44 protein-coding genes and 2 pseudogenes (2 of these 46 cut by a window edge) are annotated in these 57,671 nt (G+C 71.5%); 20 read left to right on the forward strand and 26 right to left on the reverse strand.

Annotated elements, in window-relative coordinates; all coding sequences use genetic code 11:
• Both C3489_RS06025 and C3489_RS38565 read right to left on the reverse strand, forming a co-directional pair.
• Positions 1 to 1,006: the 5' portion of an ROK family transcriptional regulator gene (locus C3489_RS06025; protein WP_103780622.1), read on the reverse strand. 182 nt of this gene lie to the left of the window's left edge; the window shows 1,006 of its 1,188 coding nt (coding positions 1-1,006); the start codon lies at positions 1,004 to 1,006; the stop codon falls past the left edge of the window.
• 35 nt (positions 1,007 to 1,041) lie between these two features.
• Positions 1,042 to 2,913, reverse strand: coding sequence for a hypothetical protein (locus C3489_RS38565; protein ID WP_103780624.1), 1,872 nt, complete (start codon positions 2,911 to 2,913; stop codon positions 1,042 to 1,044).
• A gap of 308 nt (positions 2,914 to 3,221) precedes the next feature.
• On the opposite strand from C3489_RS38565, the gene C3489_RS06035 reads away from it, so the two are divergent.
• The 6 genes from C3489_RS06035 to C3489_RS06060 all read left to right on the forward strand — a co-directional run bounded on the left by C3489_RS06035 (position 3,222) and on the right by C3489_RS06060 (position 10,995).
• Positions 3,222 to 5,741, forward strand: a complete 2,520-nt coding sequence (locus C3489_RS06035) for a SpoIIE family protein phosphatase (RefSeq protein ID WP_103780625.1) — start codon at positions 3,222 to 3,224, stop codon at positions 5,739 to 5,741.
• A gap of 11 nt (positions 5,742 to 5,752) precedes the next feature.
• Positions 5,753 to 6,865: a substrate-binding domain-containing protein gene (locus C3489_RS06040; protein WP_258054582.1), complete on the forward strand. Its 1,113-nt coding sequence runs from the start codon at positions 5,753 to 5,755 to the stop codon at positions 6,863 to 6,865.
• 66 nt (positions 6,866 to 6,931) lie between these two features.
• Entirely contained in the window at positions 6,932 to 7,720 is a 789-nt protein-coding gene (locus C3489_RS06045) for an ATP-binding cassette domain-containing protein (RefSeq protein WP_103780629.1), read from the forward strand.
• A 155-nt stretch (positions 7,721 to 7,875) separates the two neighbouring features.
• Positions 7,876 to 8,973 carry a sugar ABC transporter permease gene (locus tag C3489_RS06050; protein WP_258054583.1) on the forward strand — a complete coding sequence of 366 codons (1,098 nt, stop codon included), beginning with the start codon at positions 7,876 to 7,878 and terminating at the stop codon, positions 8,971 to 8,973.
• Between the two features lie 273 nt (positions 8,974 to 9,246).
• Complete coding sequence (locus tag C3489_RS06055) at positions 9,247 to 10,200, forward strand: immunity 49 family protein (protein WP_103780633.1); 954 nt, start codon at positions 9,247 to 9,249, stop codon at positions 10,198 to 10,200.
• A gap of 117 nt (positions 10,201 to 10,317) precedes the next feature.
• The gene (locus C3489_RS06060; RefSeq protein ID WP_103780635.1) at positions 10,318 to 10,995 is read left to right on the forward strand and encodes a TIGR00266 family protein; all 678 of its coding nucleotides are present in this window, start codon (positions 10,318 to 10,320) and stop codon (positions 10,993 to 10,995) included.
• Between the two features lie 133 nt (positions 10,996 to 11,128).
• Here the strand turns inward: C3489_RS06060 and C3489_RS06065 are convergent, their stop codons facing one another.
• From C3489_RS06065 to C3489_RS06115, 11 genes are all read right to left on the reverse strand, one after another.
• Entirely contained in the window at positions 11,129 to 12,736 is a 1,608-nt protein-coding gene (locus tag C3489_RS06065) for a glycoside hydrolase family 13 protein (protein ID WP_103780637.1), read from the reverse strand.
• Between the two features lie 156 nt (positions 12,737 to 12,892).
• Complete coding sequence (locus tag C3489_RS06070; protein ID WP_103780639.1) at positions 12,893 to 13,768, reverse strand: carbohydrate ABC transporter permease; 876 nt, start codon at positions 13,766 to 13,768, stop codon at positions 12,893 to 12,895.
• A 16-nt stretch (positions 13,769 to 13,784) separates the two neighbouring features.
• Positions 13,785 to 14,747 carry a carbohydrate ABC transporter permease gene (locus C3489_RS06075; protein WP_103780641.1) on the reverse strand — a complete coding sequence of 321 codons (963 nt, stop codon included), beginning with the start codon at positions 14,745 to 14,747 and terminating at the stop codon, positions 13,785 to 13,787.
• A gap of 130 nt (positions 14,748 to 14,877) precedes the next feature.
• Positions 14,878 to 16,290 (reverse strand): extracellular solute-binding protein, encoded by a 1,413-nt coding sequence (locus tag C3489_RS06080; RefSeq protein WP_103780643.1) that lies wholly within the window; start codon positions 16,288 to 16,290, stop codon positions 14,878 to 14,880.
• A gap of 271 nt (positions 16,291 to 16,561) precedes the next feature.
• Complete coding sequence (locus C3489_RS06085) at positions 16,562 to 20,848, reverse strand: discoidin domain-containing protein (protein WP_103780645.1); 4,287 nt, start codon at positions 20,846 to 20,848, stop codon at positions 16,562 to 16,564.
• Between the two features lie 210 nt (positions 20,849 to 21,058).
• Positions 21,059 to 24,457: a CARDB domain-containing protein gene (locus tag C3489_RS06090; RefSeq protein ID WP_103780743.1), complete on the reverse strand. Its 3,399-nt coding sequence runs from the start codon at positions 24,455 to 24,457 to the stop codon at positions 21,059 to 21,061.
• A 253-nt stretch (positions 24,458 to 24,710) separates the two neighbouring features.
• The gene (locus tag C3489_RS06095) at positions 24,711 to 25,721 is read right to left on the reverse strand and encodes a LacI family DNA-binding transcriptional regulator (protein ID WP_103780647.1); all 1,011 of its coding nucleotides are present in this window, start codon (positions 25,719 to 25,721) and stop codon (positions 24,711 to 24,713) included.
• Positions 25,722 to 25,861: 140 nt separating this feature from the next.
• Positions 25,862 to 27,112 (reverse strand): PP2C family protein-serine/threonine phosphatase, encoded by a 1,251-nt coding sequence (locus C3489_RS06100; protein WP_103780649.1) that lies wholly within the window; start codon positions 27,110 to 27,112, stop codon positions 25,862 to 25,864.
• A gap of 162 nt (positions 27,113 to 27,274) precedes the next feature.
• The gene (locus C3489_RS06105; protein ID WP_103780651.1) at positions 27,275 to 28,840 is read right to left on the reverse strand and encodes an NAD(P)/FAD-dependent oxidoreductase; all 1,566 of its coding nucleotides are present in this window, start codon (positions 28,838 to 28,840) and stop codon (positions 27,275 to 27,277) included.
• A gap of 69 nt (positions 28,841 to 28,909) precedes the next feature.
• Complete coding sequence (locus C3489_RS06110) at positions 28,910 to 29,899, reverse strand: ornithine cyclodeaminase family protein (RefSeq protein WP_103780653.1); 990 nt, start codon at positions 29,897 to 29,899, stop codon at positions 28,910 to 28,912.
• A 138-nt stretch (positions 29,900 to 30,037) separates the two neighbouring features.
• Positions 30,038 to 30,856, reverse strand: a complete 819-nt coding sequence (locus C3489_RS06115; RefSeq protein WP_181139515.1) for an isocitrate lyase/phosphoenolpyruvate mutase family protein — start codon at positions 30,854 to 30,856, stop codon at positions 30,038 to 30,040.
• A 163-nt stretch (positions 30,857 to 31,019) separates the two neighbouring features.
• Here C3489_RS06115 and C3489_RS06120 point away from each other — a divergent pair, with 163 nt between their 5' ends.
• Positions 31,020 to 31,775, forward strand: a complete 756-nt coding sequence (locus C3489_RS06120; RefSeq protein ID WP_103780657.1) for a DUF6585 family protein — start codon at positions 31,020 to 31,022, stop codon at positions 31,773 to 31,775.
• Positions 31,776 to 31,816: 41 nt separating this feature from the next.
• On the opposite strand, the gene C3489_RS06125 is transcribed toward C3489_RS06120, so the two are convergent.
• From C3489_RS06125 to C3489_RS06135, 3 genes are read right to left on the reverse strand one after another with little or no spacing between them, the layout of a single operon-like run.
• Positions 31,817 to 33,190: an MFS transporter gene (locus tag C3489_RS06125; RefSeq protein WP_103780658.1), complete on the reverse strand. Its 1,374-nt coding sequence runs from the start codon at positions 33,188 to 33,190 to the stop codon at positions 31,817 to 31,819.
• Positions 33,191 to 33,198: 8 nt separating this feature from the next.
• Complete coding sequence (locus C3489_RS06130) at positions 33,199 to 35,211, reverse strand: PEP/pyruvate-binding domain-containing protein (protein ID WP_103780660.1); 2,013 nt, start codon at positions 35,209 to 35,211, stop codon at positions 33,199 to 33,201.
• The gene (locus tag C3489_RS06135) at positions 35,208 to 36,581 is read right to left on the reverse strand and encodes an acetyl-CoA carboxylase biotin carboxylase subunit family protein (protein ID WP_103780662.1); all 1,374 of its coding nucleotides are present in this window, start codon (positions 36,579 to 36,581) and stop codon (positions 35,208 to 35,210) included. The genes C3489_RS06130 and C3489_RS06135 overlap by 4 nt, the downstream gene beginning before the upstream one ends.
• Positions 36,582 to 36,789: 208 nt before the next feature.
• On the opposite strand from C3489_RS06135, the gene C3489_RS06140 reads away from it, so the two are divergent.
• From C3489_RS06140 to C3489_RS06150, 3 genes are all read left to right on the forward strand, one after another.
• Positions 36,790 to 38,079 (forward strand): PAS domain-containing protein, encoded by a 1,290-nt coding sequence (locus C3489_RS06140; RefSeq protein WP_103780664.1) that lies wholly within the window; start codon positions 36,790 to 36,792, stop codon positions 38,077 to 38,079.
• Between the two features lie 473 nt (positions 38,080 to 38,552).
• A complete protein-coding gene (locus tag C3489_RS06145) occupies positions 38,553 to 40,190 on the forward strand; it encodes a M4 family metallopeptidase (protein ID WP_258054584.1) in 1,638 nt (545 codons plus the stop codon).
• A 206-nt stretch (positions 40,191 to 40,396) separates the two neighbouring features.
• A complete protein-coding gene (locus tag C3489_RS06150) occupies positions 40,397 to 41,344 on the forward strand; it encodes a hypothetical protein (RefSeq protein ID WP_146075282.1) in 948 nt (315 codons plus the stop codon).
• A 16-nt stretch (positions 41,345 to 41,360) separates the two neighbouring features.
• Here C3489_RS06150 and C3489_RS06155 read toward each other — a convergent pair whose 3' ends face one another.
• Complete coding sequence (locus tag C3489_RS06155) at positions 41,361 to 41,756, reverse strand: carboxymuconolactone decarboxylase family protein (protein WP_103780669.1); 396 nt, start codon at positions 41,754 to 41,756, stop codon at positions 41,361 to 41,363.
• A complete protein-coding gene (locus tag C3489_RS06160; protein WP_103780670.1) occupies positions 41,753 to 42,418 on the reverse strand; it encodes a class II aldolase/adducin family protein in 666 nt (221 codons plus the stop codon). Before C3489_RS06160 ends, C3489_RS06155 begins: the two co-directional genes overlap by 4 nt.
• Positions 42,419 to 42,545: 127 nt before the next feature.
• On the opposite strand from C3489_RS06160, the gene C3489_RS06165 reads away from it, so the two are divergent.
• From C3489_RS06165 to C3489_RS38570, 3 genes are all read left to right on the forward strand, one after another.
• Positions 42,546 to 42,938, forward strand: a complete 393-nt coding sequence (locus tag C3489_RS06165; RefSeq protein WP_103780672.1) for a MerR family transcriptional regulator — start codon at positions 42,546 to 42,548, stop codon at positions 42,936 to 42,938.
• An 88-nt stretch (positions 42,939 to 43,026) separates the two neighbouring features.
• Complete coding sequence (locus C3489_RS06170) at positions 43,027 to 43,713, forward strand: hyaluronoglucosaminidase (protein WP_103780674.1); 687 nt, start codon at positions 43,027 to 43,029, stop codon at positions 43,711 to 43,713.
• Positions 43,714 to 43,723: 10 nt separating this feature from the next.
• On the forward strand, positions 43,724 to 43,870 hold the full coding sequence (locus tag C3489_RS38570) for a hypothetical protein (protein WP_181139517.1): 147 nt from the start codon (positions 43,724 to 43,726) through the stop codon (positions 43,868 to 43,870).
• A gap of 12 nt (positions 43,871 to 43,882) precedes the next feature.
• On the opposite strand, the gene C3489_RS06175 is transcribed toward C3489_RS38570, so the two are convergent.
• Positions 43,883 to 44,608 carry a dienelactone hydrolase family protein gene (locus C3489_RS06175; protein ID WP_103780676.1) on the reverse strand — a complete coding sequence of 242 codons (726 nt, stop codon included), beginning with the start codon at positions 44,606 to 44,608 and terminating at the stop codon, positions 43,883 to 43,885.
• 126 nt (positions 44,609 to 44,734) lie between these two features.
• On the opposite strand from C3489_RS06175, the gene C3489_RS06180 reads away from it, so the two are divergent.
• Positions 44,735 to 45,457 carry a hypothetical protein gene (locus C3489_RS06180; RefSeq protein ID WP_103780678.1) on the forward strand — a complete coding sequence of 241 codons (723 nt, stop codon included), beginning with the start codon at positions 44,735 to 44,737 and terminating at the stop codon, positions 45,455 to 45,457.
• A gap of 32 nt (positions 45,458 to 45,489) precedes the next feature.
• Here C3489_RS06180 and C3489_RS06185 read toward each other — a convergent pair whose 3' ends face one another.
• Entirely contained in the window at positions 45,490 to 46,974 is a 1,485-nt protein-coding gene (locus tag C3489_RS06185; protein WP_103780680.1) for an MFS transporter, read from the reverse strand.
• A gap of 125 nt (positions 46,975 to 47,099) precedes the next feature.
• Here C3489_RS06185 and C3489_RS06190 point away from each other — a divergent pair, with 125 nt between their 5' ends.
• The 3 genes from C3489_RS06190 to C3489_RS06200 all read left to right on the forward strand — a co-directional run bounded on the left by C3489_RS06190 (position 47,100) and on the right by C3489_RS06200 (position 50,903).
• A complete protein-coding gene (locus C3489_RS06190) occupies positions 47,100 to 48,095 on the forward strand; it encodes an Lrp/AsnC family transcriptional regulator (RefSeq protein WP_103780682.1) in 996 nt (331 codons plus the stop codon).
• A gap of 145 nt (positions 48,096 to 48,240) precedes the next feature.
• Positions 48,241 to 49,089, forward strand: a complete 849-nt coding sequence (locus C3489_RS06195; protein WP_103780684.1) for a nuclease — start codon at positions 48,241 to 48,243, stop codon at positions 49,087 to 49,089.
• A 176-nt stretch (positions 49,090 to 49,265) separates the two neighbouring features.
• Positions 49,266 to 50,903, forward strand: a complete 1,638-nt coding sequence (locus C3489_RS06200; RefSeq protein WP_103780685.1) for a phosphodiester glycosidase family protein — start codon at positions 49,266 to 49,268, stop codon at positions 50,901 to 50,903.
• Positions 50,904 to 50,913: 10 nt separating this feature from the next.
• Here the strand turns inward: C3489_RS06200 and C3489_RS39140 are convergent.
• Positions 50,914 to 51,163, reverse strand: a pseudogene (locus C3489_RS39140) (hypothetical protein); the annotation flags it as partial.
• Between C3489_RS39140 and C3489_RS06210 the strand changes: the two are divergent.
• Positions 51,163 to 51,318 (forward strand): annotated as a pseudogene (locus C3489_RS06210) (SDR family oxidoreductase); the annotation flags it as partial. The pseudogenes C3489_RS39140 and C3489_RS06210 sit on opposite strands and share 1 nt — an antisense overlap.
• Before the next feature lie 77 nt (positions 51,319 to 51,395).
• Here C3489_RS06210 and C3489_RS06215 read toward each other — a convergent pair.
• The 5 genes from C3489_RS06215 to C3489_RS06235 form a co-directional block, all read right to left on the reverse strand.
• The gene (locus C3489_RS06215) at positions 51,396 to 52,442 is read right to left on the reverse strand and encodes a hypothetical protein (RefSeq protein ID WP_103780686.1); all 1,047 of its coding nucleotides are present in this window, start codon (positions 52,440 to 52,442) and stop codon (positions 51,396 to 51,398) included.
• 34 nt (positions 52,443 to 52,476) lie between these two features.
• Complete coding sequence (locus tag C3489_RS06220; RefSeq protein WP_103780688.1) at positions 52,477 to 53,205, reverse strand: hypothetical protein; 729 nt, start codon at positions 53,203 to 53,205, stop codon at positions 52,477 to 52,479.
• Between the two features lie 27 nt (positions 53,206 to 53,232).
• Positions 53,233 to 53,637, reverse strand: coding sequence for a hypothetical protein (locus tag C3489_RS06225; RefSeq protein ID WP_103780690.1), 405 nt, complete (start codon positions 53,635 to 53,637; stop codon positions 53,233 to 53,235).
• A gap of 65 nt (positions 53,638 to 53,702) precedes the next feature.
• The gene (locus C3489_RS06230) at positions 53,703 to 54,434 is read right to left on the reverse strand and encodes a ferritin-like domain-containing protein (protein WP_103780692.1); all 732 of its coding nucleotides are present in this window, start codon (positions 54,432 to 54,434) and stop codon (positions 53,703 to 53,705) included.
• Positions 54,435 to 54,586: 152 nt separating this feature from the next.
• Positions 54,587 to 55,834 (reverse strand): cytochrome P450, encoded by a 1,248-nt coding sequence (locus C3489_RS06235; protein WP_258054585.1) that lies wholly within the window; start codon positions 55,832 to 55,834, stop codon positions 54,587 to 54,589.
• A 228-nt stretch (positions 55,835 to 56,062) separates the two neighbouring features.
• On the opposite strand from C3489_RS06235, the gene C3489_RS06240 reads away from it, so the two are divergent.
• Together C3489_RS06240 and C3489_RS06245 are read left to right on the forward strand one after the other, a co-directional pair.
• Positions 56,063 to 56,542 (forward strand): hypothetical protein, encoded by a 480-nt coding sequence (locus tag C3489_RS06240; RefSeq protein ID WP_103780695.1) that lies wholly within the window; start codon positions 56,063 to 56,065, stop codon positions 56,540 to 56,542.
• Positions 56,539 to 57,671, forward strand: the 5' portion of a protein-coding gene (locus tag C3489_RS06245; RefSeq protein WP_103780697.1) for a M48 family metallopeptidase. 973 nt of this gene lie beyond the right edge of the window; 1,133 of the gene's 2,106 nt are visible here — the first part of the coding sequence; its start codon is at positions 56,539 to 56,541; the stop codon falls past the right edge of the window. The genes C3489_RS06240 and C3489_RS06245 overlap by 4 nt, the downstream gene beginning before the upstream one ends.

Consider the following 57,671-nt stretch of genomic DNA (forward strand, 5'->3'; position numbering starts at 1 on the left):
CGGCGATGATGATCTTCTGCAGGTTGAGCAGATTGCACAGGCCCGCCAGGCCCCGCCCGAGCGCCGTGCCGGCCTCCGCGAAGGCGGCGCGGGCGACCGTGCGGGCAGCGGAGTGTTCGCCGCGGGCGAGTGCGATGGCGTCGGCGATGGTGGTGCAGTCGGTGATGCCACCGTCCTGGATGTGCCGCAGTACGGCGCGGTCGCCGGCCAGCGCTTCCAGGCATCCCCGGCGTCCGCAGCTGCACATCGGCCCGGCCGGGTCCAGCGGCAGGTGGCCGAGTTCGCCGGCCATGCCGCTGGAGCCCGCGTACAGGCTGCCGCCGAGCAGCAGACCGCAGCCGATGCCGGGGCCGACGGTGACGACGGCGAAGGAGTCCACGTCCCGGCCCGCACCGAACCAGCGCTCCGCGACGACCAGGGTGTTGACGTCGTTGTTGACGGTGACCATCAACCCGGTCGCCTCCGACAGCGGCCCGGCGACGTCGACCTTGGTCCAGCCCAGCAGGGCGGAGTAGCGGCAGATCCCGGCGGCGGAGTCGACGTGGCCGCTGACTCCCACCCCGACCCCGAGGACCCTGTCCGCCGCCTGCGGGGCCTTCTCCAGCAAGCTGGTCGTCAGCGACGCCGCGGCGGACAGAGCGGTCTCGGGCCGGCGGTTGTCGATCGGCACCTCGGCGCGGGCCAGCACGTTGGCCGCCATGTCGGTGACCACGCCGGACACCTGAGCGGGGCCGATCTTCATGCCGACGACGATGTGTTTGTCGGGGTTGACGTGCAGCAGCTTCTGCGGGCGGCCCCGGCCGTGCGGGGTGGCGTCCGTCTCGCGGAGATAGCCGTGTTCGAGGAGCGGGGGCAGCATGCGGGTGACGCTGGAGGGCACCAGGCCCAGCCGCTGGGCGAGCTGGGTGCGGGAGAGCGGTCCGGCGGTGAGCACGGTGGCGAAGATCTCCGCGCGGGTCTGCTCGCCGACGAGATCCGAGAAGGGGATCGGGGACGGGGTGTTCATCCCGGGTGCCTCCAAGCGTGAGTGGCCTACGGCCGTCAGCCGATGTCGATGTAGTTCAATGCAATCGAACCGGAGTCGCCGTCGGTACGCGCCACCGTCACGAGGTTCTCGCCGGCGGCGAGGCTGATACGGCCGCTCAGCGTGGCCCACTCGCCGGAGGTGGCCCGGAAGCCGATCTGGCGCGGCTGGGCGACGACGGTGTGGTCGGGCTGCTCCGCGTCGAGGGTGAGCCGAGCCGTTTGCGCTGCCTGGTACCGCAGGTCCAGGCGGTAGGTGCCGGCGCGCGGGGCCTTGACGGTGAAGGTGACCGACTGGTTGTCGCCGCTGATCAGGGCGTAGCCCATGGCGTCGTGTCCGGGGAGGGTGTTGGCGAAGCCGGCGCCCCCGCCCCAGGCCGCGAACGCCGCCTGGTAGCGGCAGCGGTCGCCGGCCGGGGGCGTGACGGTGGCGAACAGGCAGCCGTGGGCGGGAAGTTCGGCGCGGATGGTGCTGAGCCGGCCCAGGTCTTCGTGCTTCCATACGTCCCGTACCGCCGCGGTGCCCTCGATGCCCAGGGCGGACAGGTCCAGGGAGCGGACGGCGGGCCCGTCGGAGCGGTTGAACAGGGCGACCGCCCAGCTGCCGTCGGCGAGTTGCCCGGCCCAGCGTTCACTGTCGCGGCTGGAGGGGTCGTCGGCGTAGGAGTTGCCGTTGTTGAAGTACGGCTTGCCGACCAGGCCCTGCCCGTGCAGGGCGAGGACTTCCGGGTTGGTGTAGGCCCAGCCGTGGCCCGCGATGTCGGCGTGGGTGTCGGCGATGGCCAGTGGGGACCCGGCGATGGTCATCAGCGAGATGGCGGTGCGGCGTTCGTGGTCGTCGGCGAAGGTGTTGAGGCGCAGGAAGTCGCCGTCGAGGATGAGCTGGCCGCGCCCGGAGCGGTCGGCGTAGCCGGTGAAGCCGCAGAACGGGTTGAACCAGTTCGGCCACAGGTTCTGCCAGTCCTGCCGGCCGCCGCTGAGCCGGTCCCAGCCGCCGCGGTCGGCGTCGGCGTCGATGCGGATCATGTCGCCGTAACGGATCTCCGCCTGGGCGTGCTGGTAGAGGTGCGGCATGACCAGGGACAGCTCCATGTCCTCGCCGGCGGCCTCGCTCATCCAGCTGAGCGCGGTCTCGTAGTTGGCGCGGCCATGGGGCCGGTTCACGGTGCCGATGTTGGCGTCGCGGCCGTCCTCGTACCAGGACAGGAAGTCGACGCGCAGGTAGGGAACGCCGAGGTCCTTGAAGTACCGCACATAGCCCTGGACGTACTCCTTGGCGCCGTCCCTGGTGACGTCGATCCAGTACAGGGCGTTGCCGCCGATGTCGGAGCCGAAGAAGTCGCCTTCGTCGACCAGGTCGGCGATCTTCACATCGGGGCGGCCGACGACGGTCTTGGTGGTGTCGGCGACGGCGGCTCTGTGGACCCACAGGGGGTTGTAGTAGACGCCCAGCTGCATGCCGCGGTCCTGGAGGTAGCGCGACCAGTACGACCAGTCGTGGGTCCAGGAGTCGTTGTAGCTGATGACGTAGCCGTGCTCGGTGGTCCTGGACGAGCCTTCGATCCAGCCGTCGGTGCAGGCCATCCGGTAGCCGTGCGGGGCGAAGTCGCGGGCCAGCCAGTCGACGTTGGCCTTCCACTCGTCCTCGGGGATGGGGGCGTTGTTCGGGAACGACCAGCCGTAGATGTTCCAGTACAGCGGGCCGGCGCCGGAGCGGGTGAAGACGCTGTTGCGGCCGGCTGCCGGCAGGGACCTGACACGGCCGGCGCGCTGGGCGGGGACGGCGGACGCGGCAGGTTCTGCGGCGAGGCCCGGGGAGGCGGGGGCGAGGGCCGCGAGGCCGGCACCGGCCGCGGCTCCGGAGATCAGGGCCCTTCTGGAAAGCGCCATGGGGTGGCTCCATCCCTGGTGGGCGCAGGGCCGGTTCGGCTCGACCGGTTGCCTGCGGATGACGGGAGTGTGGCCCGGCGTTTTTTGTGCGTCAAGAAAGAAAAAGCCGCGTTACTTAACCGTGATACGCATGGAACGAGGGCAAGGAGGGCCTGTCGACGCAGGCGTGGGGGGTCTGCACCACGGGTCGGACCCGGCATTTAATTGCAGAGGGGAAGTAAAGCTCCAGGTCACCCCGGCGGCAGCCGCCTCGGTGCGATCCTGGGAGGGAAGGGTGCTGCCGCTCTTTCCGGCGATGGGATGAGTCGATGTCCAGCGAAGGCGACGCCGGTGGCCGGGGAGAGCCCCGGAGCGGGGTGGAGCAGGTTCGCACGGTGGCTGGAGCGACACTGGCCGCCGCCTACCTGATCGGGTCGGACAGGAGCGAACTCAGGCTCGCCGACGCCGCCGGGGAGCCTGTCGGACGGTACGGGCTTCCGACGTCCTGCCTTCTTTCGGATCGGACTCCTGTCGCTGACGCGGTCCGGTCGAACCGGCCCATGTGGCTGGACACCACACAGGCCGGCACCTCCGGTGCGGAGGCCGCTCGTGGCCCCGGCGCCCGCGCCTCGCTGGGTGTGGTGCCGCTGGGCGCGGTACCGCCTGGAGCCGGCGGGGCGGCGCTGGGATGCCTGGTTGTCGTCAGGGACGGCCCGGAGGCGTTCGATAAGGGGCAGCGCGTCCTGGTGGAGCTGTATGCCGAGCAGGTGTCGGCAGCCATGGAGACAGGACGCATCGGAGCCGCTCAGGAGCGGGAGTTGCCCTGGGTGCGGGGCGTCCGCATCGGAGCGTTCGTCCTCGACCGGAACTCCGGTCGCATCGATGTGGATCCGATGCTGCTCACGCTCTTCGGCATAGCCGGGGAGACGTTCGACGGGTATGTGGAGGGCCTGATCGCGCGCACGCTCCTGGACGACCTTCCCGTGGTGATGTCTGTCATGGGGGGAGCGAGCTCCGAGGTCCGGAATCTGATGTTCCGCGTCCGTGGGTCCTTCGATGAGCCGCGGTGGCTGGAGCTGCGCTGCAGGGTGCTGGTCGACGGCGCGGGCGGGCCGGAGCGCGTTGTGGGGGTCGTCGCCGAAGACCTGTCCCTGCAGCTCGGCGGTGCGGAGGTCTTCGGGCTGCGGGAGTTGTCCGCTGCTCTGGCGGAGGCAGCGACCGTGCGGGGTGTAGGACGGGCCCTCGTCGACGGCCTCACCAGTCGGTTGGGTGCCGACCGGGTGGCGTTCGCCGAACTTCGCGACGACCACCTGTCGGTCACCGTCCTGGACCCGCCGACACCTGCGGCGTGGCCGGAGTTCTGGCGGCCGGACCGACGAACCGAATGGCTTGAGGCGTCGGTGGACGGCCTGCCCACCCTGCGGGCGGCGCTCCGGACGGGGCGGATGAGCGTGTGGCCGGCGGACAGCGGACTGGAGCCCGGCCTGGCGGGCGTCGGCGCGGGAGGTCTTGCCGTCCTGCCGCTGTCCGCCGGAGCACGGGTGGTCGGAGCCTGCCTCGCCGGCTGGGACTCCCCGCACCGGATCACCGACGACGAACGCCTCTGGCTCTCGGTGACCGCGGGACGCGCCGCAGCGGCCCTGGCCCGGTCACAGGCGATCGAGGCCACGCTCGAACGTGTTCGCATCCTTCAGACCAGCCTGCTGCCCCGTGAGCTGCCGTCGATCTCCGGTGCCGCGGCCACCGCCCGCTATCTGCCGGCCACAGGCGGCCTGGACGTGGGGGGCGACTGGTACGACGTGATCCTTTCCGACGGGCACCTGGCACTCGTCATCGGGGACGTGCAGGGGCACAGCGCCGAGGCTGCCACGATCATGGGCCAGGTGAGTACGGCCGTGCGGGCCTACTCCGCGGAGGGCCATCCCCCCGATGTCGTCCTGGCCCGCGCGAACCGCCTTCTCCTCGGTATGAAGACGGACCTGTTCGCCACGTGCTGCTACGTCTCCGTGGACGTCGAGGAGGGCAACGCCTGGTTCGTCCGAGCGGGGCACCCGCCTCCCCTGCTGCGCCGGCCCGACGGCTCCACCGAGGAGGTGAACGTCGACGGTGGTCCGCCGCTCGGCGTGCTGGAGGACGCGGAATTTCCCCTCACCATGGTCGACGTCGCCCCTGGCGCGGTCCTCGCCCTGGTGACGGACGGCCTGGTGGAGTCGGCGGACATGGCCATGGACGAGGGGATGCACCGCATGATCGCCCTGCTCGGCGCCGCCGACCCGTCGGACATCGGCCTGGTGGCCGACAAACTGATCAGCGATGCGAAGCGGCGCGACGACGCAGCGCTGCTCCTGCTGCGCTACGACGGGCTGAAGGTGCGGCCCGTTCGCGCGAGCTGGCGAGTGTGGCGGCTCCCGGAGGCCGTCATGCACGCACGCCGCTTCACCGCGCGCACGCTGCGCTCCTGGGGGGTGTCGGAGGAGGCGGACGTCGTACAGCTCGTCGTCTCCGAACTGGTCACCAACGCCGTGGTCCACACACAGGGCGACCTGCGCCTGGACCTGACTCGGATCGGCGACCGGATCCGTGTCGCCGTCACCGACTCACTGCCACGGGCACCGGTCAAACCGCGCATCGTGGACTGGGAGTCGACCGGCGGCCGCGGGATCATGCTGGTGGAGGCCATGTCGGCGGCCTGGGGCTCGGTGCCCGTGGGCGGCGGCAAACAGGTGTGGAGTGAGATCGCCCTGACCCCGCACGAGGTCTCCAGCCCAAACGCCGGAGCCGACGACGCTCAGCAAGCCGACGGCCACCTCCCGGGCGTCGGCGGTCCGGTACGGGGCGGAACCCGATGAGAGGCCGCGACGTGAAGATCCGTCGGCACGGCTCCGCCGCCGCGGTGGTGTCCGCGGCTCTTGTGCTCGCCGCATGCGGGCAGACCGGCCGGCCGGCCGCCCGGCCACCCGGATCCTCGTCGAACGGCGGCTTCACCATCGGCGTGTTGATGCCCGACAACAACGCCACCCGCTACCAGACCTTCGACCGGCCGTTCATCGAGAAGAAGGTCGAGGAACTGTGCCCCGCCTGCACGGTGAAGTACGCGAACGCCCAAGGTGACGCCTCCACCCAGCGCCACCAGCTCAACGCCATGCTCATCAACGGGGCCAGAGTCCTCATCCTCGACCCGGTCGACGCAGGAGCGCTGCGCCGCTCGGTGGGGCAGGCCCGGGACGCCGGTGTCCCCGTGGTCGCCTATGACCGCCTCGCCGACGGCCCCATCTCCGGCTTCAGCGCCTACGACAACGCGGTCACCGGGCGGCTCCAGGCCGAGGCACTGCTCCAGGGAATGGGGAAGAGAGCGCACAATGGCGAGGTGGTCTGGCTGGTCCCTCCCACCCCCTCTCTGCCCACATCGTTCCCGGTGGAATCGAAAGTCGCGCTGCCCCTCCTCAAGAGCCAAGGGGTACGGATCGACGAGGAGCACGGGATCACCACCCCTGTTCCCAACGCGCAGAACGCGGCCGCCGCCATGGCCGCGGCGATCGCCGGCCTCGGCCCCCACCGGATCGCCGGTGTCTACGCCATCGACGACGTGGTCGCCGCCGGAGCGGTCTCTGCCCTCAAGGCCGCCCAGGTGACATCGCTCCCGCCGATCGTCGCGCAGGATGCCGAACTGTCCGCCGTTCAGCGCATCGTGAAGGGAGAGCAGTACATGACGGTGTACAAGCCCTATGAGCCCGAAGCAGGCGCGGCGGCAGCGATGGCCGTGGCCCTGGGCCGGGGGGAGAAGCTCGACGGCATCGCCAGGAGCACCGTCGACAACCTCACGACGAAGGACATCCCGGCGGTCCTGCTCACGCCCGTCCCGGTGACCGCCAAAAGCGTCAAAGCCACCGTGGTCGAGGGCGGTACGTATACGGTCGAGCAGATTTGCACACCTAAACTCACATCGGCGTGCAGGAAGGCCGGACTCATCTGAGGACGTTCACCGTGTCCTGGCGTTGCCGGTCGGACTTCCGGCGGATCAGGCGGTGAGGAGAACCTGATGGGTCACGTCTCGGACACGCCCCTCCTGTCACTGCGGGCGGTCTCCAAACGGTACGGCGCGGTGCAAGCCCTCTCCGATGTGGCACTGGAGATCGACTCGGGCCAGGTCATCGCCCTGATGGGTGACAACGGCGCGGGCAAGTCCACGCTCGTCAAGCTGATCGCGGGCGTCGACCGCGCCGACGAGGGCGCCATCGAGTGGGAGGGCCGCAGGGTGGAATTCACCCGCCCGCACGACGCGCAGGCGCTGGGCATCGCGACCGTGTATCAGGACCTCGCGCTGTGCCACGCACTCGACGCCGTCGGAAACCTCTTTCTCGGCCGTGAGCTTCGCCGGGGCCTGGGCCTCGACGAGCTGGAGATGGAACGCCGGGCCCATGAACTGCTGGACGCCCTGTCGCTGCAGGTCCCCCGGCTGCGTGTCCCGGTGTCCACCCTGTCGGTGGGGCAGCGGCAGGCCATCGCGATCTCCCGAGCGCTGCTCGCCGAGCCCAAGCTCGTTCTCCTCGACGAACCCACCGCGGCCCTGGGGATCAGACAGACCGCCCAGTTCTTCGATCTCGTCGAACAGCTTCGCGACCGTGGTCTCGGGGTCCTGCTCGTCAGCCACAACCTCGGTGACGTGAAGGCCGTCGCGGACTGGGTGGCGGTTCTGCGCCACGGTCGCAACAACGGCTTCTACGACGTCAGCACCACGTCCCAGGAGCAAATCCTCTCCTCCATCATCGGCACCACCGAGAACGCCGTCAGCATGCGTGCGGCAGAGGCGGAAGAGGCGGGCTGGTGAGCCGGTCGGACCCACCCGAAAGCAGGTCCGGCAGGGACGCGGTGCTTCACGCAGCCGGACGGTACACGGGGGCGCTCCGGCGCTGGGGGATCAGGCTGAAGGCCGACGTACAGCGCGGTGAACTCGGTCGAGCCGGAGTCGCTGTCGGCCTTGTCGTGGTCTGGCTCGTCTTCCAGGCCTTCAACAGCCACTTCCTCTCCCCGCGCAACCTGTCCAGTATCAGCGTGGACATGGTCGGAACCGGAATGCTCGCGCTGGGCCTCGTCTTCGTGCTGGCCCTCGGGGAGATCGACCTGTCGGTCGGTTCGGTCGCGGGGCTGGCCACTGTCGTGTTCGCCCGCCTGAACGTGGACACGGGCGTACCGGAGGGGCTCGCGGCCCTTCTCGCGGTTCTCACCGGGGCGGCCATCGGCGCCCTGCAAGGGTTCCTCCACGCCAGATCGGGGGTTCCGGCATACGTGATCACCCTCGCGGGTCTGCTGGGCTGGTACGGCCTGACGCTCTACCTGCTGGGCGCGAGCGGCACCCTCGACTTCGACGACACCGGACTGGTCGCATCGCTGGCGACCAGCTATCTCGGCAACCCCGCCGCAGCGTACGGTCTCGCGGCCGTCGCCACGGGCGCGTTCCTGCTCACGTGCCTGCGCAGCCGTCGGCGCCGCAGGGCAGCCGGTATGCCTTCCCTGGCCGTGAGCACGATTGTGCTGCGCGCCGGGACGCTCGCGGCGGTCGCGTTCGCCGCCGCCGGCGTGCTGAACGCGTTCCTGGGACTTCCGGTGGCCCTGCTCGTCTTCCTCGCCGCCGCCGTGGTCCTGAACTACCTCCTGCGTCGCATGCCCTACGGGCGGAAGGTGTTCGCGCTCGGCAGCGCGGGCGAGGCCGCCCGCCGTGCCGGCATCGACGTGACAAGGGTGCGCGTCTCGGTCTTCGTGATCTCGGGGGCGATGGCCGCTGTCGGAGGGCTGTTCCTGGCTTCGCCGACGGCCTCGACGATCCAGCCGTCCAGTTCACCCACCCTGCTGCTGAGCGCGCTCGCCGCGGCCGTCCTCGGCGGCGCCAGCCTGTTCGGCGCACGCGGCACAACCTGGTCGGCGTTCCTTGGCATTCTCGTGATCCAGTCGATCGCCTCCGGTGTGGCACTCCTCGGCATCCAGGCAGCCCTCCACTTCGTGATCACCGCCGGGGTGCTCCTCGCAGCCGTGCTGATCGATTCCACATCGCGGCGCGCGCAGCGTGCCCACGGCTTGGCGTGAGCTGCGCGGCGGGACAACGCGGGAAGGCGCCCGTGGGAGCAGTGGTCCCCGGGGTGCCTACCGAGGCGGGATGTGGTCGCCTCCCGACCAGGTGGCGATCGTGGCCAGCCCTGCCATACCGATCAGGGCGCTGAAACCGCCCTCCCCCCTGGGCGGGTGCCGGCTCACGACGACCACGGCCTGCTCCGCCGCTCCGGTGCCGACCCGGAGTGATGTCAGTGACCACTGATAGCGTGCCACCCCTTGTCGACAAGATCACGAAAGGACGGCACCGTGCGGGAAGTGACGCGCCATGCTGTCAGCGACCGGCGTATGACCGAGGCGCTCAAGGACATCCACGCACGGGCCCGGGAGCGCCGGCAGCGGCTGCGGTACGACAACGCGTCCCCGCAGAAGCTGCGGGAGATGGGCGACGAACTCGTCGAGCATGTGGCCGCCCGGACGGTACCGGAGCCCGTGCTCGACGAGGAGTCGCGGGCCGCTCTGCGGACTGCCGCGGAGTGCGCGCTGGGCGCGTTGAGCATCGGGTGTTTCCCCAACGGCGACCAGGAGATCCCCTTCCCGCTCATCGGCGAGGAGATCACCAGCGAGGACATCGCCTTCGGGGACGTGGTCGACCACGCGCCCACGGCCAGGACGTGGCTCGACGCGTTCGAGTTGTGCCTGGTCAGCGGGCTGGTCTGGGACTGGCAGCGGGTGATCGGCCTGCTGCTGCGCGGCGACTACGGGCCGGCCGTCCGTGCCGGGGTGCCGTACTCGCGGTTCACCCCGGTGTCGGACCCGGCGGACCTCGCGGCCATGGACGCCCTGTGCGGCTACCTCACCGAGGCCGAGGGGCATCTGCCGCGGGACTGGCCGACCGTACCGCTGTGCAAGCCGGACGAGGAGGTGCGCACCGCGGCCGCGCGGGGCCTCGACGCAGCGGGCCCGCTGACTCCCGACCAGCGCCTGCTGCGGATACTCCTCGACGACGACCAGCCCCGCTTCGAGGAGGCACTCGCGGACCGGCTCATCGAGCACCGGCAGAACACGGGAGCCGATCCCGCCCCCGCGACGCTCCTTCCGCTCGGCGCGCTCGCCCTGGCCGTCCTCGCGGTACAGGTGCACGGCTGGGACCTCGGGGTCCGCTCCGGTTACCTGCCGCCTGACCTCCTGGGCTCGCCCCAGGCGCTGGAGCAGGCGGACGCGCTGGGCGTCAACGACCTGGGCTACTGGGCAGCCAAGTAGTCACCGGGCGGCAGGAGGAAAGTCGCGCGGCCGGGACCTCGGGATATCCGATGGTCGGGCCCACCGGCTACCTTCGGCCGACGCGGCGGGGGCGCGGCCGTTCGTAGCGTGGCCGGCATGGATATCGACGTACGACACAGCCCCTCGTTCACCGTGGCCCGGGTGCGCCTGGCCGGCGGTGAGTCGGTGCGGGCCGAGTCCGGGGCGATGATGGCGACCTCCGGCGGGATCGCCGTCTCGGCGAAGGCGGAGGGCGGGCTGCTGAAGGGGCTCAAGCGCAGTGTCCTGGGCGGTGAGTCGCTGTTCGTCACCCGGTTCACCGCGGACGCCGACGGCAGCTGGGTGGATCTCGCCGCGCGGTTGCCGGGCGATGTGACCGCCATCGACGTCGACGGCGGCGTCAGTCTCGCCCGTGGCGCATGGCTGTGCTCCTCCGACGGGATCGACCTCGACACGAAGTGGGGCGGGCTCAAGAACCTCGCCGGGGGCGAGGGCGGCTTCCTGGTGCGGGCCGAGGGGACCGGACAGGTGGCCGCCGCCTGCTACGGCGCCCTGGACCGTGTCGAACTGGGCACCGGCGAGACGCTCGTCCTCGACTCCGGTCACCTGGTCGCCTTCGAGGACGGTCTGTCGTACCGCACACGCAAGGTCACCCAAGGGCTGATGCAGACCCTGAAGTCCGGCGAGGGGCTGGTCTTCGAGTTCTCCGGCCCCGGCCGGTTGTGGACCCAGAGCCGCAATCCGTCGGCCCTGGTCACCTGGCTGACCACCAAACTCCCCTTCAGCCGCGGCTAGCCGGTGCGAGGTCTCGGGCAACGGGGCTTCGTCGTGCCCGGTGCCCCGGCGCGGGAACGCGTCGAGAACCTGCGCCGGGGCGCCTGCGACCTGGTGTGGACGGCACGGCGTCTCGCCCGGTCCGCCGCGCGGGTCATTCCCTGCGGAGCCACACCGCCGTGTCCTGCGGAAGCCTGCCGTCCGGCGTGAGGGGGCCGCTGGCCAGGAGCAGTCGTTCGTGGGGCGGCAGGTGTGCGGGGGCCGCGGACAGATTGACCAGGCACAGCAGGCCGCCGGGGCGGCTGAAGGCGAGGACGCCGTCCGGGGCGGGGAGCCAGGTCATGGGGCCGTCGCCGAAGCCGGGCAAGGAACGGCGCAGCGCCAGGGCCTCCCGGTAGAGGGTGAGCATCGACTCCGGGTCGTCGCTCTGCCGGTCGACGGCGTACGCGGCCCAGCCCTCGGGCTGCGGCAACCAGGGTTCGCCGTGCGAGCCGAAGCCGGCGTGGGGGGCGTCGGCCTCCCAGGGCAGGGGTATCCGGCAGCCGTCGCGGCCGGGATCGGTTCCTCCGGAGCGGAAGTGCATGGGGTCCTGGATGCGGTCGAGCGGGACGTCGGCCTCGGGCAGCCCCAGTTCCTCGCCCTGGTAGAGGTAGACGGACCCGGGCAGCGCGAGGGTCAGCAGTGCGGCGGCGCGGGCACGCCGCGTGCCGAGGTCCAGGTCGGTGGGCGTGCCGAAGGCCTTCGTGGCGAAGTCGAACGCGGTGTCCGCGCGGCCGTAGCGGGTGACCGTGCGGGTCACGTCGTGGTTGCACAGCACCCAGGTGGCGGGGGCGCCGACGGGCGCGTGCTCGGCGAGGGTGTCGTCGATCGAGCGGCGCAGCCGGTCCGCGTCCCAGGGGCAGGTGAGGAAGTTGAAGTTGAAGGCGGTGTGCAGTTCGTCGGGGCGCAGGTAGCGGGCGAAGCGTTCGGCGTCGGGGAGCCAGACCTCGCCGACGAACACGGCGCCGTACTCGTCGGCGATGGCCCGCCAGGAGCGGTAGATGTCGTGCAGTTCGTCCTGGTCGATGTAGGGGTGCGGGTCGACGCCCTCGGTGAAGTCGGCGAGGGCCGGGTCCTTGACGAGCAGGGCGGCGGAGTCGATGCGTACGCCCGCCACTCCGCGTTCGAACCAGAAGCGCAGGATGTCCTCGTGCTCCTGGCGGACGGCCGGGTGTGCCCAGTTGAGGTCGGGCTGCTCGGGGGTGAACAGGTGCAGGTACCACTCGCCGTCGGGGACGCGGGTCCAGGTGGGTCCGGCGAACTGCGAGGGCCAGTCGTTGGGCGGGAGTTCGCCGCTCGCTCCGCGGCCGGGCCGGAAGTGGAAGAGTTCCCGCTCCGGGCTGCCGGGTCCGGCCTCCAGGGCGGCCCGGAACCAGGGGTGCTGGTCCGAGACGTGGTTGGGGACGATGTCGACGATCACCCGGATGCCCGTCTCGGCGGCCTGGGCGATGAGTTTCTCGGCCTCCTGGAGGGTGCCGAAGGCCGGGTCGATGGCGCGGTAGTCGGCGACGTCGTATCCGCCGTCGACCATCGGGGAGGCGTACCACGGGGTGAACCAGACGGCGTCCACGCCGAGGTCGGCGAGGTGGGACAGTCTCGCGCGGGCGCCCGCGAGGTCCCCGGTGCCGTCGCCGTCGCCGTCGGCGAAGCTGCGCGGGTACACCTGGTAGATGACGGCGTCCCGCCACCAGGCGTCGGTGCGGGGCGAGTGAGGGGCTGCCACGTGAGAGGTCCTTTCGGGCAGGGGTGGGTACTTCGCCGCCGGCCCGGAGGCTGCGGGGCGTCGGACGGGCCGGCGGCGAAGGCTGGGGTGAGTGTGCGCGGTGAGGGGCTGCGGCGGGGGCGTCAGCCCGCGAGACCTGACGGGCCGCGGCGCGCGTCAGCCCTTGAGGCCGCCGGCGGTGAGGCCACTCATGATGTTGCGCTGGAACACCAGGAACAGCAGCAGCGTCGGGATCGAGGCGATGGTGAGCGCCGCGATGAGGACGTTCACGGGGACGCCGTTGGACAGCGAGTAGATGCCGACGTTGAGGGTCTGCTTGGAGGGGTCGGGCAGGGTGAGCATGGGCCAGAGGAAGTCCTTCCAGATGCCGACGACCGCGAAGATCGACACGACTCCGAGGACGGGCCGGGAGATCGGCAGCACGATGGACCACAGGACGCGCATCGGGGAGGCGCCGTCCATGGCGGCGGCGTCGAGGAGTTCCTTGGGGATGGAGTCGAAGAACCGCTTCAGCAGGAAGATGTTGAAGGCGTTGGTGACGGACGGCAGCCAGATCGCCCACGGGGTGTTCAGCAGGTTGCGCTCCACGATCGGCACGTCGAGCACGGTCAGGTACTGGGGTACGACGAGCACGGTCGCCGGGATCATCAGCGTGGCGAGCATCATGCCGAGGATCGCCTTGCCGAAGACCGGCCGCAGCTTGGACAGCGAGTAGGCGGCCGCGACGTCCAGGACGAGCTGGAAGGCGAGCGCGCCGAAGGCGTAGTACAGCGTGTTGAGCAGCAGCGTGGAGAGGTCCATGACCTCCCAGGCGTGCGAGTAGTTGTCCGGGGTGAAGGACTTCGGCACCCAGGTCGGGGGTGTCCGGATGACCTCCTGGCTGTCCTTGAAGCCGCTGGAGACCATCCAGTACAGCGGGCCCAGGAAGACCAGGGTGAACCCGGTGACGACGATCGCGAACACCGTCCAGTAGGCGACTTTCCCGCGGCGCCTGGCGAGTTGGGCCGGTGAGATGAGTGTGCGTGTGGTCATGCCGGTCTCCCCCGGGTCACTCGTCGTCGGCGCGGCTGAGCTTGGCGTACGCCCCCGAGAAGCCGGCGAGCAGTACGAGCAGGAGCAGGCCGAGCGCGGCCGCGGCGCCGTAGTTGTTGAAGTTGAAGGCGTACTGGTAGATGAGGTAGACGACCGTGGTGGTCGAGCCCTCGGGGCCGGCGCCGCCGGTGAGCAGGAACGGCTCGACGAAGACCTGCATGGTGGCGATGATCTGCATCAGCAGCATCAGCGACAGGATCAGCCGGGTCTGCGGGATGGTGACGTGCCAGATCTTGCGCAGCAGGCCGGCGCCGTCGAGTTCGGCCGCCTCGTACAGCTCACCGGGGATGCCCTGGAGCGCGGCCAGGTAGATGAGGGCGGCGCCGCCCATGTTCATCCAGGTCGCGGCGATGACGACGGACAGCATGGACAGGTCGGAGTCCTGCAGCCACTGCTGCTCGGGCAGGTGCAGGAACCGGAACACCTCGTTGAGCAGGCCGTACCCGGGGTCGTAGAGGTACTTGAAGAGCAGCACCGAGGCGACCGGCGGCAGCATCACCGGGAGGTAGACCAGCAGTCTGAGGTAGGCCTGGCCGTGGTGGAACTCGTTGATGACGATGGCGACGACGAACGGGACCGCGAAGCCGAGCAGCAGCGCCAGCACGGTGAACAGGGCGGTGTTGCGCCACGCCTGCCAGAAGGCCGGGTCGTTGAAGACGGTGGTGAGGTTGTCCAGGCCGACCCAGCTGGTGTGGCCGGACTCGGTCTTCTGGAAGGCGAGGACGAACTCCCGGATCATCGGGTACCAGGAGAACACCGCGAAGCACAGGACGGCGCCGATGAGGAAGCCGTGCGCGGTGAGGTTGCGGCGCAGGCTCTTGACGAACTGGTCGCGGCGGGCCGGGGGGCCCGCCTGGCGGGGCAGGGTGGGGCGGCGGGTGGAGTCCGTCTTGCTCGGGGTCAGGCTGGGGGCCGACATCGTCGCTCCTTGGTGCGGGCTGGTCTGGCGTCGCGGTCCAGGACGGGGACCTCATCAGGTCGCCGGCGGCGTCCGTGGGGGCGCCGCTCGTGGCGGGGGCGGGCCCTGGGCTCTCCCCCGCCGGGGACGGTCACTGGTTGGCCAGGACCTGGTTGACCTGTGCCTCGGCCGTGGACAGCAGCTTGTCGATGTCGGCGTCCTTGTCGGTGAGGATGCCGGACATGACGTTGTCGAGGACCTTGTAGATCTCCTGGGCCTTGGGCGGCTCGGCCTTGCCGGGCACCGGGTTGTCCATGAAGGTCTTGAAGTTGGCGACCGGCATGGTGGCGTTGGCCTGGCGGGCGGCGTCGTCCTTCTTCTTCGACTCGCCCAGCCAGAAGTTGGGCTGCGGGACGCCGACGGGCAGCTGGTCGGCCTTGGTGCGGGCCCAGTCGAACTGGCCCTTGCCGACGGTGAGGTTCTTTTGGTTCAGCCAGGCGACGGCGGCCTTGATCTTGTCGGCGGAGATCCCCTTCTTGATCATGTAGTTGTTGCCGCCGGCCAGCGTGTTCTTTCCGCCGGGGATCGGGCCCATGCCGAAGTTCTCGTACTTGGCGCCGAGTTGCTGGACCATGTAGGCGATGTCGTCGGGCGCGGCGAGGAACATGCCGAGCTTGTCGGTGGCGATCTGCTTCTGCAGGTCGCCCCACTTCAGCAGTTGGGTCTTGCCCATGCTGTCGTCCTCCCAGCGCATGGCGTGGAGGTTGTTGGCGACCTGCCTGCCGATCTCGTTGTTGAAGGCGGCCTTCTTGCCGCTGGTGTCGACGATGTCGCCGCCGAGGCTGTACATCTGCGCGGTGAAGTGCCAGCCGCCGGTGTTGGCGGCGCTGTAGTCGCCGTAGCCGGCGATGCCGTTGCCGAGTGCGGCGATCTTCTTGGCGGCGGTGCGGACCTCCTCCCAGGTGCGCGGCGGGTTGTCGGGGTCGAGGCCGGCCTGCTGGAACAGCTTGCGGTTGATGAGCAGACCCATCGTGTAGTTGCTGGTGGGCAGGCCGTAGAGCTTGCCGTCGTGCTTGAGCGAGCCGAGGACGCCCGGGTCGATGTCCTTCAGCGCGGGGACGGTCTTGTCGTTGACGTAGGCGGTGATGTCCTCGGCGCCGTCGTTGTCGAGCACCTGCGGCAGGTCGGTGAAGTAGGTGTAGAACACGTCCGGTTGTGACTTGGCCTTGAGCATCGCGGTGAAGCGCGGCGGCTCCAGGCACTGGCCGGGGGTGGAGCGGCCCTCGATGGTGACGTTCGGGTAGATCTTGTTGAACGCGGCGACGTCCTCTTTCCACTCCTTCAGCTCGGCCGCCTTCGCCGCCGGGGGCATGCAGTCGATGGTGATCGTCACCTTGGTCTTCGGGTCCAGCGGCGCGGCCGGGTCGGAGGACCCGCCGGCGGAGTCGCCGCCGCCGTTGTCGCTGCTGCTCGTGCCGCAGGCGGCGAGAGCGGTGAGCGTGAGAGCGGAGACGATGACGACCGCGCCGGTGCGGCGGGTACGGCGGAGCCGGGCTGTTCTCATGGGTGGTCCCTTCGGACAGGAACGGTGAGGTGGCCCCGTCGCCGATGCGTGGTGGGGCGTGATGGTGCGTGATGGGGCGTCGCACACTCAACCACCGTCGACAAGTGAACGCAATATCTCGCGCAGATTTCGTAATTCCTCGACAGAAGAGGGAAGACAGCCTTCCGCCGACGTCGCCACGCCGGCAACACGCAGGCAGGCCGGCGCAAGCCCGCACCGAGCTCGCACCGGCCCTCCGGCCCCTGTCGGGCACCCTCACGGGCGCCAGCCGCTAGGGATTGATGTTGATCTTGAAGGTGGAGGTGGTGTTGCGTATGTCGACGGCGTTGTTGCTCATCTCCAGCCCGTTGAACGTCACTTCGCCCACCGCCGGGCCCTGGTTCGGCTCGGGCATCTCGTTGGCCCACAGACCGAAGCCGGACTTGGCGTCGAAGGCGTCACCGCTCTTGCGGGCACCCGTGATCGAGATGTCGGTGAAGACGGTGTCCTTGATCGGATTCACCGGTTGGCCGTTCAGGTACTGCGTCTGGAACATGATCCCGCTGTAAGTGGGATCGACGATGTCGACGTGGTTCACCCTGATCCCCTGGAAGACCTTCGACGCGGAGAACAGCCAGATGCCCGGGAAGGTCTGCCGGCCCCAGAAGTGGCCGCCGGCCCGGACGACGGAGATGTTCTCGAAGGTCGTCGGATCGGTCCCGAAGCCGTTCATCGGATAGCCGAAGTCCAGCGACGAGATGGTGATCCCGGAGTAGGTCAGCGTGTCCGCGATATGGATGTTGCGGAAGGTGTTGTTGTAGCCGCCGTAGACGGCCACACCCGCGGCACGCCAGGTCAGGGTGGTGGTGAGGTTCTCGTAGACGTTGTTCTTCTCGTCCGCGCCGCCCGCGTCGATCGCCGAGAACAGCGCGAAGCTGTCGTCGCCGGTGGCGCGCGCGTCGTTGTTGGTGACGAGGTTGTCGGTGGAGCCGTTGGTCATGTTGACGCCGTCGGCGAACAGGTCGCGGATGCGCGAGTTCCTGATGGTCATCCGGTCGGTGTTGGCGCCCCAGTACAGGCACACCATGTGCTCGTTCCAGATGTCGTCGATGACGATGTCGGACACGTTGGAGAAGTCGAACACCTTGCCCGGTCCGTCGATGCGCGAGGTGTAGTTGCCGAAGTAGGCGAACCCCTTGAACACCGAGCCCTTGGCCGACGCCTCCGCGCGGAAGCCGATGTCCGTGTTCTCCTGCGAGGCGGGCGCGTGGAAGGTCGTGAACCACGGCCCGGCACCGACCACCTGCACCGCCTTGCCGTACACCTGGAACTTGCTCGACGTCTCGTAGTCGCCGGGCGGCAGATAGACGCCGACGAGCTTGCCGGTGGTGTCCATACGGACCTTGTCCAGCGCGTCCTGCACCGCCTGGTGCGTGAACCCGGTGGGCACGACGTACATGGCCGGGTCGGGGTTGGCGACCGGCGTGGCCTGCTCCAGGTTGACGAAGTCGATCGCGTACGTCGAGGTGTTCGCGGCGTCCTTCTGCAGCCGGATCCTGCTGCCCTTGGGCACGGTCTCGCCGAGGAGGAGGTGCGCCTCGTCGTAGATGTGCCGCGGGGCCCCGGCGCTCGGGGAGTTGCCGGGCGATGCCTCGGCGCCGTACAGCCAGGCGTACTTGGAGGTCAGCGGCAGGGCCTTCTTGAAGACGCCGTCGACGTAGACGTCGATGGTCGAGTCGATGCCGCCGCCGCCCGGCGCGTCCGGGATGGAGAACCGGGTCACCAGCGTGTTGGTCGCGGCGCGGGTGGTGAACTCGACGTACTCACCGGTCGCGTCGAGGCTGACGGCCTTGCGGCCGGAGGCCTCACCGGCGATGTCCCCGATGGTGCGGTTGGGTCCCACGACGGTGGCTCCGCCGCCGACCGTGCCGTCCTCCGCCTCGTACATGTCGTACGGCATGTGGGCGCCGCGCCCGACGAACAGCGGCTGGCTTGAGGTGTTGTTCGGGCGCTTGACCGGCAGTTCGTTGGCGTCGTCGGCGATCACCGTCTTCACCGTGTACGAGCCGTTGGCCGCGGTCCACGGGCCGAGCTCCACGTCCACCGAGGCTCCGGCGGCCAGAGTGCCGCTGTAGGCGCCGCTCAGGGTCTTCACCGTGGCGCCCTGGGAGTCGGTCAGGGTGAGCGTGACGGCGTGGCTGCCGGCGGCGCTGGCCTTGTTGCCCTGGTTCTTCAGCGACACCTTGAAGGTGACGGTGTCCCCGGCCGCCGGACTCGACGGCGAGGTGCTCACCGAGGCCGCGACGAGGTCGGAGCTCTCGACGGGCTTGACCACCAGCGAGGTGGGGCTGGTGTAGGTGTTATTGGACTCGTTCTGCTCGATCACCGCGCCCGACTCGTCGGCGACGGCGCTGAGCTGGTAGGTGCCGGCCTCGCGCTGCCCCAGGGAGGCGGTGACAGTGGTCTGCGCGCCGGCCGCCAGCGGACCGACCTGCGCGGTGGCGACCTTGGTGCCGCCCAGCCGCACGGCCACGCTGCTCGCCGGGGCGTCGGCCGGGCCACTGTTGCGCACGGTGGCGGAGACAGTGATCGGGTCCGACTCCACCGGCGCGGCCGGCGAGACGGTCAGCCCGGTGACCTCCAGGTCCGGGTTGGGCGCCGGGACCCCGATCACCTGGAACTCGGCCAGCTGTCCGGCGGCGGAGCCGGAGTTGGCGGTGAACTTCAGCTGTACGTCGGCCACGCGCGCGGAGACGGGCACCGTGACGGTGTTGCCGTCGGCCGGGTCGAACGTGTAGCTCTTGGCCGCGACCAGCGAGGTGAAGCCGCCGGCGCTCTGCTCCCGGCCGAGGACCTCGATGGTCTGCGTGCGCTTGGACCAGGCGGAGTCCGGGTTGAGCTTGAGCACCAGGTGGTCGACGTCGGCGTTGGCGCCGAGCTTGACGGTCAGGGTGTTCGGGTAACTGCCGCCCGCGCCCTCCCAGTACGTGGCGACGTTGTTGTCGTTGGCGTTCTCGGCGACGTAGGTGTACACCACGGACGAGGCGCTGATCGGCTTGCCGACGGCCAGGTCGGAGCCGCCACCGCCGCTGCCGTTGCGGGTGACGCTGTTGCTCGGCGCCGACTGGTTGCCGGCCGCGTCCCTCGCCCGCACCGTGTAGGCCACCGTGCTCGTGGCGGGCTGGGTGTCGGTGTAGGTGGTGACGTCGCCCGCGACGGTGGCCCGAAGGATGTTGTTGGCGTAGATCTCGTACTTCGCCACGCCGACGTTGTCCGAGGAGGCGGTCCAGGTCAGCTTGATCCTGCCGTCGCCGGGCTCGGTGAAGGCCAGGTTCCCGGGCGCCGTGGGGGCCTGGGTGTCGCCGGTGTCGCCCTTGCGGGTGACGGTGTTGCTGTTGGCGGACTGGTTGCCGGCAGCGTCCCTGGCCCGGACGTAGTAGGACACGGTCTCGCTGGTCGGCCGGGTGTCGGTGAAGGTGGTGACGTCACCGCCGACGCTGCTCAGCAGCGTTCCGTTGGCGTAGATGTCGTACCCAATCACGCCGGTGTCGTCGGTGGCGGCGTTCCAGGTCAGCCGGATCTGGCCGGTGGCCGGCTCGGTGAGCGCGAGGTTGGCCGGGGCGCTGGGCGCCTGGGTGTCGCCGGTGCCGGGGCCGTAGATCTCCAGCTCGGAGACCTGGGCGGCGGGCTGGACGGTGTTGGCGGTGACCAGCACGCGTACGTACCGGGTGGTGGTGGCGTCGAAGGAGATGCTGGCCGCGTTGCCGCTCGCGGGGTCGAAGCCGTAGGCGCGGGAGGCCGTGAGGTCGGTGAAGTCGCTGCCGTTGGTGCTGCCCTGGATCTTCAGTGTCTGGCTGCGGGTTTCCCAGCCGGCGGGCAGGCGCAGGACGACGCGGTCGACCCGCACGGAGGAGCCGAGGTCGGCCTGGAGCCACTGCGGGAAGGCGTTGTTGGCGCTCTCCCAGTACGTGGCCCGGTTGCCGTCGTTGGCGTTGCCGGCGGCGTAGACCTGTGTGGTGCTGCTCGCGGTCAGGGTGCGGCCTGCGGCGAGGTTGGCCGACGACCCGGTGGCGGCGTGCACCTCCAGCTCCGACAGCTGCGCCGCCTGCCAGCCGGTGTTGGCGGTGACGGCGATCCGCACGAACCGGGTCTGGGTCGCCGGGAAGGCGATCGTCACCGTGTTCGCGGAGGCCGGGCTGAAGGTGTAGGTGGCGCTGGTCTTCAGGGTGCTGAAGCTGGTGCCGTCGGCGCTGCCCTCGACGGAGAGGGTCTGGTTGCGGCTCTCCCAGCCGGCGGGCAGCTTCAGGACGACCTCGTCGACGCGCTCGGTGGTGCCGAGGTCGGTCTGCACCCACTGGGGGAAGTCGGATCCCGCGCTCTCCCAGTACGTGCCCTGGTCGCCGTCGGTGATGTTCGGCGCCGCGTACCCGCTGTGGGCGCTGCTCGCCGACGCGGTGTCGCCCAGCGCGATGTTCGGTCCCCCGGCGGCCCGGGCGGCCAGCACCGGGCCGCCCAGTGCCAGAAGGCTGGTCACGATCACGGTGCTCAGGCTCCGTGATCTCCATCTGCGGATTGTCATCGGTCCTCTGTCTCTCCCCGTTGCCGTTGTTCACTTCTTCGTTCTGTTTATTTTTTGCGCTTGCGGCACAGAGAGTTGCAGAGGATCGTCCGAACGTCTACGGCTCGGGGCCACGTCTTGTTCGGCGCTCGCCCCTTTCGCGAGGGCGCGGAAGGGCATGCCGGTACGGCGACCCGCCGCGGGCGGACCGCCGTACCGTTGTCGCGGACCTCAGCCGCTGCGGTTGATGACGAACTGCGATCCGGGCTCGACCACCACGTCTCCCTGGGCGGAGCCGGTGATGGTCACGTCGGTCAGGGTCGCGCTGCCGCGTGCCCCGCCCATGGCGAGGATGCCGGAGCCGTTGTTCGACTTGTCGATGGTGACGTTCTGGATCCGCACGCCGGGTGTGGCGCCGCCTCCCGTCTTGAACTGGATGCCGTCGTAGGTGGAGTCGTGGATGTCGATGTCGCGGATCGTGACACCCGGGATGTCCTGCCCCTGGGCGAAGAGGGTGATGGCGCCGAACTCCTGCGCCTCGCCCCAGAAGGCGCCGCCGGTGCGGTACAGGCCGTTGTTCGCGATCAGGGTCTGCCCCGAGAAGGGCAGCGGGTCGTGGTCGGTGGCCAGCATGATCCCCGGGTAGTTCATGGTGTCGGAGACCAGGTTGTTCTCGATGCTGTTGCCGTAGCCGCCGTAGACCGCGATGCCGTTGGCCCGCCACGGCAGCTGGACCGTGTTGTTGCGGAAGTGGTTGTCGTGGCCGATGTCGACGGCGGGGTCCTTCACGTACTTGTTGGCCCATACGGCGAGCGCGTCGTCGCCGGTGTTGCGGAACGAGCAGTTGTACACGGTCGAGTTGCGGGTGCCGTTGGTGAAGTTGACGCCGTCGGCGTAGGTGTCGCGGATGCGGACGCCGCTGAACTCCAGGCCGTCGCCGGGCCCCCACAGTTCGGGGATGTTGGAGTAGTCGCGGCCGACCCAGGCGCCGACGTTGGCGTGCTCGATCCACACATTGGTGATCCTGGTGTTCTTGCCGAACCGGCCGTTGAGCGCGACCCCGCCCTCGGCCCCGCCGTCGCCGCCGCGGATGGTGCCGGAGCCGAAGATGGCGATGTCGGCGATCTTGGTGTTGTCGTCGATGTCGAAGCCGAAGTTGCCCTCGTGCGGGTGGTTGATGCCGCCCGCGTCCTGCGGCGGGATGAGCGAGTAGAGCTGCGAGTGCCACATGCCGGCGCCGCGCACGGTGACGTCCCGGATGCCGACCTGGTTGTACTGGCCCCGGTTCAGCGGGTCGTCGGTGAGGATCTTCTTCTCCTGGCGCCACTGGCCCGCGGGGATCCACACGCAGGGGATCTGCCCGTTCTGGTCGGCGGTGACGGCACGCTGGATGGCGTCCGCGTCGTCGATGCCGTCGTTGGGCACCGCCCCGTAGTCGGTGATGGAGACGCACTCGGCGGGCTTGGCGGCCGGTGGCGCCACCTGTTCCAGGTCGATCAGGTCGACGATGTAGAAGGCGGCGGTGTCGTCCGTGTCCCGCTGGAGCCGGAACCTGGTGCCGGCCGGATAGGTCTCGGTGAGCAGGGCGTGGGACTCGTCGAAGAGCCGCCGGGCGTCGCCCCCGGGCCGGTTGGTCAGTCCCTCCGGGTCGTCGGTGGTGCCGTAGAGCCAGCTGTGCTTGGAGGACAGGGTGAGCTTGCGGACGAACGTGCCGTTCGCGTAGAGGCTGATGGTCGCCTCCTGTCCCCCGCCGCCCGGCGCGTCCGGGATCGAGTTGCGGACGACGACGGAGTTCGACGGCGTGGTGGAGGTGAACTCCACGTACTGGCCTGTCGAGTTGAGCCGTACCGATCTGCGGCCGGAGGACTCGGTGGCGAAGTTGGTGTGCCCGAAGGTGCGCTTGGCGTCGGTGGTCAGCAGAGTGCCGTCGTAGCGGCCGTCCTCCGCCTCGTACTCCACGAAGGGCACGGCGGCGCCGCGTCCGACGACGAGGGAGCGGGCGTAGGTGTTGTTGTCCTCGTTGGTCTCCTTGACCACGTCGGTGGCGTCTGCCGTGGCGGCGAGCGTCGCCCCGCCGTCGGTGGCGGTCCAGGTGCCGGGGACGGCGACCGTGAGGGACTCCCCCGCCGCGACGGCGCCGGTCGTGGCGTCGAGGGTGGTACCGGCGACGGTCAGGCGGGTGACGGTGCCCGCGGGTGCGGTGGTGGTGCCGCGGTTGTGCACGGTGACGGCGAAGGAGACCTTGGCGCCGGCCGCCGGGCTGCTGGGGTTGGTGGCGATGCCCGTGACGGTCAGGTCCGGGCCGGGGCTCTGGGCGACGACCAGTTTCGTGGCCGCGGTCCGGCTGTTGTTGGAGTCGTCCTCCTCGGTGACGGTACCGGTCGGGTCGACCACCCCGGAGACCGTGTACGAGCCCATCGGGCGCTTGCCCACGGTCACCGGAACAGTCGCCGAGGCGCCGGCCGCGAGGGGCCCCACGGCGGCGGAACCGGCGACCGTGCCTTCGAGGCTGACGGTCACGGTGGTGGCGGGCGCGGGCGCGGTGCCGGCGTTGCGCACGGTGGCGTTCACCGTCACCGGGTCCGCCTCGGTGGGTGCGGCCGGGTTCCAGGTCAGGTCGGTGACCGTGAGGTCCGGGTTGGGCGCCGCCGTACCGACGACCTGGAACTCGGCGACCTGTCCGCCGGGGGCGCCGGAGTTGGAGAAGAAGGTCAGCCGGACGTCGGCGTAGCGGCCGGTGACGGGGATGGTCACGGTGTTCTGTCCGGCGGACGGGCTGAAGGCGTAGTCGGCGCGCGCCTTGAGCTGGACGAAGTCGGTCGCCGACTGCTCACGCCCGAGCACCTGGAGGGACTGCGTGCGCGGCCCCCACACCGGGTCCGGGTTGAGCTTGACCACGACCGCCTGCAGGTCGGCGTTGGCGCCGAGCTTCACGGTCAGGCCGGCCGGGAAGCCGGACGACTCCCAGTAGGTGCCGGTGTTGTCGTCGTTGGCGTTGGCCGCGACGTAGTTCTGGGTGGTCGAGGTGGCCTCGATGGGCTTGTTGCGCGCGAGGTTCGAGCCCTGGGCCGGCGGCGGGTCGGTCGGGTCCTGTCCCTGGCCGTAGACCTCCAGCTCGGACAACTGGGCGGCGTTCCATCCGGTGTTGGCGCTCACCTGGACGCGGACGTACCGGGTGGTGGCGGCGCCGGTGTCGATGCTCACCGTGTTGGCCTGCGCCGGGGTGAAGACCCGGGCGGCGGAGCCGGCGAGCGTGGTGAAGGCGCTGCCGTCGGCGCTGCCCAGGACGGCCAGGGTCTGCGTGCGCGCCTCCCAGGTGGTGGGCAGCTTCAGCACCACCCGGTCGACGCGGACGCCGGCGCCCAGGTCGACCTGCACCCATCCGGGGAAGGATCCGGCGGGGCCTTCCCAGTACGACTGCTGACCGCTGTCGGTGACATTGCCGGCCGGGTAGCCGTCGTGGGCGCCGCTCGCGCTCGCCGGCTTGCCCAGAGCCAGGTTCACCTCGGCTGCGGCCGCCCCCGCGCCGGCGGACGCGGCGTAGGCGCCGACGGGCAGCAGCCCGAGGGCGAGCAGTGCTGCTGTCAGGGCGCCGACGGTGAGCCGCCGGCGCGCGTGTCTCCCTCTCATCATGGCCTCTCCGTGATCCGGCCGCGGTGCATGACCAGTGGTGTACTGCGACGTATGGCTGCAGTTTTGAGCGAATTCGTCGAATATTTGCGTCGTTGACGAGACAGGTTTCTATCAGATGAAGACTTTGTCAACGGCCGTCACAGTGCGGGGAGTCCGGGGCCAGGGCAGCGCACGGCTGCGGAAACGACGCGGCGCCGGCACCCGGGGAGGTTCCCCGGATGCCGGCGCCGGCGGGTGAAGTGGCGGAGGGTCAGCTCGCAGGGGCCTGCGCGGTCGAGCCGCGGACCACCAGTTCGGGCTCGAACAGCAGCTCACCGGGGTGGGCCTGGGTGCCCTGGATCTGGGCGCACAGCAGCTCCACCACGGCCCGCCCCATCGCCTCGATGGGCTGGCGGACGGTCGACAGGGGCGGCTCGGTGCAGCTCATGAACGCGGAGTCGTCGAAACCGACGACCGAGACGTCCCCCGGCACGGACAGCCCCCGGCGGCGCACCGCTCTGATGGCCCCGAGGGCCAGGGGGTCGCTCGCGCACACAATGCCGGTGACGCCCCGCTCCAGCAGTCGCGCGGCAGCCGCCTGACCGCCCTCCAGCGAGAAGATCGACCGCACCACGAACTCGTCCGGCAGCGCGGACCCGGCCGCCTGCGCCATGGCCCGCGCGGCCTGGAGCTTGCGGCCCGACGGGACGTGGTCACCGGGGCCGAGGACCAGGCCGATCCGCTCGTGCCCCAGCGAAGCCAGATGGCGCCAGGCCTGCTCCACGGCGACGGCGTCGTCGCACGAGACGCAGGGGAAGTCCAGCCCCTCGATGGAGGCGTTGATCAGGACCACCGGGATGTTGCGCTCGGCCAGCTGCCGGTAGTGCTCGTGCGGCGCGTCGGCCTGCGCGAACAGTCCGCCGGCGAACACCACACCGGAGACCTGCTGCTGCAGCAGGAGTTCGACGTAGTCGGCCTCGGAGACGCCGCCCTGCGTCTGCGTGCACAGCACCGGCGTCAGCCCCTGCTGAGCCAGGGCGCCCCCGATCACCTCCGCGAACGCCGGGAAGATGGGGTTCTGCAGCTCCGGCAGCACCAGGCCGACCAGTCGGGCACGCTCGCCGCGCAGCTGCGTCGGCCGCTCGTAGCCCAGGACGTCCAGCGCCGTCAGCACGGCCTGCCGTGTCGCCTCGGAGACACCGGGCTTGCCGTTGAGGACACGGCTCACCGTGGCCTCGCTGACCCCCACCTTCTTAGCCACCTGAGCAAGTCGTCGCGTCATACACGCAAGGCTAGCGCAAAAAGCGCAAACAGATTACGCGTCTGGCTCGTCCGCCAAGCCAGTCCCACGCAAGCGGGTGCAAGAGGGGAGTCGGCCGTCCAGTCGTCCCGGCACGCTCGCCGTCACCGACGTCCCGTCGCTCAGAGCCGCAGGATGGTCAAGGCGATGTCGTCCCGGCTGCCGCCGGAGACACCGAGGCGTGCCAGTGCCTTGTCGGCGAGCCGCTCGGGCCCGAGGCCGCCGCATTCGCCGAGCGCGTCCATCAGGCGGCCCAGGCCGGCGTCGATGTCCTCGCCCCGTCGTTCGATCAGCCCGTCGGTGTACAGCACGAGGGTGTCGCCGGGTCGGTAGGGCAGGCTGGCCTGGGGGCGGGGGACGTGCTGGGGGCGGGCGCCCAGGGGCGGATCGGTGGCCTGGTCCAGCAGTTCGCAGCGTCCGTCGGGGTGGAGCAGCACCGGGGGCGGGTGGCCGGCGCTGCTGTAGGTGATCAGGCGGCTGCGGGTGTCGACGAGCGCCTGGAGGGCGGTGGTGCCCAGGGCCCCCTCGACGGACCGGGAGTACAGGCCGAGGACCTCCAGGGCCTGGGCGGGGCGTTCCAGGGCGCGGATGGCGGCGGACAGGGCGCTGCGGAGCATGCCCATGACGGCGGCGGCCTCCAGGCCGTGGCCGATGACGTCGCCGACGGCGAGGGCGAGTTGGTCGGGCGGGATGTCGGCGACGTCGTACCAGTCGCCGCAGACGTTGAGGGAGCCGGTGGCGGGCAGGTAGCGCACCGCGATGTCGCCGTGCTTGGCCAGGTCGGGGACGTGGAGCATGGCCTTCTGCAGGGTGAGGGCGACCTCGCGTTCGCGGGTGTGGGCCTGCCGCAGTTCCTCGTTGAGCACTTGCAGCTCGCGCGCCCGTGCGTACAGCTCGGCTTCCAGGGCCTGGGCCTGCTCCAGGCGCTGGCCCACCCGGATGCCGGTGGGGTGGGTGGCCTGGTGGGCCTTGACGAACGCGGTGACGTCCTCGACCCGGTGGATGATGTAGGCCACCTCCCCGTCCGGGCCCAGGACGGGGGTGTTCACCGGTGACCACCAGCGCTCCTCGAAGAGTCCCGGCCGGTTCATGACCGGGATGTCGTACTTCTGCAGCGCCATGGTGTCCGTCCTGCCGGTGGACAGGACCCGGTGCAGGGATGCGCCCAGGTTGCGGACCCCGTCGGCCTCCGGGTCGGCGGGGTTGTCCGGGAACGCGCTGAAGATCTGCCGGCCGAGCAGATCCTCCCGGGTGCGTCCGGTGGCGTCCAGATAGGCGCGGTTCACGTCGACGATCACCAGGTCCGGGCCCAGTACCAGGTAGGGGCTCGGTGTGGCGGCGAACAGCGCCGCGTGATCGACCAGCGATGCCATCGGTGGCACTCCCTTCCGCCCCAACGGCTCATGTTCAACCTACGTGCGAACCTGCGAGTACGCCCGCTCGGAAGGGGTGCTCACCCCGGCTGCGTCAGCGGACGCCCGGCCGGCGCGCGGGGCATCGGGCGAGCCGGGCGCGGGAGGGGGCGAGCCGACGGCTCATGCGCCGAGGACGGCCATCGCGGCGTTGTGGCCGGGGATGCCGCTCACGCCCCCGCCGCGGACGGCGCCGGCCCCGCACAGCAGCACGTTGGGGTGCGGCGTCTCCACACCCCACAGTCCCGTCGCCTCGGTCGCGTAGGGGAAGACCAGCGAGCGGTGGAAGATGTTGCCGCCCGGCAGCCGCAGCTCGCCCTCCAGGTCGAGGGGTGTCTTGGCCTCGATGCACGGGCGGCCGTCCGCGTCGAGCGCGAGGCAGTCGGCGATGGGCTCGTCGAGGACGGAGTCGAGTTCGGCCAGTGCGGCCTTGGTCAGCGCCTCCCGGGCCGCGCGGTTGTCGTCGGCGAACAGCCTGGCCGGTGTGTGCAGCCCGAACATCGTCAGGGTGTGGCAGCCCTGGGAGGCCAGCTCGGGCCCGAGGATCGTCGGGTCGGTCAGCGAGTGGCAGTAGATCTCCGAGGGCGGCGCGGAGGGGAGCCGGCCGGCGGCGGCCTCCTGGTAGGCGCGCGCCAGCTGGTCGTAGCTCTCGGAGATGTGGAACGTGCCCGCGAAGGCGTCCTCGGGGTCGACGGCGGTGTCCCGCAGCCGCGGCAGGCGGCGCAGCAGCATGTTGACCTTGAGCTGGGCGCCCTCGGCGGGTTCGGCGACGGTGTCCCCGAGCATCGCGGCCAGGGCCTCGGGTGAGGCGTTGACCAGCACCTTGCGGGCGCCGACGGTGGCCTCGCCAAACCCGTCGTCGTACGTGACCGAGCCGAGCCGCTCGTCGGGCTCGATACGGACGACCTCGTGTCCGGTGACGAGCTCGGCGCCCGCTTCCCGCGCCACCCGGGCCAGCTCCCCGGTGAGGGCGCCCATGCCGCCGACGGGCACGTCCCAGTCGCCCGTGCCGCCGCCGATGACGTGGTAGAGGAAGCAGGCGTTCTGGGCCAGCCCGGGGTCGTGGGCGTCGCTGAACGTGCCGATGAGGCCGTCGGTGAGCACGACACCGCGGACGACGTCGTCCTGGAAGCGGTCCTCGATGGCCACCCCCAGCGGCTCCTCGAACAGCGTCCGCCAGGCGGCGTCGTCACCGATGCGGGCCCGCAGGTCCTCGCGGCTCGGGAGCGGTTCGGTGAGCGTGGGGAACACCCGCTGGGCGACCCGCGCGGTCATGCCGTAGAAGTCCCGCCAGGCGGCGTACTCGGCGTCGGAGCCGGTGAACCGCCGGAAGGCCTCCCGGGTGCGCTCCTCGCCGCCGCCGACCAGCAGGCCCGTGGCGCGGCCCTCGCGGACGGCCGGGGTGTAGGAGGAGATGGACCGCTTGCGCACCTGGAAGCGCAGCCCCAGATCGTCCACGATCTTCGCCGGCAGCAGGGACACGAGGTAGGAGTAGCGCGACAGGCGCGCGTCCAGGCCGGCGAAGGCCCGGGTCGACACCGCCGCACCCCCGGTGGTGCCGAGCCGTTCGAGCAGAAGGACGGAGCGTCCGGCGCGCGCCAGGTAGGAGGCGGCGACCAGGCCGTTGTGGCCACCTCCGACGATCACGACGTCGTAGATGTCCCGGGAGATCGAGGGGTTGCGAGGCATGTCCCTTGCTAACACGCCGCGGAGAGCGGCAACAAGGCCGCGGAGCGGCGACAGGAGCGGGCATCGGCGTCACCCCAGGGCGATCTCCTCGCCGATCGACTGATCGCGGGCGGCGGCGACGACCAGGGCCGCGGCCGCGGCGTCCTGCACCGCGACGCCGACCGATTTGTAGAGGGTGATCTGGTCGGGCGAGGTGCGTCCCGGTCTGCTGCCGGCGACGAGTTCGCCCAGCTCTGCGTGCACGTGCTCGGCTGTGATGAGGCCGTCGCGGATCGGCACCAGCAGGTCGTTGCTGCCCGCCGGGAAGGGCGCCAGCGCGGCCCGCCGCGATTCGACGCACACCAGAGCCTCGGCGACCGTGGCGTCGTCGACCTCGCGGCCGGCCGGGTTGTAGCCGACCGACGTGATGTGCACCCCGGGTGTCAGCCAGGGGCGGCGGATCACGGGGTGGAGGGCGTGGGTGGTCGCGGCGGCGATGTCCGCGCCGTCGAGCGCATCGGCGTAGCCGGATGCCGCACGGACCTCGGCCTCCAGCACGGACGACAGCTCCTCGGCCAGCGCGGCCGCTTTCGCCGGGTCCCGGCCGGCCACCCGGATCTGCCGGACGGGACGGACCCGGCAGATCGCGCGGGCGTGGGACCGGGCCTGCACCCCGGTGCCCAGGATCGCCAGCACCGCTGCGTCCTCGCGGGCCAGCAGCCGTACCGAGAGCGCCGAGCAGGCGGCGGTGCGTGCCGCGGTGATGACCGTGCCGTCCAGCAGCGCCACGGGCTCGCCGGTGTCCGGATCGAACACCACGATGAGGGCCTGGTGGGTCGGCAGCCGGGTGCCGGCATTGTGTGGGAAGAGGGAGACCAGCTTGCTCATGAGCACCCCGGCCGACGGGACGAAGCCGGGCATCGCCGCCAGGAACCCCTCACGCTCGCGCACCAGCGCGGCGACGCGGTCAGGGGCCGAGGCGTGGCCCGCGCTGAGGTCCGCCATCGCCGGGGCCAGCGCGTCGATCAGCGCGTCCATGTCGAGCAGGGCCTCGACGTGCGAGCGCCCCAGTACGAGCATGTGCGCCACCTCCTGATGCCCTGCCGGCCCAAGCCACTCGGTCGAAGCGTCGACCGGGGGCCGCCGGCCCCTGGCGGTGACACGCCGCCCTCCTGACCACTTTCATCCGTACACGCGGGCCGCCCGGACCGCTTTCGGTCAGCGTGCGCCGGGGAACAGGCCGTTGAGCTCCGGGAAGGGCAGGGCACCGGTGAGCGGCTGGTAGTCGCCGGTGTCGTACAGCTGCCGCGCCGCGTGGCGGGCGGCGGTGTAGGCGGTCTGGGCGACGCCCGAGCCGAGGCTGACGCGGGCGACGCCGAGGGCGCCCAGCTCGGCGACGGCGGGTGCTCCGGGGCCGGCCATGACGTTCAGCGGTACGTCGATGCCCGCGGCCAGTTCCGCGAGGGTGGCGGTGTCGGTGACGCCGGGGACGAAGATGCCGTCGGCGCCGGCCTCCACGTACCCGCGCGCCCGCTCCAGGGTGTCCTTCAGCCGGGTGGCGGGGTCGCCGAGTCCGAAGAGGTAGGTGTCGGTGCGGGCGTTGAGGAAGAGGGGCACGCCCGCGCGGTCCGCCGCGGCCCGGGCCGCCGTCAGCCGTGCCGCGAGGTCGGCCGGAGGCCGGGTGCCGTCCTCGATGTTGACGCCCACGGCGCCCGCTTCCAGCACCCGGGTCACGGTCCGGGCGACGCCGGACGCATCCTGCGCGTACCCGCCCTCGATGTCGGCGGTGACCGGTACGCCGACCACCGCGACGATCCGGGCGATCAGGTCCACCACCTCGTCGGCGGAGAGGGTCTCCCCGTCCGGCCGGCCGAGCGACCAGGCCGTCCCGGCGCTGGTGGTGGCGATGGCGGGTGCCCCCGCGGCCTCGATGACACGGGCGCTGGCCACGTCCCAGGCGTTGGCGAGCGCGAGCGGGCGTGCGGGGTCGTGCAGGGAGCGGAAGAGGAGGGCTTTGTCGATGTGCGCTGTGGTCATGCGGTCAGCCAACCAACGCGTCCCGCCTCCTGTCCGGCGAGAATCCGACACCATCGTCTTCCGGCTCCGTGACCGCCGAGAGGCCCCCGGCGCGTACCGGCGCCGGACCCGGCCGCACAATGGTCGCCGGTTTTCTCAATCAGCACGGCAAGGAGCACGGCTCATGGCAAGATCCACCGCTCAGCAGGACCCTGGACGGACAGCGGCCCATCAGGAGCCGCCTCCCGGGACCGAAGGGCTCGGACAGCTGTGGGAGACGTTCCTGCCGCAGCGTGCGGGCACCGTGCGGCTGGCCACGCTCCTGCTCATGGGAACCGTGTCGTTGATCCTTCCTCCTTTGGGCGCCTACTTCTTCTGGCTCGCCGCCCAGACGCCCAATCTCTCGCGCAGGCAGGCTGCCCGCCGACTGCACCTCTTCGAGCACGGCCTGGCCGAGGTGGGCAGGAACGGCGAGGTCTCCGTCTTCCGCTGGGACTCGATGACCGTGCTGCAGGAGATCACCGAGCGGTACGCCAACGGCGTCTACGTCGGGACCACCTACGTCTACACGCTCTACCGGGAGGACGGTACGACGCTCAAGGTGACCGGCTTCTACGCCCAGCCCGAGCGCTGGGGCCCGGCCATCCAGCAGGAGATCACCCGGGCCCAGCTGCCCGGGCTGCTCGCCGGGCTGGAGCGGGGCGGCACCCTGGCCTACGGGGAGCTCTCGGTGAACCTGGGCGGCGTGGCCACGCCGAAGGGCAGCCTGACCTGGCCGGAGGTCGATAGCGCCGAGCTCTCGCAGGGAGTACTGGTGTTGCGCAGGGCCGGCAAGAAGCTGCCCTGGGCGAGGATTCCGGTGAAGAAGATCCCTAACCTCTGCCTCTTCCTCGCCCTGGTCGACCGGCTCCGCCACGGTGGCCCGCGCCAGGGGTTCTGACCGCCCCCTGCCCCCCGGAACACGTGCGGCGACGCCCGGGGCTACTTCGGCGTCGTGTCGCGGATCGATGGGATCGCCGTCCGCAGGGGAAGTCCTGACGGCGGCTGCGCGGCACCCTCGTCCACCGGTAACGGAACGGGCTCTTCCACTTCCCGTCGCCGTGTGCCGGGACGCGGAAGAGCCCGTGCCCGGGGCTCGCGTGCCCGGCGCAGCCCCAGGTGCAGGGCCGGTATCAGGACGCAGGTGACCGCGGCGCTCTGCCACAGCAGTGCGTCGAGCCGGCCGGCCGCGAGGTACGCGCCCGCCGCGACCGCTGCCAGCGCGCACACCCCGCGGTCCACGATGCTCTCCACGGACAGCAGCGTGGCGCGCGGCGCGTTCGCCGGGACGGCGTCGTTGACGAGCTTGCGCTGCACGGGGTAGACGAACCCGGTGATCGCGGCGAACGCGCACAGCAGCGCCGGCACGAGCCAGGGCCCGCCGAGGGTGGTCGCCGCGAGGGCCACGGCGAGCGCCACACTCAGCAGGGACACCCACTGGACCGGCGACAGCCGGCGGCTCAGCCACTGCGGACGTGCCGAGGCCACCGCTTCGGCCACCGTCATGGCCGCGAGCACGGTGCCGTGGGTGCTCTCCCCGATCCCGTGGGCCAGCAGCACCGGTTGGAAGAGGTTCACCTGACAGATGCGTGCCAGGGTGAACACGGCCACGCCCTGCGCCATGAGCAGGGGCAGCCAGGGTGAGACGCGCAGGGCTCGCAGGGCGGCACCCGTGTCGCGCAGGAGGGTCCCGCCGCGCCGCCCGGTGTGCGCCGGGCACGGGCCGAGGCGGGGCAGCGCCAGGGCGCAGAGCAGCGACCCGGCGGCGCCGGCCGCGCTGAGCACGTACGGGGCCGGCTCGGCCAGCGCCATCAGCGGGCCGACGAGCGGCCAGCAGACGACCTTGGCGGCCAGCCCGAGGGACCGTGCCTGGCCCTCGGCGCGCAGATAGTGGGCGTCCGCCCCCTCGGCACGCAGAGCGTCGTACAGATAGGCGCTCGCCGCGCCCGACGCGAGCGAGCGCCCGGCCGCGATGGCGAGGAAGTGCACCAGGAAACCGGTGTAGGACGGGGCCAGGACCGGTGCCAGGTTCGCGGCCGTCATCACGATCGCGCCCACACTCAGGCAGTTGCGGGCGCCGATGCGGTCGGCGACGACACCGGTCGGTATCTCGAACAGGCAGAAGGCGATGTAGTAGATGCTCTGGATGCCGAAGATCTGGCCGTCGGACAGACCCGCGTCGCGCTGGTAGGCGTAGAAGACGGGCATCCACCACAGCAGGTTGAACAGCAGCTGGAAGCCGTTGTTCAGGCGGATGACGCGGCGGGCCACCGGGGAGGCGACCGGCTCGGCGCGACGGTGTGAGCGTGCGGGCATACGGCCGCTCACCGGGCGTAGGGGCGGATCTGGACCAGGTGGAAGACCCCTTGGTCCGTCATCAGCCACTCGATGTCCAGCGCGTCGTCGGGGTCGTTCGCGCTGAAGTGGGACTGCAGCAGGCGTCCGGCGAGGGCCAGCCGGGCCAGGGCGGCACGGGTGCCCGGTGGCAGGTCCTGGCCCGCGGAGCCGACGTCGAGCGTGCGCCCGCCTCCCTCGACGGTGTTGTACAGGTACTGCGCGGGGAGCACCGTGCCGTCCACCACCCGCTCCGGCGAACCGGGCGTGCAGTTCACGTACACGTTGCGGAAGTCCTCACGCCGGGTCGGGTTGCAGGTCACCAGCACGCCCCCGAGGCTCGCCGGCACGTACTCCTGGACGATCACGCCCATGTAGGTGTCGTCCAGGCAGATGCCGACCTGGTGCCGCAGGCGCACACTGCGCGGCGACAGGAGCGACGCCCACACCTGCCGTACGGCGTCCATGAGCTGCCGCGCTCCGCGTACCGTGGTCACCGAGTCGTAGATCCCGGCGGCGGAGAAGCCCGGCAGGTCCTCGGCGTTGGAGGAGGAGCGCACCACCATGCGGCGCCCGTCCGCCAGCAGCCTCGGCACCGACGACGTGATGGCCCGGGCCACCTCCTCGGGCACGGGCGTGCTGCGCACCAGGTGCTGGAGGTTCAGGCACAGCGGGTCCATGATGTCGAACGCCTCAAGTTCCAGGGCCATCTTCAGCTTGCCGATGCCCTGCTGGAGGGCGGGCGAGGAGGTGAGGAACAGGTGGTGCAGGCGGAACGGCAGCGCCACGCCTTCGGGGGCGCGGACGGTCCATGCGACGTACCGGGCCGCGGCGGCTCGCAGCCGCTCCCGTGAGGCGTCCTGCTCGCCCAGCCGAGCGCTCAGATGGCCGAGGAGGTCGCGGCGCGGCGGGCGCGGGCGGGCGTGGAACACCGACAGGTCGGCGGTGCGGCTGTCCAGGACGTGGTGGAGTTCTCCGAGGTTGGCCGCCTTGGTGCCGTAACTGTCGCGGTCGGTGCGCCGCAGCCGGTGCAGGGCGAGGACGGGGGCCTCCTCCAGTAGGGGCGTCTCGATGCGGATGCGCTGCTGGTGCCAGGCGGGCCGCTTCAGGTCCGGTGCGGCGGACAGCGGCTCCAGGGTGACGGTGTCCTCGCTCACCCGGTAGCGCACCCAGGCTCCGTCCAGGCCGTCGCGCCGCACGAGGGTGTCGAGGTCGCGGACGATCGCGTTCGGGATGCCCCACCCCGAGGCCAGCACATTGGTGTGCGAGAGCGGTGTGACCGGGGCGGTGTTGATGAAGCCGGCGACCCTCGGCACGTCGTCGGGCAGGTGGGGCATCGCGACGATGTCCGACCAGCCGAGTTCCGCGGCGGCGGCCTCGTACTCGGCCGGGGTGCGGAAGTGACGCAGGCGGCCCTCGGCCTCTCCGGGATTCAGGCAGGTGCGCGTGCGGTCGCCGAACAGTTCGTGGCTGAGGATGCGCGGGACCACCGCCTCGCTGATCGGGGCCAGTTCCGTTTCCTGACCGTGGTTGGCGGGCTTCAGCAGGAGCGGGAGCCGGCCGTCCACCCGGCCGCGCACATAGAGGTAGAACTCCTCCAGCAGCGCGCCGTGCATGGTGTCCGCCTCGGTCGTCTCCAGCACCAGGAAGGGGCTCTCGGAGCCGTCCGCCGCCCGGTCGGTGTGCAGGGACAGCACACCCAGCAGGAACCGGCGTTCCGGGTCCGTGTACACGGAGGCGTTGAACGCGTCCAGTCGGGCGTCGAGTTCGTCCATGCTCATGCCGAGGACGCGGGTGGCGATGTAGTCGACGTGGAAGGGGTGGGCCTGGGTGTCGAGCAGGTGCCAGGTGCACTCCTGCCGGTCGACCACGACCTTCAGGTAGGGGTGCCCGGCGAGCACCCCGGACAGGGTGCGGAACAGCGGCAGCGACAGGTTGGCGCCGACGACGGTGCGGTCCTCGCCGGCCCCTGCTGTGCCGGTCCGGTCGAGTGCGGAGGTCATGCCCGCGCTCCTTCCGCGCAGTGCACGGGCAGGATGTCCGGCAGGGCGTCCACGAGGGCGGTGAAGTCCCGGACGACGGTCTGCGGCCGGTCCGCGTGCAGCAGGCACAGCGCTGCCATGGTGTTGGCGCCCGCGGCCGGATCGTAGACGGGGACGGGGGTGCCGTCCGGCAGCGAGCTCTCCCCCACGACGGACAGGGTGCTGCCGGCACTGACCGGGGCGGAACGCACCACCGAGGCGGAGTCCCACAGGTGCCGGTGCCGCCACGGCTCGCCCGCGCCGTCCACGGCGAGCACCACCAGTGATCCCGCCGCGCCCTTGGCGTCCTCGGGCGTGAGCGTCCTGGTCGGCCAGTCGGGCGAGCCGCCGAGCAGCTGGTCGGTGAACAGGGCGATCAGGTCGAGCCCGAAGGTCTCCTCGATCTGCGGCACGGTCATCGCGCCGCCGAAGCGCGCCGCCGTCTCGATCACCCACATACGGCCGCGCGCGCCCAGCTTGATCTCGGTATGGGTGCCGCAGTTCTCCAGGCCGAGCGCCTCGACCGCCTGCCGGGCCAGTTCCACGATCCTGGCCTGGGCCTCGCCGGTGACCGCGGCCGGGGTGATGCCGGCGCGCTCGGTGAACGGCGCCACGGTCGGCATCCGGCCGCTGACGCACACCGGCCGGAAGACGCCCTCGACGACCACGCCCTCGACGCTGACGTAGTCGCCCCAGCCCGGCCCCTCGAACCAGTCCTCGGCGCGGCCGCTGACGATCTCCTCCACGATGAAGTCCTCGCCGGCACCCGCGACATGGAGCTCGGCGTATCCCAGGCGGGCCGACTCCGTCATCACCGCGTACGAACGGGCCCAGGCCGCGGGGGCGTCCGCGGGCTGTCCGATGATCTGGTGCGCGGTCGATCCGGCGCTCCAGGCCGCCTTCAGCAGCAGCGGGCACCGTAACTCCTGGGTGGCCGCGGCCAGTTGCTCCGCCGTCGCGACGGCCCGGAACCGGGGCTGGGGTATGCCCTGGCGCTCCCAGGCGCCGCGCATGAGGCGCTTGTCCCGGGCGAGGGCCGCAGCGGGACCGGCGCCCCGCAGCCCCAGCCGGCGCGAGGCCTCGGCGACCGCGACCACCGCGTACTCGGAGAAGGTGACCACCGCGTCCGCGCCGACCTCTCGGGCACGGGAGGCGATGAGTTCGACCAGGTCGCCCTCGTCGGCGGCCCCGCGTGCGACGACCGAGGCACACAGCCCCCGCACGCCCGCCGCACGGTCGGCCGGCAGTTCGCTGAGTGCCAGCAGGTGCACCTCGGACCTCGCGGCCACCCTGGGCAGGGCGTACCCGATCGGGGGCCCGCCCTTGGCATGCACGTACAGCACCTTCGCCACGGAACTCCAACTCCTTCTGTCTCCGGGGGGCTTCGTGTTTCGTCGGTCTCTTTCCAGCGAAGCAGTCCGGTTGCCCGCCTCTCGCCTCGCCGAGCGCGGTCGTCTCGGGCAAATGCCTGAGTCGGGAGGGGAGTTGCCGCGACGCACACGGGACACGCATGAGGTGTCACGCACGGTGACATTCGTCGAAGATTGAAGGAGTTGAGCTGTGGACGAGGCCGATTTCAAGACGCTGCTCGCGCATCTCCCGGTGTCCTGGTGGGAGGCCGACGGCGGCTCGGGGCGGGTCGAGACCGGGGGCGGCGCCTTCGCCGACGAGCGGGCCGCCCGTCGCTTCCTGGAGTCCCTGCGGCCCCAGCTCACCGGCCCGTCGGCCCGGCCCGGCGACGGCCCCTGCCAGGCTCGTTTCGAGGGGCGCACCTTCTGCGTCAACTGGTGGGCCCGGGGCGACGGCGAGCGGCGTGGAGGCAGCCGCGGAGTCGCGGTCGAGGTGGGGGGTGCCCCGGCGGACCCCGGGGGGTACGCGTCGTTCGCCGACCTGAGTCCGGCGGCGGTGTTCGTGCGCGACCCGGCCGGGCGCTACGTCTGGGCCAACCACGCCTACGCCCATCTGTACGGCACCACACGCGACCGCCTGATCGGCCGTCACCTGACCGAATTCGACGACCCGGAGGACGCGGCCCGGTTCCTCGCCCTCGACGAGGAGGTCCTGACCGCAGGCCACTCCGTGCGGCACACGCTCGTCTACCGGCGCTCGGACGGCTCCCCGGGCCATGCGGCCGGGTACCGCTTCCCCGTGTCCTGGGGCGCGCTGCGCTGTGTGGCGGGCACGTACGTGGACGTCAGTGAGTACTTCCACGCGCTGGACCAGCGGCGCCGGGCCGAGGAGGATCTGCGCGCCCTGCGGGACCACAGCGGTCTGCCCTGCCTGCGCCTGACCGCGGACGGAGTGGTCGGGGAGGCCAGCACCGCCGCCGCCGAACTGCTGCGCGTCCGGCTCCGCGACCTGGTGGGTTCCCCGGCCGACGCCCTGCTGGCCGAGACGCCGGAACGCGCCGCGCTGCACGCGATCTGGGCCGACCTCGTGGGCGGCCGGCGCAGGAGCGCGCAGTCCGGTGCCGTGCTCGTCGACGCGCAGCGGCGCAGGCGGCGCGTGTGGGTGCGGCTGAGCGTCGTGGGCCGTGCCCGGGACCGGGACCTGGGCGTGTGGGCGGTCGTCACCCGACACGGTCTGAGCCACGAGCCCCACCCTCCGCTGACCGCCGCACAGGTGCGCATACTCGCCCTGCTGGCCGGCGGGTGCAGCAATGCCGGCGTCGCCGAGGCGCTGCATCTGTCGCGGCAGACGGTCGACTACCACCTGGCCCGCCTCCGGCAGCTTCTGGGGGCCGCCACCCGGCCGGCGCTCGTGGCTCGCGCCTACGTGCTCGGCATCCTCTCCCCGCAGTGCTGGCCGCCGCGTTCCACCACGGCCGCGTATCCGCTCAGCCCCGCCTGACCGGTGATGGCCGTCGCACGGCCAAAGGTATGGTCCAGGCCGCCGTTTTGTGACCCGCCGGTGAAGGAGGCGTGGGAGAGTTGTCCGATCCGGGAGCCGGACGTAGCGCTGGTGGTCACGACTGCGGTTGTGTCGTGTCCACCTCTCCAACCCCCCACACTTCTTGGAGACTTCATGTGCCGCGCCGCCTTCAGGCTGCCCGTCACCCGTGCGCGTGTCCGGCTCGGGTTCGGCATCGGTCCAGCTCGGAGACCGTAGCGCCGCAGCCGTACCGGCTGGGCGCCATCACTCCGCGCGCATGCCAGGGTCAGTCGTCAGCCTCCACTGACATCGCCGCACTTGGCTCAAAACTTGTCATGCACAGGACATACACGCCTGGGGTCGCGCGGCACGGCTTCGACCACCCCCCACGACCAACCGGCCGGCGCCAAGCCGACCGGACCACCCCCCACACACAGAGAAGAGGAGTCTGCGTGACTTCCCGTTCCAAGCGTCACCAGCGCACCCTGCTGGCGGTTGCCACCGCCGTAGCCGCCGGAGCGCTGCTGAGCAGTACGCTCGGCACCACCGCCAGCGCGGAGCCCACCGCCGCGAGCCGGCCCGGCGCCGCCCCGGTCGCCCTGTCCGCGACGGCCCGCACCTCGCTCATCCAGCAGGCCCAGGCCGAGGTCGCCACGACGGCCAAGGCGATAGGACTCGGCGCCCAGGAGAAGCTGGTCGCCAAGGACGTCGTCCGGGACGCGAACGGCACCGTGCACACGCGGTACGCGCGCACATACGCCGGCCTGCCCGTGCTCGGCGGCGACCTGATCGTGCACACCGCCAAGTCCGGCAGGACCGAGGGTGTGACGAGAGCGTCCAAGAACACGCTGAAGCTCACCTCGCTGGAGCCGCGTGTCGCCCCCGCCAAGGCCGAACAGCAGGCCCTGGGGCTGGCGAAGGCCGCCGGCTCGTCGAAGTCCCGCGCGGACCGGGCGCCGCGCAAGGTCGTCTGGGCCGCATCCGGCACGCCCGTCCTCGCCTACGAGACCGTCGTCGGAGGCCTTCAGGACGACGGCACCCCGAACGAACTGCACGTCATCACCGACGCCGCAACCGGCAGGAAGCTCTTCCAGTACCAGGGCGTCGAGACCGGTGTGGGAAACACCAAGTACAGCGGGAAGGTCGACCTGACGAGCACTCAGTCCGGCTCGTCGTACACGCTCACCGACGCGACGCGTGGCGGGCACAAGACGTACAACCTGGACCACGGCACCTCGGGCACCGGCACGCTGTTCTCCCAGGACAACGACACCTGGGGCGACGGCACCGTCAAGAACGCTGCGACCGCCGCCGCCGACGCCGCCTACGGCGCGCAGGTGACCTGGGACTTCTACAAGAGCACCTTCGGGCGCAACGGCATCAAGAACGACGGCGTCGGCGCCTACTCCCGCGTCCACTACGGCAAGGCGTACGTCAACGCGTTCTGGGACGACAGCTGCTTCTGCATGACCTACGGCGACGGCACCGGCGACGCCGACCCGCTGACCTCCCTGGACGTGGCCGGCCACGAGATGAGCCACGGTGTCACCTCCAACACCGCCGGCCTGGAGTACTCCGGGGAGTCCGGCGGCCTGAACGAGGCCACCTCGGACATCTTCGGCACGGGCGTGGAGTTCTTCGCCAACAACGCCTCCGACCCCGGTGACTACCTCATCGGCGAGAAGATCGACATCAACGGCGACGGCACCCCGCTGCGCTACATGGACAAGCCCAGCAAGGACGGCGGCTCCGCCGACTACTGGTCGTCCTCCGTCGGCGACAAGGACGTGCACTACTCGTCCGGCGTCGCCAACCACTTCTTCTATCTGCTGGCCGAGGGCAGCGGCAAGAAGACGATCAACGGGGTCGACTACGACTCCCCCACCCAGGACGGCTCCACGGTCACCGGCATCGGCCGGGACAAGGCGCTGCAGATCTGGTACAAGGCCCTGACGACGTACTTCACGTCGACCACCGACTACGCCGGCGCCCGCAAGGGCACGCTCTCGGCGGCCGCGGACCTCTACGGCGCCGACAGCGCCGAATCCAAGGCGGTCGCCGCCGCCTGGACCGCCGTCAACGTCGGCTGAGCAGCGCGCACATGACGGGCGGCATCCGGGACTCCTCCCGGGTGCCGCCCTTGCTCGACTCGGCATCTGCGTGGGAGCGCCGCCCCGGACGGTTGTGCCAAGGGTGAAACCACGGGAGTTTCCCGGTCCGTAGGCCCCGGCCAGTGACACTCTGCCGGTGGTGACCGGAGCAGCGCATCGAGCCGCGGTGCTGAGAGGGTTGAGGCGTGACAGCAGCACACAGGCCCACGTGGATGACCGCCGACGTCCTCGCGCCCTACCGGAAGTACCTCACCGATCCGGCGGAACACGAGCTCGCCGACAGGCTTCTGCACTGGGCCTGCGCACACTGCGCCTGCCCACGCGGCCCGCAGTGGCATGCCCGGCGAGCCTTCTACGCCGCGGTCTTCAGCGTCTGCTGCCGGCCACCCGGTGCGACGTGGCAGGAGACCCTCCTGGCGGGGAAGTTCAACGTCTTCTACTTCAACGTCGACGACGGCCCCGCCGAGGAGCTCACCCGGCTGACCGGGCACCTGCACCACGCAGTCCCCGCGGACACCGGTGAACTCGGCAACCTGCACCGAGCCCTCCTCACCGACCTGCGGGCGCTCGGCCTCGACACCGCGCGACTGGAAGCGGACATCGCAGCCCTGTGCGCAGCGGCGGACGCCGAGGACCGGCAGGACATCGCCACCTTGTCGCCCGAGCGGTTCCACACCCTGCGCCTGACGACCGTCGCCTCCACCGCCTACATCAGCTGCTGGGGCGCGATCCGCCGCCTGCCGCTCTCCGGCGAGGAAAGCGCCGTCGAAGCCGCCGGGGAAGCGATCTATCTCGCCAACGACCTGGCTTCCTTGGAGCGCGACTCCTCGGCCCAGGCCCCTCGCGCGGCCCTCACCTCGAACTTCGTGCTGTTCCATGCGGCGCGTACCGGCACCGGCATCCCGCACGCTGCCGATATGGCCGTCGCGCGCTACAACCGCCTCACCGCGGACCTCGCGTCCCGCTCGGGCCCCGTGGCCGACGTCCTCGCCGCCATCGTCGACGGCAACCTCGACGCCCATCTGCGCCTGACAGCCAGCCGATTCCCCGGGGCCACGGACCGCCTGCGCCTCCTCCACAGGGTTCGCACCGACCCGTCCGCCGCCCCCGACTGCGGAGGGCGGAAGGCATGACCTGTTCCCCCTCCGCTCACGACTCCCCGGCCGGCAGGAGTTCGGCGATGATCTCGGTGCCGAGTGCGTAGGCCGGCACGCCCGCGGTGATGAGCGCGGTCTCGGCGACGCCGATGAGGTCGGCGATGCCGGCTCCGGCGTGCAGGGCGCCCTCGGCGTGGATCCGGGCGGGGTGGGCACGGCCCAGGGCCAGGAGTTGCCCGAAGTGCACGAGCTGCTGCACCCGCGCTCCGAGCGGATTGCCGGTCAGCACGATGTGGCGCAGTGCCGCGAGCGCCTCTTCGGTCGGCATCCGGCCGTACTCCCGGGCCAGGCGCAGCCGCTCCTGCACCCCTGCGGGAACGGTTCCGAGGGTGGAGCGGTAACGGTCGCGTACGGCCTCCGTACGGGAGGCGAGCGTGTCGTCCGTCATGACGTGACCCGGGCGATCGAGGCGCGCACGGCCTCCTGGGCTCCCGGCGGGAAGTCCACGGCCCCGCCGATCGCCGCGGCGGCGATCTCCGCTTCGGCGCTCTCCTCGATCGCCACCACGAGGTGGGCGGTGGCCGCCGGGTCCGGGCCGAACACCAGCAGGCCGTGGTTGGCCAGCAGCACCGCGGACGTCGTCGGGCGTCGCCGCAGCACTTCGACGATACCGCGCACCGACACGTCCGAACCGCGGGGTCCCCACGGCACCACGGGGACGTCCTCGGCCTGTCCGAAGCGCAGCATCGGCTCGGTACGGCAGGGCAGCGGCCGGTGCGCCACGGCGAAGGCGGTCGCGGAGGGCGAGTGGGTGTGGATGATCGCGCCCACGTGGGGGCGGGCCCGGTAGACGGCGCTGTGCATGGCGATGATCTCGGCGCTGACGGACTGCAGTGCGCCTTCGAGGACCTGCCCGTCGAAACCGACGGTCGCCAGCTGTCCGGGCCGCAGGCCGCGGACGAAGCCGGGCGTCAGCAGCAGGCGCTCACCGTCGAGTCGAGCGCTGAGGTTGGCGTGCCCGGAGTGGGACATCACCCCGGCCGCGAAGAGCCCTTCCGCGGCCTCCACCAGCTGCTCGGCCCGCTCTGTTCGTGCGTACGTGTCGCTCATGGCGGTGTCTCCAAGTGTGCTGTCGGCGGCCGCTCGTCGGCCGCCGGTCCACGTGCCGACCACTCTTCAACTTGAACTAAGGTTCAAGTCAAATGCCGGGCCGGGTGAGGAGCAGGAGGAGCGGGACATGCGGTTGACGATCGGCCGACTCGCCGAGATCACAGGGGTGCCCGCGTCGGCCATCCGGTACTGGGAGCGCCACGGCCTGCTGCCCGCGCCCGAGCGGGAGAGCGGGCAGCGGCGCTACCCGCCGGAGGCCGCCGAGCGGATCACGGTGCTGCGCAAGTGCCAGCAGGCCGGGCTGACCCTGAGCGAGATCAGGGAGTTCCAGCGGGAGCAGCCGCGCAGAAAGGCGATGATCCGCGCCAAGATCACCGAGATCGAGCAGCGCATGGTCGATCTCGACCACGCCCATCAGCTCCTCACCCACGCCCTGAAGTGCAGCAAGGAGGACATCGTCAGATGCCCGAAGTTCCGTGAGCAGATGGCGGCCTGGCAGGCGCCCGGTCCGACGCCGTGAACGCTGACAGCGCGCCGGTGGGTGTGATCACATGTCCTGCACACCGTGGACGCGGTGTGATTTCCTGCCCAGCGAAAGCGAGTTGTCCATGACAGTGGGACGAAGAGTCTTTCTCGGCGCGTTCACCGCGGGCGCGGTGACGGTCGCAGCCGGCACGGAGGCGGCTGCCGACGGCGAGTACACGGCATACGCCTCTCCGGCCCAGTTCTACGGAACGTCGACCACCGCGCACACCGTCACCATCAACCACAAGGCGACGTCCGGGGAGGCCGTCGCCCTGAACGTGACGTCCGACAATCCCGATACCTCGGCCGTGTACATCACCGGCGTGGAGACCGGGCGGGGCACTGTCAAGATCGCCCATGTCGGCTATGCGGACGGCTCGGACGCGAACGCCTCGGCCCTGTCGATCGACCTCCAGACGTCCGGGACCGCGGCCCAGGGCATCTATGTGACCGCGACCAACGGGGCGACCAAGGGCAGTCTGATCGCTCTGCGCAACAACCCGGGCCTGGACGACCTCGTCGTGAAGGGCAGCGGCCGCACCGGCATAGGCATCGGCCGTGGCGACACCCCGCAGGCACAGCTGCATGTGGTTCAGCGCTCCACCGCCCCGGCGGCGCTGCTGCTGGAAGGCCCCGCGCGCCTGGCGAACGTGACGGCCGAGCCGACCAACGCGCCCGCCGCGCTGGGCGGAGGCTCTCTGTACGCGCAGGGTGGTGCCCTGTACTGGAAGGGCGGCAACGGTACGGTGACCCGCATCGGTCCGGCGTAGGGCAGGCGACATGCAACTGACGACCGAGGAACTCGTCTCGGAGTTCCATGATGCTGTGATGGAGCTGTACTTCGCCCGCAAGCGCATCGTCGCCCTGGAGGCGGAGAACGCCGAACTGAAGGCACGCCTGGCGGCGGCCGAGCAGCGGGAGGGCTGACGCGGGGCCGGGTCACTGCGGCACGGGCAGGCATTCGGCGAGCAGGCCGACGATGTCGCGCCAGGCCCGCTGCGCGTGCAGCGGGTGAGAGCCGACGCTGGGGAGCACCGCGTGGCCGACCGCGGGGTGGTGAAAGGCGTGCAGGGCGCCGCCGTAGACCACGAGGCGCCAGTCGACGCCCGCGCCCTGCATCTCGGCGGCGAACGCGTCCCGTTGCTCAGGCGGCATGATCGGGTCCTCCGATCCGACGCCGGCCCACACGGGGCAGCGGATGCGCGCCGCCTCGCCCGGTCGGCCCGTGGTAGTTGCGTTGACCGTTCCGATCGCCCGCAGGTCGACGCCGTCGCGCCCCAGTTCCAGCGCGATCGCGCCCCCGGTGCCGTAGCCGATGGCGGCGATCCGGTCGGGGTCGGTCCGCGGCTCGGCACGGAGCACGTCGAGTGCCGCGTGGCCGATGCCCCGCATCCGGTCGGGGTCGGCGAGCAGCGGCATCACACGTGCCGGCATCTCCTGCGGGTCGGTGAACCAGCGCCCGCCGTGCAGGTCGAAGGCCAGCACCACATAGCCGAGTTCGGCCAGGGTGTCGGCCCGGCGGCGCAGGACGTCGTTCAGGCCCGGCCCCTCCGGCCCCAGCAGCACCCCGGGGCGGCGGTCCGCACCGGCGGGGAGTGCGAGGTGGCCGGTCATCGTCAGGCCGTCGGCTTGGTAGGTGACCGTGCGCGTGGTAACCGTCGTCATGGGACGGGACCGTAGTGTGCGCCGAGCCGGGCCGGTCTCTGCCGTCGGCAGAACGACGATGCCGCGCCCGGGAACGGTCCGGAAAACGGGGGTGATCGGCTCGGGGCGGTGTGCGAGGATCCGAGCGTGCTGACTGAACGGATCGCGGCGGTGGACTGGGCCGCGATTCCCACACCGGTCCTGCGGGTCCCGCCGTGCGCCGCCGAACGCTTTCCGCACGGCTGGCGGCTTCCGAGTCCGGTGGCACCCCTGCAGGCGCTGGCCACCGCCCGCAATCAGGTCCAGGTCGCCGAGGCCATGACCCGGCTGCAGAACACCAGCATCCTGCACGGCCACATGGCCGCGGTCTTTCCGGCAGCGGTCGCGGCGGCCCCGCTCCTGCTGGACATCGCCGAGGAACCGGACGCGCATCCCCTGGCCCGGGATTCCGCCCTCGGCCTGCTGAGCGACTTCCTGGCGCTGAACCCCTTCGCCGAATTCAATCGCGTAGACGGCACACCCCTGTGCTGCGCCGTGGCCGAACTGATCCGCGCCCGCCGGCCGTTCCTGCGCTCGCTCGGCAAACGCGGCCGGACCCTGCTGCGGGAGACCGACGACCACTGGCGCTTCGAGGTCGGCGAGGTCCTGCCGGACGCGGGCCGGCCCTTCGTCTTCGGGATGCTGGACGGGCGGCTCCCCGGCCCAGCGGTCCGGGTGGAGATCCAGCACAACGGCGCACAGTGCCTCGCCTCGGTCGAGTACCAGCCGGAGAGCGAGTCCGGCGACGCCTGCGTACGCCTGGACGATTCCGCCGAGGTGGCGGTCGGCGCCGTGCTCCGCCCGGCCGAGTGCGGCGAGCGGGAGCACTGAGTCACCTACGACGGATGTCGCGACCGGGGCGGTCAGCCCGTCTCGTCTTCAGAAGCCTCGGCGGCCGCAGCGGCCGGTCGGGTACGGCGCACGGTCATCACGACGGCGGCCGCTCCGGTGGCGGCCAGGAGTACGGCGGCCACGGTGAGCCCGTGTTCGGCCGCGACGCGGGGGCCGCCGGCCGTGTCCAGGTAGGCCCCGCCGATGAGGGCGGTGCCGAGGGTGCCGCCGAGTTGCTGGACGGCGTTGAGGAGTCCCGCGGCGGAGCCGGTCTCCTGCGGTCCGGCGGCCCCCAGCGCGGTGGTGAAGAACGGCGGCGTGAACAGCCCGGTGCCCAGCCCCGCCAGCCCCAGAGCGAACGGCAGGGCCGTCGGGTAGGCGTCGGGGGCGGCGGCGCGGTAGGCCAGGACGGCAGCCGTCAGTCCAAGGGCGAGAGTGGCGATGCCGGCGTGCATGACGCGGGTGCCGTACCGGGGAGCGAGGTGGCTTCCGGCGGCCCACGAGGCGATGGCCAGTCCCGTCGACCAGGGCAGCAGGCTGAGTCCGGCGGTGAGCGGCCCGTCGTGGAGGCCGAGTTCGAGGTGGAGGACGACGACGGTCATGACGCCGTTCATCACGGCGAAGAACAGCGTCGACGTGGCCAGTGCCGCGGGAAAGACGCGGCCGCGCAGCAGGGCGGGTTCGATCAGCGGATCCTTGCCGAGGCGGGCGACGCGGCGCTGCTGGACGGCGAACACCGTCAGGACGGCGGCGCCGGCCGCGGCGATCGCCCATGCGGCGAGTCCCGGGTGACCGGTGGCCAGCGGGCACACCAGCAGAGCGGTGCCGAGCATGGCCAGTGCGGTGCCGGCCGGGTCGAGACGCGGGCGCACGGGGGCGCGGTCCTCGCGCAGACACGGGGTGAGCGCCAGGACGGCGGCAGCGAGGGGGAGGTTGACGAGGAAGACGACGCGCCAGGAGGAGCCGAGCAGGTCGGCATGGGTGAGGACGCCACCGAGCGCGGGGCCGGCGACGGCGGACAGCCCCATGACGGGACCGATCATGCCGAGCGCCTTGGACAGCTCCGGGCCGGTGAACAGGGCACGGATCAGCCCGAACGTCTGCGGGATGACCGCGGCCGCGGCGGCGCCCTGCACGGCGCGCAGGGCGATGAGGGCTGCGGCGGTGGGAGCGAGCGCGCACGCCAGGGAGGCCGCGGCGAACGCGATGACCCCGGCGCGGAAGACGCGTTTGCGGCCGTGGATGTCGCCGAGGCGGCCGCCGCTGAGCAGGCCGAGGGCGAAGGCGAGGGTGTAGGAGGCGCTGAACCACGGGATGGTGGTGTCCGCTCCGCCGAGGTCGGTGTGGATGACGGGGGCGGCGACCTGGACGATCGTGGCGTCGAGGAGGTTCATGGCCTCGGCGGCGAGGAGCGCGGCGAGCGCGATCCAGCGCCATCGGTGCCTCGCGCCGCCGGAGGCGGTGCCCGGTGCGGCGGGCGCGGTGGTGGTCGCGGGTGTACCGGTCGTGCGGGACATGCGGGCCCCCAGGGATGGGTTTCTCGGCTGGTCGGCGACCACCGTGCCCGCCCGCCTGGGCCGGCTTCCATTTCTTCGCGGTCGATGGGTGATTACTTCCACCAGGGTCGGCTAGTTTGCTCGATATGCTCGTGCTGGACGATGTGGACCGGGGCCTGATCCATGCTCTGCAGGTGGACGCGCGGGCGCCGTTCACCCTCATCGCCGAAGTGCTCGGCTCCTCGACGCAGACCGTCGTCCGCCGCTATCGGCGCCTGTACGCGCGGGCCGGGCTGCGGGTGGTGACGCTGCCGACGCCGCGCAGCGCGGGCGTCCACCAGTGGTTCGTACGGCTGACGGCCGCGACGCGCAGCGCCCACGACCTGGCTGTGGCGCTGGCGCGTCGGCCGGACACCTCGTGGGTGCGGCTGACGTCCGGTGGCACGGAGATCGCGGCGATCATCCAGACGCCGCCGTCCGGTCCGGACGCGCACGCGCTGCTGCTGCGCGACATCCCGCGCACCGCGGGGATCACCTCGGTCTCCGCGCACTATCTCCTGCACACCTACCTCGGCGGCCCGACCGCCTGGCGGGGGCGGGTGAACGTCCTGGACGAGGACCAGCAGGCCCGGCTGCGCGCCGGACGGGACACAGCCGGCGCGGAAGGGCCCATCCCGGGTCCCGGGGCGGAGCCGTACCTGTTGACCGACGCGGACCGCGTGTTGCTGTGCGCGTTGCGCGAGGACGCGCGGCGCAGCTACGCGGATCTGGCGGCGGCGACCGGCACGACGGCGTCGACGGTGGCCCGCAGGCTCGCCGAACTGCGGGCGCGCGGCGCGCTGTTCTTCGACGTGGACGTGGACCCCGCGCTGGTGGGCGTCACGGTGTCGGCGCTGCTGTGGATGCAGATCGCTCCGGCGCACCTGGAGACCGTGGCGACCGCGCTGTCGGGCCACGAGGAACTGGCGGTCGTCGCGGCGACGACGGGGCCGACGAACCTGGTCGCGCAGGCGCTGTGCCAGGACGCGGAGGCGCTCCACACCTATCTGACGCGGCGCCTGGCGTGGGAGGCGATCACGCGCATCGAGACGGCCCCGGTGCTGCGCACGTACAAGGCCGCGGTGACGATGCGGACGCACTGACCCGTTCAGCGCGCCTCCCGGACGATCCACCGGAGGTACCGCTACTTTTATCCGTTATAAGCACACTGTCCGTACGTTCGAGCCGCGCTCGCGCGTACGGCGGTGGTCCCTGCCTGCTCCGCAGCCGTCCCCCACTGGAGCCGCCATGCCCCTGCTGCTCATCCAAGGCACGTACCGTCTGAAGGGCACGAAGCCGGACGGAGACACCGTCCATTTCGTCGCCGACAGCCCCGACGAGTGGAAGCTCGTCGGCGGCAAGCACCCCGTCATCGCCTCCAGCAGCGGTGACGCGCCCCTGCGTCTGGAGGGCATCGACGCGCTGGAGACCCACTACGCCGGGGTGCACCAGCCCCTGGAGTTCGGCCACGCGGCCGCGTCGGAGCTCCTGAGCTGGCTCGGGTTCAACTCCGTGGAGCGCCAGCGGGACGAGAAGGTCACCGCCTCGACCCCCGAGACCGTGCCCGGCTGGATCCTCACCGGGGGCGGTGACGTCAACAACCGCGCCGTGGCTCTCGCCGGCCGGGGTGCCCCTCCCGCGGCCAGCGGTACGGCGGTGGTCGTGGACGTACCGCTGCTGCGGCAGACCGCCAACCACCACCTGGCGTCGCTGGGTCTGGTCTATCCCACCTTCTACGCCGGCCTCTTCCCCGACCTGCGCGAGGAACTCACCGACGTCGCGCGCAGTGCCCGCACGGCCGGTCAGGGGCTGTGGTCGAAGGACGTGACGACGTCCGGATTCAAGGTCGCCGACCTGTCCACGATCACCGACAACGCCGTGATCCTGCCCAAGCTCTTCCGGCGCCTGGTGGACTACTTCCAGCTGGGCATGCCGATCTCCTGCTTCCCCGCCTTCCTCGCGGGCAAGGGGGACATGCTGACGGTGATGGCCACCGGAGAGCGCCTGGTGGGACTGCACCACGTCGTCACCGTCAGCAACGGCCACACCGTCCGTCTCACCCATCCGGTCGAGGACCTCCTCTTCGACGAGGGCTGAGAGGAGGACAGGCCCAGGAAGCACTCACGCGCCATCAGGAGGCAGTGCGGCGTTACCGGGAAGGCAACCACATCCCTGTGGTACGTGGCGTAGACCACGCCTAGGATGTCGCGGATCCGACGGCTGGAACGGCGTGCCGGGCCGGCCGTCACCGAGCCCACCGTGAGGTTGAAGACATGCGTTCCTCCGCCGGAGCCGCCGCGCGCCGCCCGCGCGTTCGCGCCCGACTCGCCGTCGCCGCCGTCGCCGCCGTACTCGCTGTCACGACCCCCGCTCTCATATCCGGCGCGGCCAGGGCCGGTACCGGGCGCACCCCGGGTCCCGCGGTGACCGCGCACTGGTCGACGCAGGCCCTCGCTCCCGGCGTCACCGTCCGCTCGGGGGTGCTGAAGAGCGGGGTCACTCACTCCTGGACCGTCTCGGTCCAGGTCCCGAGCGTGCTGCGGTTCAGCAGCAACGACCCGGACGCACCCGTCAGCTGGTCCGAGGTGTCCACCCGTGCCTGGGCCGACGCCACGGCGAAGAAGCTGACGGAGGCGGGTCTGCAGCCGCGTGTCGAGGCGGTCGAGTGGCCGCGCTACGCCGACACGCCGCACGGCGTCATGGGCTACCGGGTCCGCGTCGGGCGCTTCGCCACCAAGGACCAGTCCCAGGGGACGGTGACGGCCGTCAACGGGCTCGGCCTGCACGCCACCGCCTCCTGGACCGGTTACGACGTCCAGGAGCCGGCCGACCTGCAGCACGTGCACGTCGCGGTCATCGACCCCAGGACGTTCAGCGGGCAGGTCGAGGCCACTCATGACGGCAATGTCGCCGACCGCGTGACCACCTCCGCCGTGGCCAGGAAGCTCCACTCGCTGGTCGGTGTCAACGGCGGCTTCTTCGTGATGACGCCGAACGACGGTGTGCCGGGGGTGATGTCCGCCATCGGCGCCTACGACGGCGAGCTCGCATCCATGGCGGTCGGCGCACGCTCCGCACTGATCATCGACGACGGCCGCAGGTTCCGGACGGCGGACCTCACCAGCACGGTGACGGTCCGGTCGGGCGATGCCGCCTTCCGGATCCAGGGCATCAACCGGCGGCCCGGAACGGTCCGTGACTGCGGCCGTCCCGGCGCCAGGCCGAGTGAGCTTCCCTGGCAGGACGTGACCTGCCAACTGGACGACGACATGGTGCAGTTCACTCCCGCCTTCCAGGCCGACCTGCCGACCGGTCCCGGCACCCAGGTCGTCCTGGACGCGTCCGGCAGCGTCGTCTCGGTCGGTGCCCGTGGCGGCCGGGTGCCGGTGAACGGGCGTGTCCTGCAGGGCATCGGCCGGGCCGCCGACTGGCTGACGGCACACGCGAAGCCGGGACAGCGGCTCACGGTGAGCGAGGTCGTCCGCGACAGCGAGGGCAGGCGCGTCGAGCTGGGCGCCGGCGACTCCCTCCTCAGCGCGGCCCCGACGCTGCTGCAGGACGGCCGTATCGACATCGACGCCGCCGCGGAGGGCGTCGTCGACCCGGAGTACCCGCACTTCGGCTACGCCTGGGCCAACGTCCGTCAGCCCCGCACGATGGCCGGCGTCGACAAGCAGGGCCGCCTCATTCTCGCCACGGTCGACGGCAGGCTGAAGGGCGGCAGCGAGGGCTTCACCCTCTACGAGGCCGCCACGTTCATGAAGTCGCTCGGCGCGGTGCAGGCGATCAACCTCGACGGCGGCGGCTCCACGGCCATGGCCGTCAAGGGAGCGCTGGTCAACCAGCCGTCCGACGCGACCGGCGAGCGCGCGGTGGGAGACACCCTGCAGGTACTGCCGGCCGCCGGCTGACCACCGTCGCTCACTCCCCGTCCTGCCGCGGCAGCCCCGCCCCCACCCGCTGCGCCGTCTCCCGCAGCCAGATGTGGCCGCGTCGTGGGTGTGGACGGGGTGCCACCACAGGGCCTCCCGCAGGGGCACGGCCTCGTACGGCGGTTTGTGCGCTGGTACGTCACCCACGGCAGCCGGGCCAGGTCCTTGCGGGTGAGCCGGTCGCCGACGCCCGGATGGTCCTCGGCGACGAGGAACACCCAGCGGTCGTTGTAGAGGTCCGCTCGGCCGCACCGGAACCGTCGACGAGGTCGCCGGGCTGGTCGTGTTCCTGCTGTCGGAGGAGTCGTCGTTCGTCACCGGTGCCGAGATCCCCGTCGACGGCGGGCTGACCGCGCGCGGCGGGGTCAAGTCGGTCTCCGACGCGCTGCGCGAGGGGGCTCGTGAAGGGGCTGGAAGGCAGGGCGCTGTCCGTTTCGCGGGGCATCGGCGGTCCGGTAGGTCGTCCGTGCGTCAGCCGGCGTCTGGCAGGCCCCATATATGGACGGACGTCCGGTCTTCGGAAAACGTGTACCAGTTGCCGTTGCCCGCCGTGCGGGCGGGGCCGGTGACCGGGTGGGGGTAGGAGACCTCGCCGCGCAGGGTCATACCGGTGGTGTCCAGCAGCCAGTGGCGGGCCGGGCCGTGTCCCGCGTCGCCGGCCGAGGTGCCGGCGACGACGGTGTCCTCGGTGACGAAGGCGGCCTCCATGTCCCAGTACACCCGGCCACCGCCCGGATGCCCGGGCACGGTGCCCTCCGCGTCCAGGTCCCGCAGCATCGCGCCGCCCTCGGCCGCGTGCAGGTAGAGCGCGTCCTGCTGCACATCCGTGGCGAGCAGATGCCGGCCCGACGGGCTCACGTCCAGCAGCACCGTCTCGTCGTCGATCTTGTGCACGGCCAGCCGCCGCCCGTCCCAGCGTCCCCACAGTGCGGGAGAGCCCTCCTCGCCCTCGCCGACGCTCAGGCCCATCTGAGCCGGATCGGGGTGCGGCGTGTGGAACGAGCCCGAGGCCACCGTGCCGATGCTCGCGCGGCCCAGGACGCGGCCGTCGGCGGCGTCCAGGACGAGCCACTGCTCGTCGTCCTCCGCACGGACATGCGCCCAGACCAGCCTGCCGTCGGCGGAGAACGCGGCGGATCCGCTATCGGGACACCCGTGCTCCTCCTCGTCGTCGGCGTACTCGGCGAACTCCCGGTGCTCGTGCGGGTGTTCACCGGCCCAGCAGGCGTGCCGCAGCTCCCACAGGGTGGCGCCGGACGCGTCCACGCAGCGCACCGCGTGCACTCCGGCGAACACGGCCGTACCGCCGTCCCCGGACACCGTCGCAGTGCCGAAGCCGCGCGGCCAGGGAGCGGGGAAGCGCACCACGCCGCCCGTGTCCGGGTCGAGCGCGGCCAGTTCGGCGTCGGAACGCTGTACGACCAGCCGGCGCCCGGCCCGGTGCAGGACTTCGGGCGCGTCCGCCGACCTCGGGTCCAGTGGGGCGGCGATGGTGGCGACGAGACGAGCGGCGGTCACTGAGTCCTCCCGCGTGTGAGAAAGGGACGTGGGCTCAACCCGACCGGGCCATGAGGTGTGCGACCACGGAGACGCGGCCCCCGCACTCCGGGCAGGTCGCCGCTCCGAAGGCATGGGTCAGGGCATCGGCCACATCCTCCTGGCCGTCCGCCAGAGCCAGCTCGTACAGGCGGCGGCCCAGGCCGTCGAGAGCGCCGGGTGCGGCCGGCTGAAGAGGCACGGTGTCGGCGTCGTCGGAGCAGACGTCGTCCTGAGACGTGCCGGAGGAGGCCCGCTCACCGATGACCACCCACAGCTCCGCGCAGCAGTCCGGGTCGGGGCACTCCAGCTCGTACTCCTCACCGGCGATGCCCCAGAACAGGTCCTCGGCCCAGTGGACGTCACCCTCCAGGTTCACCAGCGTCTCCAGCAGGACGCAGTAGTCGTTCCGGTCGGCGGTGGCCGGTCGCCTGCGGTGTGCGGCGGCCAGCAGCCGTGCCACCTCTGGCGCGTGCCGGTCCCGCAGGTCTCGGGTCTCGTGGCGCCGGTCGGCCTGCACGAGGAGCGCGCCGGCCAGGTGCAGGGCCGCGGACGCCGTGTCGGCGTCGACGCCCTCGGCCATGTCCGTCAGCGCCCGCCAGACCTGCGGGTCGGACACGTCGAGGGAACCGTTGTGATACAGCTCGGTCCACAGATCGCTCCAGGCCTGCCCGTCCCGGCCGCCGGCGGCACCCTCCAGCAAGGCGGTCAGGCGTCCGGAAGCCGCGTCGTCCGACTGGGTCATGGGGCCACTGCGCTTCATACGCGGCATCTAAGCAGTCCGGCCCAGGCTGGTGAGGAAACCGCCGCGGGCGGTTCCGGAGGCGAGCAGGCGGCCCCAGTCGAGCACCTCGGGCAGTTCGTCGACGGACACGACGAGCGCTCCCCCGGCCCGTTCGACGTCGGAACACCAGTCGGCCATGTCCGCCATGTCGCCGGTCCCGCCCGTTCCGCCGACCACGCGCGCGCCGAGCGCGGGCACCACGGCCCCGGCCTCACCGGGGCCGTCCACCACGCACAACGTGAGCCGGGCGGCGATACCCCACCCGGCGCACCGGGGCACCGCTCCGCCGGGCGCCGGCAGGAGCGGCAGGGCCTGGTGCACGGGAGCGGCGGCCAACAGCAGCGCCGGTGTGGCGCCTCGGACGAACACGGTGTTCTCAGGGCTGACAAGCATCCGGTCACTCTCGCACGTCCCACCTGCCGGAGGCGCGAGCAGGGGCTGTATCGGGGAATCGGGGATCACTTCGCGGTCGGGCCGGCGGCCGGTCGGGATGCCAGCAGTGCGGGAACCAGGCGGTGCGACGAGCGCAGGACGTCGGCGACGAAGACGCGGCGCCCGACGCCGAGCTGGCGCAGCGCAGGACCGTGGTCGACGGCCACCACCGCGCAGACGCCCAGGAGAAGCGCCTGCCACAGGACCGTCACCGGGCGGCGCACGGCACGGGGCAACTCCCCCAGCAACAGGTTCAGGCGCTCGCAGTGGAACGGGACGTGGCGTTGCTCATCCGCCAGGATGCGGGCGGCCACGTCGCAGGTGAGCGGGTCGTCGGTGCCGTCGCGCAGGGCGCGGTAGTAGCGAAGCGCCACCACCTCCGCGATCAGCAGCACCAGGAGTTCCATGCGCAGGCCTGTGAGGCGGCGCAGGCGTATGAAGACGGCGTCGCTCCAGTGGCCGGTCAGTGTCGTCATGCCGCCCGCGGCCAGGAGCCGGGCCAGGAGCCGGGCGTGGTTCTGCTCCTCGGCGACGAAGAGCCGGACCGCTGCCGCGTAGTCGGGGTCGCCGGTCGCTTCGGCCTTGGCCGTGAGGCTGGATCCGTCACCGTCCTCACCGACTTGGAAGCGCTGGATGCTCGCCCACACGGCGGGGTGCAGGGTCGCCCCCCGCGCCCAGTCGGGGTCGCCCTTGACGGCCCTTCGGTCCCGCTCGTCCTCGAACCGCCGCGTCCATGTGGCGTGCCCGCTCGCCCGCATCTGTGAGGCTCCTCTCCTGGGCACGGCCACCGTGCCCTGAAGAGGGAGGACGCAAGCAGCTCCGGCACCGTTCCGGCCCGGTCGAGGGCTGGGCCCGCCGAGCGCGGAGCCCGTCACCGCCGCCTTGGGCCGGGCGGCGGGGAGACCTCGGCTCAGCGCCGGACCGGGCGGACCGGGAGCGCTTCGACGCTGTTGCCGATGAAGCTGCGCTGACGCGGCAGTTCGGCCTCGGGGACGGCGAGGTCGAGGTCCGGGAAGCGGGTGAAGAGCCGTTCCAGGGCGATCGTGGCCTCCAGGCGGGCGAGCGGGGCGCCCACGCAGTAGTGCGCGCCCTGGCCGAAGGACAGGTGCCGGGCCGCGCCGGGCCGGGTGATGTCGAAGCGGTCGGCGTCCGGGCCGTGGAAGGCCTCGTCGCGCCCGGCGGCGGTGTAGCCGGCGAGGACCGGGGTGCCCTGCGGGATCACGGTGCCGCCGAGGGGCAGGTCACGGGTGGGGTAGCGGAAGGGGAACCAGCTGACGGGGCCGTCCCAGCGCAGCGTCTCGTCCACCACGTCCGACCAGGCGGCCTTGCCTTCCAGGACGAGGGCGAGCTGGTCCCGGTGGGTGCACAGGGCCCGTACGGCGTTGCTGATCAGGTTGAGGGTGGTCTCGTGTCCGGCGACGAGCATCAGGCGCATCGTGCCGATGAGTTCGGCCTCGCTGAGCCGGTCGCCGTGGCCCTCGCGGGCGGCGATCAGGGCGCTGGTCAGGTCGTCGCCGGGGGCGGCCCGGCGGGCGGCCGCGATCGTGCCGAGCAGTCCGACGAGCTCGCGTACGGCGGCCATCACCTCCGCCGGGGTGGTGTCGGTGGCGATGATCACCGTGTAGGTGAGGTCGTGCAGCCGGCCCCGGTGTTCGTCGTCCACGCCGAGCAGTTCGCAGATGACACTCAGCGGGAGCGGGAGCGCGAAGTGGGTGCGCAGGTCCGCGATGCCGTGGGGGTCCTCGGCGGCGGCCCGGCCGAGGTCGTCGAGGAGGCCGGCGGTCAGTTCCTCGATGCGCGGCCGCAGCCGCTCCACCTGGCGGGCGGTGAAGGCGTTCCCGACGAGGGAGCGCAGTCTGCGGTGGTCGGCGCCGTCGGCGGTGTGCATGCCCTGGGCGTCGGCGAAGACCCGCAGCGGCCAGTCGGCGGGGATCGTCCCGTCGTTCAGGGCCGGGCAGTGGCGGGCGTCCTTGGCCACGTCGGGGTGGGAGAGGAACTCCTTGAGCTCCTCGTGCCCCAGGACGACCGCCGCGGGTACCCCGCCGGGCAGGACGACGTCCGCGACGGGCCCCCGGGCCCGCAGTTCGGTGTTCAGGGCGTGCGGACAGCCGCCGGCGGGGTCGACGACGTGCGCGGGAGCGGGGGTGTGGGACGACAAGCCGGAACTCCTGACGATTTGATCGAATACCGGCCAACAGTGCGGCGTGGTGGCCCGGTTGCACAAGTCCGACCCGCCGACACCTCGGCCGGGAACCGCGCCGACCGCGGCTCGGCGACACTGGCCGCCATGGCCCCGGTGTGACAGCATCCCCAAGTGACCCTGCGGGCACGGCTGTTGTGCATTACGGTGCTGATCCTTCGATGTCCCGCGAGGAGGGAGACTGACGTGGAACAGCCCGAGGCGGCGGACCTCGCGCTGGGGCGGGCCATCGTGGCGCGGATCGCTCCCGAGGAGCTGCCCTACTTCGACGAGACCGCGGCGAGCCTGCCCAAGCGCCCCGGCCGGCGGGCGCGGCGGCGCGTCGAGGACGATCCGCTGGCCTTCGGTGGTGCCGCCGAACTCATCGTCACCAGCATCGCCTGCGGGGTCGCGACCGAAGTGGTCAAGATGATGGGCGAGACGGTCGGCAGCGGCCTGGTGGCCCGGCTCCGCCGCCTGCTGACCCGGGGCCGCGGCGAGGAGCAGACCGCGCCCGATGCCGAACAGCAGCGTCCCGCCCTCACCGAGGAACGGATCGCCGAGCTGGGGGCCGCGGCCGGACGCAAGGCGGTCCTCCTCGGACTGCCCCCGGACCGCGCCGAGTTGCTCGCCGAGGCGGTCCGGGACCAGCTGAGGGCTGCCGACAGGCCCGGTTCCGGCACGTGACGGCCGCCCCGAGCGGCGAGCTGCCCGTGGAGGCGGTGCCGCCACCGCGCCGGCCGCTGCCCTCGGGGACACTCCTGGCGTTCGTCCTGCTGATCTGCGCGGTGCTGGCGTTCATGGCCGTCCTGCACCCCGGCTATGCCGACGTCATCGCCGGAGACCGGGGCGCCACCGATCTCAACGACTGCCTGCGCAAAGCCGTGCGGGAGGCCGGAGGGACGGGCGACTTCATCAGGAACGGTCCTCGGCAGCAGCCGTGCGACTCCAGCGACGACCACACGTCGCAGGGCATCCTCGTCTCGTACGTCATCCTCGCCGTGGCCACCGCCGCGCACTACTGGTTCCGCTCCGCCCGCCGCGCCCGGCGACGCGGCGTACGCCCACTGGACGCCGAGCGCTTCCCCTCCCTGCACGCGGAGGTCGCTCGCCTCGCCGCGGGCGTCGAGCAGGCCCGCGGGGCCACGTTCCTGGTGGACTTCCTCGACTCCGGGGTGAACGGCGTCTCCTTCGGCCGGGCCGGCCGCCGCCACATCATCCTCAGCCGCGGCCTGATCCGCCTCCACGACGCCGGCGCGGCCGACCGTGCCGCCTTCCGGGCCGTCGTCCTGCACGAGTTGGCCCATCTGCGCAACCGCGACGTCGACATCACTCTGGTCACCCTGGGACTGCTGCGCTGCTACTTCGCGCTGATGCTCTTCCCCCGGATGTTCGGGGACCTGGTCGGGCTGCTCTTCGTGCCGGGGAGCGCCCCCTACTCGGGGGCCGCGCTGCTCGACGCGGCCGTTTTCGCCACGGTGGCACTGGCCGCCCGTTCGGTGGTTCTGCGGACCAGGGAGTTCCGGGCGGACGCCCGGGTCGTGGAGTGGATGGGGACGTCCGAACCGCTGTTGCACGCCTTCGACCTCGCCTCGGCGGGAGCCGCCGGCCGGCCCCGGCGGTCGGTGCGCGGCTGGTGGGCGCGCATCACCCGCACCCATCCCTCGTTCGCTCAGCGCCGGGCCTGCCTGGCGGACCAGGCGCTGCTGATGCACCAGGGCTTCGGCTTCGCCTTCGTCATCGGTTTCTGCCTGCCGATCTCCTGGGATCCGGTGGCCTCGGTCACCGCACAGATCCGGGAGGACGGCGGCGTCAG

The sequence above is a fragment of the Streptomyces sp. Ru71 genome (assembly GCF_002920535.1).
Taxonomy (GTDB): Bacteria; Actinomycetota; Actinomycetes; order Streptomycetales; family Streptomycetaceae; genus Streptomyces.

Excerpts from the sequence above, each read along its gene's own strand:
- C3489_RS06110 (WP_103780653.1), bottom strand. The coding sequence starts at position 29,899 with ATGCTCGTACTGGGGCGCTCGCACGTCGAGGCCCTGCTCGACATGGAC.
- C3489_RS06230 (WP_103780692.1), bottom strand. The coding sequence starts at position 54,434 with ATGCGGGCGAGCGGGCACGCCACATGGACGCGGCGGTTCGAGGACGAG.
- C3489_RS06070 (WP_103780639.1), bottom strand. The coding sequence starts at position 13,768 with ATGACCACACGCACACTCATCTCACCGGCCCAACTCGCCAGGCGCCGC.
- C3489_RS06185 (WP_103780680.1), bottom strand. The coding sequence starts at position 46,974 with ATGTCCCGCACGACCGGTACACCCGCGACCACCACCGCGCCCGCCGCA.
- C3489_RS06045 (WP_103780629.1), top strand. The coding sequence starts at position 6,932 with ATGGGTCACGTCTCGGACACGCCCCTCCTGTCACTGCGGGCGGTCTCC.
- C3489_RS06120 (WP_103780657.1), top strand. The coding sequence starts at position 31,020 with ATGGCAAGATCCACCGCTCAGCAGGACCCTGGACGGACAGCGGCCCAT.
- C3489_RS06175 (WP_103780676.1), bottom strand. The coding sequence starts at position 44,608 with ATGACGACGGTTACCACGCGCACGGTCACCTACCAAGCCGACGGCCTG.
- C3489_RS06095 (WP_103780647.1), bottom strand. The coding sequence starts at position 25,721 with ATGACGCGACGACTTGCTCAGGTGGCTAAGAAGGTGGGGGTCAGCGAG.
- C3489_RS06130 (WP_103780660.1), bottom strand. The coding sequence starts at position 35,211 with ATGACCTCCGCACTCGACCGGACCGGCACAGCAGGGGCCGGCGAGGAC.
- C3489_RS06090 (WP_103780743.1), bottom strand. The coding sequence starts at position 24,457 with ATGAGAGGGAGACACGCGCGCCGGCGGCTCACCGTCGGCGCCCTGACA.
- C3489_RS06115 (WP_181139515.1), bottom strand. The coding sequence starts at position 30,856 with ATGACCACAGCGCACATCGACAAAGCCCTCCTCTTCCGCTCCCTGCAC.
- C3489_RS06125 (WP_103780658.1), bottom strand. The coding sequence starts at position 33,190 with ATGCCCGCACGCTCACACCGTCGCGCCGAGCCGGTCGCCTCCCCGGTG.
- C3489_RS06080 (WP_103780643.1), bottom strand. The coding sequence starts at position 16,290 with ATGAGAACAGCCCGGCTCCGCCGTACCCGCCGCACCGGCGCGGTCGTC.
- C3489_RS06085 (WP_103780645.1), bottom strand. The coding sequence starts at position 20,848 with ATGACAATCCGCAGATGGAGATCACGGAGCCTGAGCACCGTGATCGTG.
- C3489_RS38570 (WP_181139517.1), top strand. The coding sequence starts at position 43,724 with ATGCAACTGACGACCGAGGAACTCGTCTCGGAGTTCCATGATGCTGTG.
- C3489_RS06160 (WP_103780670.1), bottom strand. The coding sequence starts at position 42,418 with ATGAGCGACACGTACGCACGAACAGAGCGGGCCGAGCAGCTGGTGGAG.
- C3489_RS06035 (WP_103780625.1), top strand. The coding sequence starts at position 3,222 with ATGTCCAGCGAAGGCGACGCCGGTGGCCGGGGAGAGCCCCGGAGCGGG.
- C3489_RS06190 (WP_103780682.1), top strand. The coding sequence starts at position 47,100 with ATGCTCGTGCTGGACGATGTGGACCGGGGCCTGATCCATGCTCTGCAG.
- C3489_RS06105 (WP_103780651.1), bottom strand. The coding sequence starts at position 28,840 with ATGCCTCGCAACCCCTCGATCTCCCGGGACATCTACGACGTCGTGATC.
- C3489_RS06075 (WP_103780641.1), bottom strand. The coding sequence starts at position 14,747 with ATGTCGGCCCCCAGCCTGACCCCGAGCAAGACGGACTCCACCCGCCGC.
- C3489_RS06165 (WP_103780672.1), top strand. The coding sequence starts at position 42,546 with ATGCGGTTGACGATCGGCCGACTCGCCGAGATCACAGGGGTGCCCGCG.
- C3489_RS38565 (WP_103780624.1), bottom strand. The coding sequence starts at position 2,913 with ATGGCGCTTTCCAGAAGGGCCCTGATCTCCGGAGCCGCGGCCGGTGCC.
- C3489_RS06170 (WP_103780674.1), top strand. The coding sequence starts at position 43,027 with ATGACAGTGGGACGAAGAGTCTTTCTCGGCGCGTTCACCGCGGGCGCG.
- C3489_RS06155 (WP_103780669.1), bottom strand. The coding sequence starts at position 41,756 with ATGACGGACGACACGCTCGCCTCCCGTACGGAGGCCGTACGCGACCGT.
- C3489_RS06220 (WP_103780688.1), bottom strand. The coding sequence starts at position 53,205 with ATGACCCAGTCGGACGACGCGGCTTCCGGACGCCTGACCGCCTTGCTG.
- C3489_RS06100 (WP_103780649.1), bottom strand. The coding sequence starts at position 27,112 with ATGGCATCGCTGGTCGATCACGCGGCGCTGTTCGCCGCCACACCGAGC.
- C3489_RS06200 (WP_103780685.1), top strand. The coding sequence starts at position 49,266 with ATGCGTTCCTCCGCCGGAGCCGCCGCGCGCCGCCCGCGCGTTCGCGCC.
- C3489_RS06195 (WP_103780684.1), top strand. The coding sequence starts at position 48,241 with ATGCCCCTGCTGCTCATCCAAGGCACGTACCGTCTGAAGGGCACGAAG.
- C3489_RS06225 (WP_103780690.1), bottom strand. The coding sequence starts at position 53,637 with ATGCTTGTCAGCCCTGAGAACACCGTGTTCGTCCGAGGCGCCACACCG.
- C3489_RS06060 (WP_103780635.1), top strand. The coding sequence starts at position 10,318 with ATGGATATCGACGTACGACACAGCCCCTCGTTCACCGTGGCCCGGGTG.